Source organism: Dermacoccus sp. BD5, assembly GCF_044878485.1.
GTDB lineage: Bacteria > Actinomycetota > Actinomycetes > Actinomycetales > Dermatophilaceae > Dermacoccus > Dermacoccus nishinomiyaensis.
The window spans coordinates 1-55796 of the sequence record NZ_JANJER010000005.1 but is presented as its reverse complement, the minus strand read 5'-3'; the positions used below and the strand labels follow the sequence as shown (position 1 = coordinate 55796).

At 67.2% G+C, this 55796-nt stretch carries 60 protein-coding genes and 1 tRNA gene (1 of these 61 running past the window's edge); 55 read left to right on the top strand and 6 right to left on the bottom strand.

Annotated features, from left to right (window positions below):
• Nucleotides 1–1032: the 3' portion of a UDP-N-acetylmuramate dehydrogenase gene (locus tag NQ706_RS05580; RefSeq protein WP_404360544.1), read on the top strand. 81 nt of this gene lie to the left of the window's left edge; 1032 of the gene's 1113 nt are visible here — the last part of the coding sequence; the start codon falls outside the window, past its left edge; the stop codon is at nt 1030–1032.
• A gap of 77 nt (nt 1033–1109) precedes the next feature.
• Here the strand turns inward: NQ706_RS05580 and NQ706_RS05575 are convergent, their stop codons facing one another.
• On the bottom strand, nt 1110–2162 hold the full coding sequence (locus tag NQ706_RS05575; RefSeq protein WP_038567054.1) for an adenosine deaminase: 1053 nt from the start codon (nt 2160–2162) through the stop codon (nt 1110–1112).
• A gap of 145 nt (nt 2163–2307) precedes the next feature.
• Between NQ706_RS05575 and NQ706_RS05570 the strand changes: the two genes are divergently transcribed.
• The 5 genes from NQ706_RS05570 (at nt 2308) to rplA (ending at nt 5358) form a co-directional block, all read left to right on the top strand.
• Nucleotides 2308–2380: transfer RNA gene (locus NQ706_RS05570), tRNA-Trp, on the top strand.
• 30 nt (nt 2381–2410) lie between these two features.
• Nucleotides 2411–2662, top strand: coding sequence for a preprotein translocase subunit SecE (gene secE / locus NQ706_RS05565; RefSeq protein WP_051805667.1), 252 nt, complete (start codon nt 2411–2413; stop codon nt 2660–2662).
• Nucleotides 2663–2775: 113 nt separating this feature from the next.
• Nucleotides 2776–3609, top strand: coding sequence for a transcription termination/antitermination protein NusG (nusG, locus tag NQ706_RS05560; RefSeq protein ID WP_038567055.1), 834 nt, complete (start codon nt 2776–2778; stop codon nt 3607–3609).
• A 126-nt stretch (nt 3610–3735) separates the two neighbouring features.
• On the top strand, nt 3736–4164 hold the full coding sequence (rplK, locus tag NQ706_RS05555; protein ID WP_006946271.1) for a 50S ribosomal protein L11: 429 nt from the start codon (nt 3736–3738) through the stop codon (nt 4162–4164).
• A gap of 474 nt (nt 4165–4638) precedes the next feature.
• Nucleotides 4639–5358, top strand: coding sequence for a 50S ribosomal protein L1 (gene rplA / locus NQ706_RS05550; RefSeq protein ID WP_038567056.1), 720 nt, complete (start codon nt 4639–4641; stop codon nt 5356–5358).
• Nucleotides 5359–5488: 130 nt separating this feature from the next.
• On the opposite strand, the gene NQ706_RS05545 is transcribed toward rplA, so the two are convergent.
• The 3 genes from NQ706_RS05545 to NQ706_RS05535 all read right to left on the bottom strand — a co-directional run bounded on the left by NQ706_RS05545 (nt 5489) and on the right by NQ706_RS05535 (nt 9827).
• Nucleotides 5489–7891, bottom strand: coding sequence for a lamin tail domain-containing protein (locus tag NQ706_RS05545; RefSeq protein WP_038567065.1), 2403 nt, complete (start codon nt 7889–7891; stop codon nt 5489–5491).
• A 222-nt stretch (nt 7892–8113) separates the two neighbouring features.
• Nucleotides 8114–8932, bottom strand: coding sequence for a hypothetical protein (locus NQ706_RS05540; protein WP_051805669.1), 819 nt, complete (start codon nt 8930–8932; stop codon nt 8114–8116).
• 127 nt (nt 8933–9059) lie between these two features.
• Nucleotides 9060–9827, bottom strand: coding sequence for a DUF6318 family protein (locus NQ706_RS05535; RefSeq protein ID WP_038567068.1), 768 nt, complete (start codon nt 9825–9827; stop codon nt 9060–9062).
• 397 nt (nt 9828–10224) lie between these two features.
• Between NQ706_RS05535 and rplJ the strand changes: the two genes are divergently transcribed.
• The 12 genes from rplJ (at nt 10225) to NQ706_RS05475 (ending at nt 29796) form a co-directional block, all read left to right on the top strand.
• Complete coding sequence (gene rplJ / locus NQ706_RS05530; RefSeq protein ID WP_038570391.1) at nt 10225–10815, top strand: 50S ribosomal protein L10; 591 nt, start codon at nt 10225–10227, stop codon at nt 10813–10815.
• A 105-nt stretch (nt 10816–10920) separates the two neighbouring features.
• Nucleotides 10921–11307 carry a 50S ribosomal protein L7/L12 gene (gene rplL, locus NQ706_RS05525; protein ID WP_006946083.1) on the top strand — a complete coding sequence of 129 codons (387 nt, stop codon included), beginning with the start codon at nt 10921–10923 and terminating at the stop codon, nt 11305–11307.
• 198 nt (nt 11308–11505) lie between these two features.
• Nucleotides 11506–14976, top strand: a complete 3471-nt coding sequence (locus NQ706_RS05520; protein ID WP_038567071.1) for an ABC transporter ATP-binding protein — start codon at nt 11506–11508, stop codon at nt 14974–14976.
• 393 nt (nt 14977–15369) lie between these two features.
• On the top strand, nt 15370–18855 hold the full coding sequence (gene rpoB, locus NQ706_RS05515) for a DNA-directed RNA polymerase subunit beta (RefSeq protein ID WP_006946069.1): 3486 nt from the start codon (nt 15370–15372) through the stop codon (nt 18853–18855).
• Nucleotides 18856–19020: 165 nt separating this feature from the next.
• Nucleotides 19021–22917 (top strand): DNA-directed RNA polymerase subunit beta', encoded by a 3897-nt coding sequence (locus tag NQ706_RS05510; RefSeq protein ID WP_038567080.1) that lies wholly within the window; start codon nt 19021–19023, stop codon nt 22915–22917.
• A 381-nt stretch (nt 22918–23298) separates the two neighbouring features.
• The gene (rpsL, locus tag NQ706_RS05505) at nt 23299–23673 is read left to right on the top strand and encodes a 30S ribosomal protein S12 (RefSeq protein WP_006946105.1); all 375 of its coding nucleotides are present in this window, start codon (nt 23299–23301) and stop codon (nt 23671–23673) included.
• Complete coding sequence (gene rpsG / locus NQ706_RS05500) at nt 23673–24143, top strand: 30S ribosomal protein S7 (RefSeq protein WP_006946238.1); 471 nt, start codon at nt 23673–23675, stop codon at nt 24141–24143. The genes rpsL and rpsG overlap by 1 nt, the downstream gene beginning before the upstream one ends.
• 103 nt (nt 24144–24246) lie before the next feature.
• Nucleotides 24247–26361, top strand: coding sequence for an elongation factor G (fusA, locus tag NQ706_RS05495; protein ID WP_038567082.1), 2115 nt, complete (start codon nt 24247–24249; stop codon nt 26359–26361).
• A gap of 117 nt (nt 26362–26478) precedes the next feature.
• Nucleotides 26479–27675 (top strand): elongation factor Tu, encoded by a 1197-nt coding sequence (tuf, locus tag NQ706_RS05490; protein WP_006946303.1) that lies wholly within the window; start codon nt 26479–26481, stop codon nt 27673–27675.
• Between the two features lie 151 nt (nt 27676–27826).
• Nucleotides 27827–29224, top strand: a complete 1398-nt coding sequence (locus tag NQ706_RS05485; RefSeq protein WP_150112717.1) for a hypothetical protein — start codon at nt 27827–27829, stop codon at nt 29222–29224.
• A gap of 12 nt (nt 29225–29236) precedes the next feature.
• The gene (locus NQ706_RS05480; protein ID WP_038567089.1) at nt 29237–29440 is read left to right on the top strand and encodes a hypothetical protein; all 204 of its coding nucleotides are present in this window, start codon (nt 29237–29239) and stop codon (nt 29438–29440) included.
• A 26-nt stretch (nt 29441–29466) separates the two neighbouring features.
• The gene (locus NQ706_RS05475; protein ID WP_150112718.1) at nt 29467–29796 is read left to right on the top strand and encodes a hypothetical protein; all 330 of its coding nucleotides are present in this window, start codon (nt 29467–29469) and stop codon (nt 29794–29796) included.
• A gap of 295 nt (nt 29797–30091) precedes the next feature.
• Here the strand turns inward: NQ706_RS05475 and NQ706_RS05470 are convergent, their stop codons facing one another.
• Nucleotides 30092–30937 (bottom strand): hypothetical protein, encoded by an 846-nt coding sequence (locus NQ706_RS05470; protein WP_038567096.1) that lies wholly within the window; start codon nt 30935–30937, stop codon nt 30092–30094.
• Between the two features lie 194 nt (nt 30938–31131).
• Here NQ706_RS05470 and NQ706_RS05465 point away from each other — a divergent pair, with 194 nt between their 5' ends.
• From NQ706_RS05465 to truA, 33 genes are all read left to right on the top strand, one after another.
• Nucleotides 31132–32400 (top strand): aminotransferase class I/II-fold pyridoxal phosphate-dependent enzyme, encoded by a 1269-nt coding sequence (locus tag NQ706_RS05465; protein ID WP_038567099.1) that lies wholly within the window; start codon nt 31132–31134, stop codon nt 32398–32400.
• 441 nt (nt 32401–32841) lie between these two features.
• Nucleotides 32842–33150 carry a 30S ribosomal protein S10 gene (rpsJ, locus tag NQ706_RS05460; RefSeq protein ID WP_006946210.1) on the top strand — a complete coding sequence of 103 codons (309 nt, stop codon included), beginning with the start codon at nt 32842–32844 and terminating at the stop codon, nt 33148–33150.
• 15 nt (nt 33151–33165) lie between these two features.
• Complete coding sequence (rplC, locus tag NQ706_RS05455) at nt 33166–33822, top strand: 50S ribosomal protein L3 (RefSeq protein ID WP_038567101.1); 657 nt, start codon at nt 33166–33168, stop codon at nt 33820–33822.
• Nucleotides 33823–33824: 2 nt separating this feature from the next.
• Nucleotides 33825–34469, top strand: coding sequence for a 50S ribosomal protein L4 (gene rplD / locus NQ706_RS05450; RefSeq protein ID WP_038567103.1), 645 nt, complete (start codon nt 33825–33827; stop codon nt 34467–34469).
• Nucleotides 34466–34765 (top strand): 50S ribosomal protein L23, encoded by a 300-nt coding sequence (rplW, locus tag NQ706_RS05445; protein ID WP_006946188.1) that lies wholly within the window; start codon nt 34466–34468, stop codon nt 34763–34765. Before rplD ends, rplW begins: the two co-directional genes overlap by 4 nt.
• Before the next feature lie 51 nt (nt 34766–34816).
• The gene (gene rplB / locus NQ706_RS05440; protein WP_038567105.1) at nt 34817–35653 is read left to right on the top strand and encodes a 50S ribosomal protein L2; all 837 of its coding nucleotides are present in this window, start codon (nt 34817–34819) and stop codon (nt 35651–35653) included.
• 15 nt (nt 35654–35668) lie between these two features.
• Entirely contained in the window at nt 35669–35950 is a 282-nt protein-coding gene (rpsS, locus tag NQ706_RS05435; RefSeq protein WP_006946113.1) for a 30S ribosomal protein S19, read from the top strand.
• 46 nt (nt 35951–35996) lie between these two features.
• On the top strand, nt 35997–36365 hold the full coding sequence (rplV, locus tag NQ706_RS05430; protein WP_006946292.1) for a 50S ribosomal protein L22: 369 nt from the start codon (nt 35997–35999) through the stop codon (nt 36363–36365).
• Entirely contained in the window at nt 36365–37192 is an 828-nt protein-coding gene (rpsC, locus tag NQ706_RS05425; RefSeq protein ID WP_006946142.1) for a 30S ribosomal protein S3, read from the top strand. The genes rplV and rpsC overlap by 1 nt, the downstream gene beginning before the upstream one ends.
• Nucleotides 37192–37611, top strand: a complete 420-nt coding sequence (gene rplP, locus NQ706_RS05420; protein WP_006946267.1) for a 50S ribosomal protein L16 — start codon at nt 37192–37194, stop codon at nt 37609–37611. Before rpsC ends, rplP begins: the two co-directional genes overlap by 1 nt.
• Complete coding sequence (rpmC, locus tag NQ706_RS05415) at nt 37611–37847, top strand: 50S ribosomal protein L29 (protein WP_038567107.1); 237 nt, start codon at nt 37611–37613, stop codon at nt 37845–37847. The genes rplP and rpmC overlap by 1 nt, the downstream gene beginning before the upstream one ends.
• 2 nt (nt 37848–37849) lie before the next feature.
• The gene (rpsQ, locus tag NQ706_RS05410; protein WP_038567110.1) at nt 37850–38140 is read left to right on the top strand and encodes a 30S ribosomal protein S17; all 291 of its coding nucleotides are present in this window, start codon (nt 37850–37852) and stop codon (nt 38138–38140) included.
• Nucleotides 38141–38328: 188 nt separating this feature from the next.
• Complete coding sequence (gene rplN / locus NQ706_RS05405) at nt 38329–38697, top strand: 50S ribosomal protein L14 (RefSeq protein WP_006946197.1); 369 nt, start codon at nt 38329–38331, stop codon at nt 38695–38697.
• A 3-nt stretch (nt 38698–38700) separates the two neighbouring features.
• Nucleotides 38701–39063 (top strand): 50S ribosomal protein L24, encoded by a 363-nt coding sequence (gene rplX, locus NQ706_RS05400; protein WP_006946282.1) that lies wholly within the window; start codon nt 38701–38703, stop codon nt 39061–39063.
• Nucleotides 39063–39626: a 50S ribosomal protein L5 gene (gene rplE / locus NQ706_RS05395; protein WP_006946222.1), complete on the top strand. Its 564-nt coding sequence runs from the start codon at nt 39063–39065 to the stop codon at nt 39624–39626. The genes rplX and rplE overlap by 1 nt, the downstream gene beginning before the upstream one ends.
• Before the next feature lie 2 nt (nt 39627–39628).
• On the top strand, nt 39629–39814 hold the full coding sequence (locus NQ706_RS05390) for a type Z 30S ribosomal protein S14 (protein WP_006946078.1): 186 nt from the start codon (nt 39629–39631) through the stop codon (nt 39812–39814).
• Nucleotides 39815–39905: 91 nt separating this feature from the next.
• Nucleotides 39906–40304 (top strand): 30S ribosomal protein S8, encoded by a 399-nt coding sequence (gene rpsH / locus NQ706_RS05385; protein WP_006946236.1) that lies wholly within the window; start codon nt 39906–39908, stop codon nt 40302–40304.
• A 23-nt stretch (nt 40305–40327) separates the two neighbouring features.
• Nucleotides 40328–40867, top strand: coding sequence for a 50S ribosomal protein L6 (gene rplF, locus NQ706_RS05380; RefSeq protein ID WP_006946061.1), 540 nt, complete (start codon nt 40328–40330; stop codon nt 40865–40867).
• A 3-nt stretch (nt 40868–40870) separates the two neighbouring features.
• Complete coding sequence (rplR, locus tag NQ706_RS05375; RefSeq protein ID WP_006946162.1) at nt 40871–41245, top strand: 50S ribosomal protein L18; 375 nt, start codon at nt 40871–40873, stop codon at nt 41243–41245.
• Between the two features lie 37 nt (nt 41246–41282).
• Nucleotides 41283–41930 (top strand): 30S ribosomal protein S5, encoded by a 648-nt coding sequence (rpsE, locus tag NQ706_RS05370; protein ID WP_006946277.1) that lies wholly within the window; start codon nt 41283–41285, stop codon nt 41928–41930.
• A complete protein-coding gene (rpmD, locus tag NQ706_RS05365) occupies nt 41930–42112 on the top strand; it encodes a 50S ribosomal protein L30 (RefSeq protein ID WP_038567114.1) in 183 nt (60 codons plus the stop codon). The genes rpsE and rpmD overlap by 1 nt, the downstream gene beginning before the upstream one ends.
• Before the next feature lie 2 nt (nt 42113–42114).
• Nucleotides 42115–42579 carry a 50S ribosomal protein L15 gene (rplO, locus tag NQ706_RS05360; protein ID WP_038567116.1) on the top strand — a complete coding sequence of 155 codons (465 nt, stop codon included), beginning with the start codon at nt 42115–42117 and terminating at the stop codon, nt 42577–42579.
• A 197-nt stretch (nt 42580–42776) separates the two neighbouring features.
• Nucleotides 42777–44090 carry a preprotein translocase subunit SecY gene (secY, locus tag NQ706_RS05355; protein ID WP_006946158.1) on the top strand — a complete coding sequence of 438 codons (1314 nt, stop codon included), beginning with the start codon at nt 42777–42779 and terminating at the stop codon, nt 44088–44090.
• A complete protein-coding gene (locus NQ706_RS05350) occupies nt 44090–44668 on the top strand; it encodes an adenylate kinase (RefSeq protein WP_038567119.1) in 579 nt (192 codons plus the stop codon). Before secY ends, NQ706_RS05350 begins: the two co-directional genes overlap by 1 nt.
• Complete coding sequence (locus NQ706_RS05345) at nt 44668–45618, top strand: M24 family metallopeptidase (protein WP_038567122.1); 951 nt, start codon at nt 44668–44670, stop codon at nt 45616–45618. Before NQ706_RS05350 ends, NQ706_RS05345 begins: the two co-directional genes overlap by 1 nt.
• Before the next feature lie 217 nt (nt 45619–45835).
• Nucleotides 45836–46057 (top strand): translation initiation factor IF-1, encoded by a 222-nt coding sequence (gene infA, locus NQ706_RS05340; protein ID WP_006946284.1) that lies wholly within the window; start codon nt 45836–45838, stop codon nt 46055–46057.
• Nucleotides 46058–46145: 88 nt separating this feature from the next.
• Complete coding sequence (gene rpmJ / locus NQ706_RS05335; RefSeq protein WP_006592630.1) at nt 46146–46259, top strand: 50S ribosomal protein L36; 114 nt, start codon at nt 46146–46148, stop codon at nt 46257–46259.
• Between the two features lie 267 nt (nt 46260–46526).
• Nucleotides 46527–46901, top strand: coding sequence for a 30S ribosomal protein S13 (gene rpsM, locus NQ706_RS05330; RefSeq protein ID WP_006946278.1), 375 nt, complete (start codon nt 46527–46529; stop codon nt 46899–46901).
• A gap of 65 nt (nt 46902–46966) precedes the next feature.
• On the top strand, nt 46967–47374 hold the full coding sequence (gene rpsK, locus NQ706_RS05325; RefSeq protein WP_006946182.1) for a 30S ribosomal protein S11: 408 nt from the start codon (nt 46967–46969) through the stop codon (nt 47372–47374).
• A 44-nt stretch (nt 47375–47418) separates the two neighbouring features.
• Nucleotides 47419–48027 carry a 30S ribosomal protein S4 gene (rpsD, locus tag NQ706_RS05320; RefSeq protein WP_006946058.1) on the top strand — a complete coding sequence of 203 codons (609 nt, stop codon included), beginning with the start codon at nt 47419–47421 and terminating at the stop codon, nt 48025–48027.
• A gap of 155 nt (nt 48028–48182) precedes the next feature.
• Entirely contained in the window at nt 48183–49202 is a 1020-nt protein-coding gene (locus NQ706_RS05315) for a DNA-directed RNA polymerase subunit alpha (RefSeq protein WP_006946192.1), read from the top strand.
• Between the two features lie 78 nt (nt 49203–49280).
• The gene (gene rplQ, locus NQ706_RS05310) at nt 49281–49796 is read left to right on the top strand and encodes a 50S ribosomal protein L17 (RefSeq protein WP_038567125.1); all 516 of its coding nucleotides are present in this window, start codon (nt 49281–49283) and stop codon (nt 49794–49796) included.
• Between the two features lie 90 nt (nt 49797–49886).
• A complete protein-coding gene (truA, locus tag NQ706_RS05305; RefSeq protein WP_038567128.1) occupies nt 49887–50735 on the top strand; it encodes a tRNA pseudouridine(38-40) synthase TruA in 849 nt (282 codons plus the stop codon).
• Between the two features lie 135 nt (nt 50736–50870).
• Here the strand turns inward: truA and NQ706_RS05300 are convergent, their stop codons facing one another.
• On the bottom strand, nt 50871–51440 hold the full coding sequence (locus tag NQ706_RS05300) for a helix-turn-helix domain-containing protein (RefSeq protein ID WP_038567131.1): 570 nt from the start codon (nt 51438–51440) through the stop codon (nt 50871–50873).
• Between the two features lie 285 nt (nt 51441–51725).
• On the opposite strand from NQ706_RS05300, the gene rplM reads away from it, so the two are divergent.
• From rplM to NQ706_RS05280, 4 genes are all read left to right on the top strand, one after another.
• Nucleotides 51726–52175 carry a 50S ribosomal protein L13 gene (gene rplM, locus NQ706_RS05295; protein WP_404360525.1) on the top strand — a complete coding sequence of 150 codons (450 nt, stop codon included), beginning with the start codon at nt 51726–51728 and terminating at the stop codon, nt 52173–52175.
• Nucleotides 52176–52206: 31 nt separating this feature from the next.
• A complete protein-coding gene (gene rpsI / locus NQ706_RS05290; RefSeq protein WP_006946115.1) occupies nt 52207–52716 on the top strand; it encodes a 30S ribosomal protein S9 in 510 nt (169 codons plus the stop codon).
• Nucleotides 52717–52831: 115 nt separating this feature from the next.
• Nucleotides 52832–54187 (top strand): phosphoglucosamine mutase, encoded by a 1356-nt coding sequence (glmM, locus tag NQ706_RS05285; RefSeq protein WP_038567134.1) that lies wholly within the window; start codon nt 52832–52834, stop codon nt 54185–54187.
• Nucleotides 54188–54348: 161 nt separating this feature from the next.
• Nucleotides 54349–55533, top strand: a complete 1185-nt coding sequence (locus NQ706_RS05280; RefSeq protein ID WP_038567136.1) for an aminotransferase class I/II-fold pyridoxal phosphate-dependent enzyme — start codon at nt 54349–54351, stop codon at nt 55531–55533.
• The last annotated feature ends 263 nt before the right edge of the window (nt 55534–55796 follow it).

The following is a 55796-nucleotide window of genomic DNA, read 5'->3' as shown; positions in this document are numbered from 1 at the left end:
GAGACGATCGACGAGATCGTCGACGTCGTGCGCGAGGTCGATGACGCCGAGGAGCCGCTGCTCGTGCTCTCGGGCGGTTCGAACCTGCTCATCGCGGACGAGGGTTTTCCCGGCACGGTCGTCAAGATCGCGAACGACACCCTCGAGGTCGATCACGACTCCGACTGCGGGGGCGTGACGGTTCGTGTCGGCGCCGGCATGGTGTGGGACGAGTTCGTCGCGTACGCGTGCAGCCACGACTGGTGCGGCATCGAGGCGTTGTCGGGTATCCCGGGGCTCGTCGGCGCGACGCCCGTGCAGAACGTCGGCGCGTACGGCCAGGAGGTCGCGCAGACCGTCGCGAGCGTACGGACGTATGACCGCGTCACCCAGCAGATCAAGACGTTCGCCAACGCCGACTGCGACTTCACCTACCGTCACAGCATCTTCAAGAACACCCCCTTCCGTGACGGCGACGCGAGCGGTCGCTACGTCGTGCTTGACGTGTCGTTCCAGCTGCGCAAGGCCGATCGCAGCCAGCCCATCGCGTACGCGGATCTCGCCGCGGGGCTCGGCGTCGAGCAGGGCGATCGCGTTCCGCTCGCTGACGCCCGCGAGGCCGTCCTCGCCCAGCGTTCCAAGCGCGGGATGGTCGTCGTCGAAGCCGATCATGACACCTGGTCGTGCGGTTCGTTCTTCACCAACCCGATCGTCTCCGAGCGCGTCATGGCGCGCATCCGCGAGCGAGCGGCCGAGCGCCTCGGCGCCGACGGAGCCACACCGCCCGAGTTCCCCGCCGGCGTGGCGCACCCGGGGTTGCTCAAGACGTCGGCGGCCTGGCTCATCGACAAGGCCGGCTTCGGCAAGGGGTACAACATGCCCGGCCCGGCGGCGTTGTCGACCAAGCACACGCTCGCTCTGACGAACCGCGGCGCTGCCGGCGCCTCCGACGTCGTGGCCCTCGCCACCGAGATCGTCGACGGCGTCGAGGCCGCGTTCGGCGTGCGTCTCGTGCCCGAGCCCGTGTGGGTCGGGCTCGAACCGATCGCCTGACCCGCTCCGCCCACCTCCGGCGTCCGCGCACTCGATGCTCGAGCGCGACGCAGCAATCTGGGAGGCCGGCTGAGCGCTCAAGCAGGCGGTGCGGCGAGCCAGGCGTCGATGTCGGCGTCCGCGGCCGCGACGACGTCCGCCGGCGCGTTCGAGATCGTGAAACTGTCGCGCGCGAGCTGGGCGAGTTCGGCGTCGCTGAATCCGTGGACGTCGCGCGCGGTGCGGTACTGATCCGTGAGGCGTGAGCCGAACAGCAGCGGGTCGTCGGCGCCGAGCGCCATCCGCGCGCCTGCGTCGAACAAGGGACGCAGGGGCACCTCCGGGGCGCTCTCGTACACGCCGAGTGCCACATTGCTGCCGGGGCACACCTCGAGCCCGACGCCGGCATCGACGACGCGCGCCAACACCTCAGTCGATTCCGCGGAACGCACCCCGTGCCCGAGCCGCGTGGGGTGCAGCGCGTCGAGCGTCTCGCTCACGGCGTCGGCGCCGAGCAGTTCGCCCCCGTGGGGCAGTGAGGCGAGGCCCGCGTTGCGCGCGATGCGGAACGCCGGCGCGAACGCGGAGGTGTCGCCGCGGCGTTCGTCGTTGCTCAATCCGAAGCCGACGACACCGCCGGCGTTCTTCGCCGCGAGCCGGGCCAACGTCCGCGCGTCGAAGGGATGCCGTAGCCGTGACGCCGCGACTACGACGCCCACCCCGATGCCGTGACGCTCACCGGCCCGCGTAGCTTCGTCGAGCACGATCTCCAAGGCGGGTGTGATGCCGCCGACGAACGGTGCGTAGGACGTGGGGTCGACCTGGATCTCCAACCATCGTGAGCCCTCACGCGCATCGCTCGCGGCGGCCTCGTCGACGATGCGGCGCATGTCATCCTCGCTACGCACGCAGGCGCGGGCGGCGTCGTAGAGGCGTTGGAAGCGGAACCAACCCCGCTCGTCGCGGGCCGATGCGAGCTGAGGAGGCCAGCTGCGCCTCAGGCTGTCCGGCAGCCGGACGCCGTGCGTCACGCTCATGTCGAGCAGGGTGTCGAACGCCATCGACCCGGTGAAGTGCAGGTGCAGGTGCGCCTTCGGCAGGGCGTCGAGGTCTCGCCGGGAGCGGCTGGGGGAGGTGTCGCGACTCGTCACCCGCTCATCCTGTCACCGCCCCCGCGCGACGGCTGCCGCGCATCACGCACGGGGGAGGGCCAGATTTCCGTTCCAGCGTCGTCGTCCCGTACAGTTGGGGGTCGACACGGCACTCAACCGCCGCGTCGCGCGGGTTCGCTCGCGAAGGGCACTAGCTCAATTGGCAGAGCACCGGTCTCCAAAACCGGGGGTTGGGGGTTCAAGTCCCTCGTGCCCTGCACAGCGTATTGATCCGAGAGGGCGGGGCCGTGGCAGATTCCGATGTCGTGACGGGGGCCTCCGTCGCGGGTGAATCTGAGCGCCGCGGTTTCTTCAGCCGCATCCTGCTGTTCATCCGGCAGGTCATCGGCGAGATGCGCAAGGTCGTCTATCCCACGCGTGACGAGTTGACGACGTACACGATCGCGGTCCTGGTCTTCCTCGCCGTCATCATGGCGTACGTCAACGGTCTAGACTGGCTGTTCACGCGTGCGGTCTCCTGGGTCTTCGGTTCGAACTGAGTCCCGGGCCCATCTCGAAGATTCGCCGCCTGAGCGCCCCCGCGGGGGCCGCGCGGGCGGCGTTCGTGTGAGAGCACGCGACGTACGTCCCCACATGTGAAGGAAGCAGGTCGATGACCGAGCAGAACCCCGAGCAGCTTTCGCCGGCTGCGGCGGAAGAGGCCGAATTCGCGGCGGGCGCTGTGCGCACGCCTGACGCTGACCTGGCGCCCGAGCAGGGCGAGGTCGGCGAACTGCCGAGCGCCGCCGAGGCCCACGCCGACGACGCCGAGCGCGAGGTGGAGCAGGAGGCCGTCGTCGACGCCGAGGTCGCCCCGGCCGAGCAGGCTGACGCGGTCGACCCGCGCGAGGCGTTCATCGCGGAGCTCAAGTCGCAGTTCGGTGACTGGTACGTCATCCACTCCTACGCGGGCTACGAGAAGCGTGTGAAGACGAACCTCGAGCAGCGCATCACGAGCCTCAACATGGAGGATTACATCTTCCAGATCGAGGTTCCGATGGAGGACTACACCGAGATCAAGAACGGGCAGAAGAAGTCGGGTACGCGCGTGCGCATCCCGGGTTACGTGCTCGTGCGCATGGATCTGACGGACGAGTCGTGGGGCGCAGTGCGTCACACCCCGGGTGTCACGGGTTTCGTCGGCAACGCGCACCAGCCGTACCCGTTGTCGATCGACGAGGTCGTCACGATGCTGAACCCGACGTTCGAGGAGCCGGAGGCTGCGGCTGAGGGTGCGGCCGCGTCGAGTGGCTCCGCGTCGTCGGCGTCCACGGATGTCGACTTCACCGTCGGCGAGTCCGTCACCGTCATGGAGGGCCCGTTCGAGACGTTGCCCGCGACGATCTCCGAGATCAACGCGGACACGCAGAAGATCAAGGTGCTCGTGTCGATCTTCGGTCGCGAGACGCCGGTCGAGCTGGGCTTCAGCCAGGTCGCGAAGATCTGATCCTTCGACCTGCCGCGCGTTTCGTCGCGGCGGTCGTCACCAACCTCTCATCGCCTGACCGGGTGGTGAGGATGCAACCGGGTCATCGCCCACGGCGTCGGCCCATGACAGGAAAGAGGTGGCTTCATGCCTCCGAAGAAGAAGGTTTCCGGTTTCATCAAGCTGCAGATCCAGGCCGGTGCGGCGACGCCGGCTCCGCCGGTCGGTCCGGCGCTGGGTCAGCACGGTGTGAACATCATGGAGTTCGTCAAGGCGTACAACGCTGCGACGGAGTCCCAGCGCGGCAACGTCATCCCGGTCGAGATCACGGTCTACGAGGACCGTTCGTTCACGTTCATCACGAAGACGCCGCCGGCTGCTGAGCTCATCAAGAAGGCTGCGGGCGTCCAGAAGGGTTCCGGCGAGCCGCACAAGACGAAGGTCGCGCACCTGTCGGCGGATCAGGTTCGTGAGATCGCCCAGCAGAAGATGCAGGACCTCAATGCGAACGACCTCGACATGGCGTCGCGGATCATTGCGGGTACGGCGCGTTCGATGGGGATCACCACCGACTGAAAGTGCACCGCCGGTACGGTCAGTGATGTTCGTACTGCCGTGACGTTCCGGCGGGGTGCGTTCAGTCGAGAGAAAGTGTCTGAAAGTGCACCGCCGGTACGGTCAGTGATGTTCGTACTGCCGTGACGTTCCGGCGGGGTGCGTTCAGTCGAGAAAAAGTGTCTGAGAGTGCACCTTCGGTACGGTCGGTGATGTTCGTACTGCCGTGACGTTCCGGCGGGGTGCGTTCAGTCGAGATGAAATTGTCTGACGGTTCTGCCGGTTCGACGCAAGCCCCTGGCCCTCACCTGGGTCAGGGGCTTCGTGCGTCCGTCGCCGATTTCACCCCACTCCCGCACGTCACGTAACATGAACCGGTTGCCCATGTGGCATCGCGGCGTCAGGATCGACCTGGTGTCGGGGGCGCGGAGCCCGAAAGTGGTTGGGCCGGCGCTGGCTCGTAGAACCACGATCTCCCTGTTGAAGGAGTTTGAGATGAAGCGCAGCAAGACGTACCGCGCGGCGGAAGAGAAGATCGAAGAAGGCAAGCTGTACTCGCCGCTCGAGGCTGTTCGCCTCGCGAAGGAGACTGCCGGCACGAAGTTCGATTCGACGGTCGAGGTTGCGATGCGCCTCGGTGTCGACCCGCGCAAGGCGGACCAGATGGTTCGTGGCACGGTGAACCTGCCGAACGGCACGGGTAAGACGGCTCGCGTCCTCGTGTTCGCGAACGGTGACAAGGCTGCGGCGGCTGAGGCTGCCGGAGCCGACTTCGTTGGTTCGGATGACCTGATCGCCAGGGTTCAGGGTGGCTGGACGGACTTCGACGCCGTCGTCGCGACGCCGGACCTCATGGGCAAGGTCGGTCGCCTGGGTAAGGTGCTCGGTCCGCGTGGTCTCATGCCGAACCCGAAGACGGGCACGGTGACGATGGACGTCGCGAAGGCCGTCGGAGATATCAAGGGCGGAAAGATCGAGTTCCGTGTCGACAAGCACGCGAACCTGCACTTCATCATCGGCAAGTCCTCGTTCGACGAGAAGGCTCTCGTCGAGAACTATGCGGCTGCGCTCGATGAGATCCTGCGTCTGAAGCCGTCGGCGTCGAAGGGTCGTTACATCACGAAGGCCACGATGGCCACGACGATGGGCCCCGGCATCCTGATCGACCAGTCGCGTACGCGCAACCTCATGGAGGACGGCGCCGAGCAGGCCTGATCGGCTTCTCGCTCGATCGCTCTACGTGAGCGGTCGACGCTTCTGGACGGGCGAGGCCCGCATCCCGATTCGTTCGGGGTGCGGGCCTCGCCTGTTGTGCCGTCCCGATCACGTGGCCGGCCGCATGACGTCAGAACGGGGTGACGGTCATGCGCACGATCTGTGGGTCGTGGTCGGAGTCCTGGTCGGGGAACTCGCTGTTGGTGTGGACGATGTCGTAGTTGAACGGCGGCTTCCCGAGGCCGAGCCAGGGCTGGGCCAGCTTGGGGCTGAGCAGGATGTGGTCGAGGATCTGGCTGTTGCCCTCGTACACGTACGAGTACCGCTCGTTGACGGGCAGGGTGCGCGGCAGGTCCGTCATCGCTGTCTTGCCGCTTCCGGCGAGGATGTCGGTGGTCTGGCTGAACTCGAAGTCGTTGAGGTCACCGAGCGTCACGATGCGAGCGTTGGGGTCGGCGGCGAGCAGCTTGTCGATGAATCCGCGCACGACGGTGGCCTGCGCGTGGCGCTGCGTCTCGGACGAGCGCACGGGCTGCTGCCAGCGGCCGAAGAGCGGGTCGTCGCCGCCCTTGCTGTTGAAGTGGTTGGCGATGACGTACACCTTCGTCCCGCGGAACTTGAACTCGCCGACGAGCGGCTTGCGCGAGTCGGTGAAGGCGGTGTTCGTCGGGTCGATGCGGCCGGGCGAGACGGTGAGGTCGGTGAACAGGCCACGCCCGGTGACGCCGGTGGCCGTCGTCGCGCCGGGGGTTCCCTTGTCGACGAACGACGTGCCGCGGTCGGTGCGGTAGAGGAACACCTGGCGGATGTTGCCTCCGGGCTGGCCTCCGTCCTTGCCGTTCTCGGGGTCGACCCAGCGCGCCTGGTACGTCGGGCCGCCGGCGGCCTTGATGGTGTCGACGAGCTTCTTGACGGTCGTGGACGAGTCGACGGTGCCGTCGTTCTGGGCGCCGTTGTTGTCCTGGATCTCTTCGAGCGCGAGGACATCGGGGGCGCGCAGGTTGCCCGTGATCTGGCCGGCGAGGCGGTCGTACTTCGTCTGCGGGTCGCTGGGTGCGAGGTTCTCGACGTTGAATGTCGCGACGGCCATCTCGAACAGGCCCTGGGCCTTCGTCGTCTCGCGCTTCAGGCCGGCGTTGCGGTGCCCCGCGACGTCGGTGACGTGCACGTGCGGCATGGCGAAGGAGTAGTCCATGATGCCGGTGGTGCGGCCGGTGTAGACGTCACCGACGGTGCTGACGGGCAGCGGGTTGGCGGGCTTGGCCTGGTCGTCGAGGATGACGCGCATCGCGTTCGGGTGGTCGTAGCCGGAGTAGAGCACGCCACCGCGCGGCGTGGTCAGCGCGTCGACGTTCTGACCGGGCACGACCGGGGTCTCGCGGTACTTGGGGTTGGTCGGGCCGACGGCGCGCGCATCGTCGAGGGCGACGCGCATGCCTTCGAGCGACTCGTCGAAGTCGATCGCGTTCTTCGTCGGGTCGAAGGTGGCCGCTGCCGATTCGACGTTCTTCGGGTCGCCCGACTCGACGTTCTGCTGTGGGGCGATGCGGTCCTTGCCGAGGACGGCAGGCGCCGGCAGCGCCTGCCCGGACGCGGTGACGGTGACGACGGGGCTCGTCAGCTGCGTCGTCGTCAGGTTGTCGTTGCCCGAGGCGCCGCCCGGTCGGAATTCGGAGACGGTGGCGTCGACGCTGACGGCGTCACCGACGACGGCGGTGGGCGCGGTCTTGGTGTAGACGAAGACGGCGTCGCTCGTCGCGTCGTCGTCGTCGCTCGGGGCCTGCATCCAGAACCCGGTGGCGTTGGTGGCGGTGACGACACCGCTGACCTTGCTGACGCGCTCGTCCCTGAGCGGCGAGAGGTGCGAGGAACCCTGAATCTGCTGGATCGTCACCGTCGACGGCTCGTGCGGTGCCTGCGGGGTGCAGGCCGTCGCGCCGGCCGCCGACGACGTCGGGGTCGGGGTGCCGACGGTGAAGTCGACAGCGTTGTCGTCGGTGTCGGTGCACTCGCTCTTGCGGAAGACGGACGTCGAGTTCGTCGTCGCGGGGGCAGGGGAACCCTCCGCGACGCTCGCCCCGCCCCAGCCGACGAGGTCGACGGTGGCGCCGTTCGGGTCGACGATGGCGACGCGGCCCGCGGTGCCCGACATCGCGATCGTGCCCGTCACGTCAGGATTCTCCAGGGCGGGCGCGGACACGTTCGCGCCGTCGGCTTCCTTGACGAGGAAGTGGTGTCCCGGTGCGACCTGGCCGCTGAGCGGAGTCTTCTGGGCGCTCGTGCCCGACGCGGACCAGTACTGGACGCTCCAGCCGGTGAGGTCGACGGGCGCGCTCGAGGTGTTGTAGAGCTCGACGAAGTCGCTGCGCAGCGGTGCGCCGCTGTTGCCGCCTCCGCCGAACACCTCGCTGATCGTGACGGTGGTCGACGCAGCCTGCGCCGAACCTGCGGTGGACAGCGAGAACGACGTCAGCCCCGCGACGGCTGCGGCGACGGTGACGATGGCGGTGGGGCGCTGGGGAAGCAGTGGCATGAGGGGCTTTCGTTGGTTCAGCAATAGGACGAGCTGACAGTAGGCGGCGGGCCGCGGCGCGCAGGGTGCGTCATCGTGGCCAGTGGGTGAACAGTTGGTGCAGCGACTCTGCTGGAGACTTGTGCACCCGCACGGGGAATGGCGCGCAGTCGCGTATTCGTGGTGCAGCTGGCGGGTGGGTGCGAGCGGTCGGGCGGCGGGTGTGTCCTGTGGGTGCGGTGGTCAGTGGTGGAGGCGTGATTGGAGGGTGGCGATGGTGAGCTGTTGAGGCTGTCCCGTGATCGTCGTGGCGCCGGGGATGGTGTGCCAGGGGCCGTTGTTCTCCTGGTACTGGCCGCTGAGGGTGGTGTCGATGCGGGTGGTGACGGTGCCCTTGGTGGGGTAGGTGTGAGTGACGGTGCCGGTGGGGTAGGGCCCGCCCGCGTCGGTGGTGGGGCCGTGGGTGGCGGTGTCGCCGTAGTGGTAGGTGTAGGTGACGTCGGTGGGGCGCAGGGTGATGGTGTGTCCGAGCAGGGTGACGGTGGTCGTCTCACCGGGGGCGAGCCCGTCGGGGCCGTAGGTGGCGTGGAAGTAGGTGGGCAAGCCGGTGAGGGTGGTGTTGCCGGTGGGCTGGATGGCGACGGTGGCCTTCGTGAAGGTCTGGGTCGTCCAGGCCTGGGTGGCTGCTTGTTCGGCGGTGTAGGTGGGCGCGGCCGGAGCTGCTGGCGCGGTGGCGGTTCCTGATGCGGGGGTGGTCATCGTGGGTGCAGGTGGCGCGGTGGTGTAGTTGACGCACGACAGCTTCGGGGTCTGTCCCTCGCCCGTCGCACACGGAATGTCAGCGGGGCGGGCGTTGAGTGACGCGCTGCCCGCGTCGTAGTACGCGGCGATGTCGCCGGTGTTGTGTCCGTTCTCTGTGTGGGGCCGGCCAGGCTGGGTGCCGGGGTAGTTCGTGGTGTCGTGCGGAGGAGGCGGGGTCCACCCGACGCCGGGGCGGCCGGGGGTCGGTTTCGTCGGCACGCCGGGATTCGTCACGTGGATGATGACGCCGTCATCAATCACGCACGCTGTGGGATCCGGGCAGCGCGGATCAGCAGAGGCTGTGGTCGCGGAACCCAAGATGGCCGTGGCGGCGAGGCACGCGGTTAATAAAGCTGAGCTTGTTGTTCGCTGGTGCTGCGCGCGGTCATCAGGACTTGTCCGCACCAGCAGCTCCGATCCTCCAGCCTCCGGCGGTCCAGTCGGCCCGGGCTGCGACGCCGAGGTTGTTCGGTGCGAACTGCTTTCGGGAGCCGTCGGCGCCCACCTTGAAGTTGCCACGGTCGGATTGCCGGAACGTCACCACGACGGAGTCGTCCACCGAGTCGGCACGCACGGCCCAATGGTCAAGGCGACGCTGATTGGTTTCGATGTGGGCGCCCTCCCGCAGCAAGTCCGAGAGGCCAGTGATCTGGAGCTGGCACGTGGCACATTCCGGCTGCGAAAGGTAACGCAACGCATCCGGTTGAGGCTTGGCGGCTAGCACATCGAGGGTTTCCCAGTAGAACTTCACGAAGGTCTTGGCGCCGTCTCTGGTGTGGGCCTTGGCGGCGTCGGGGATGACGACTGTGGCGGCGCTGGCCTTGGACGTCGTCCCGGGCGCGCTCGGCGCGACCGAAGCACTTCGCGAGGTCGCGGGCGCCGACGAGGCGGCGCTGCGCAACGACGTAGAAGGGTCAGTCGAACTGGAACGCGGCGTGTTGCCGGCCGCGATGCGGCTCATGTCGGAGGGGGCGATGGTGCTCGTCGAGGCATCGGCCGTCGAGTCGTCGCCGCACCCACTCACCGCCGTCGTCACGGCCGCGACCAGGGCGATCGCGGCGACCCCACGTGGCGCGAGATGGCGCCCGGCAAGTCCACGACGCGCGGTCGCGCCATCGTCGGGTAGAACAGCTGCGGGGGTGGGTGCGTCGGGCATGCTTGGTCCTTCGGTCGGCGGTGAGGCAGCGCCCGGTGCGTCACCGGCCACTCCTCGAGTTTCACCAGCCCGGCGCGTGTCGCACCCGATGGCGATGGTAAGTTTTTCGTCAGGTTTCCGCAGCCTGTGCACCAGTGACCACCGGCGTCGATCGCACCGATTTGGCCGCCCGCCGCCCGCCCGGTACATTGGGAGAACCAATGACCGCCGGTTGTTGCACTCTGCCTCTGGGTGGATGTGACCGAAGGCCTCACGTCAGTGAGCGTCCGGCGCAGGTGAGCTTCAGTCGATGATCGTGCTGTTCGTCAGCATGTTTTCAGAGCCTCAGCGCGCCTGCGCCGAGGCTCTTTTTTCGTGTCGCCCGAGCGACTGGCACTCACCACCGAAGGAGGCGCGCATGGCTACCGCCGCTAAGAATGCAGCCATTGCCGAGCTTGCGGACAACTTCCGCAACTCGGATGCTGCCGTGCTGACGGAGTACCGCGGTCTCACCGTGGCGCAGATCACCGATCTGCGTAACTCCATTCGTGAGCACGCCACCTACGCCGTGGTGAAGAACACGCTGACCGCCCGTGCGGCTGCCGAAGCCGGCGTGACGGCTTTCGACGGCCAGCTCCAGGGCCCGTCCGCTATCGCCTTCGTCACCGGTGACCCGGTGGAGACGGCGAAGAAGCTGCGTGACTTCGCCAAGGCCAACCCTCTCCTCGTCATCAAGGGCGGCGTCCTTGACGGCAAGGCCATGTCGGCCGAGGAGATCAACAAGCTCGCGGACCTCGAGTCCCGCGAGACCCTGCTCGCCAAGCTGGCCGGGGGCCTCCAGGCCTCGCTCAGCCAGGCTGTCTACCTCTTCGCGGCCCCGCTGTCGCAGGCTGCTCGCACCGTCGACGCCCTGCGTGCGAAGGTCGAGACCGAGGGACCGGCCACCGGCGCAGCCCCGGCTGCCGAAGCGGCCACCGCAGACGTCGCCGAGGGTGGCGACGAGGCCTGATCCGGTCCTGACCGGCATCAGCGCAAACCCACCACAACGCCACTCACGGCACGGATCCCACGACCACATCGGTCCGGGTCCGACAGAACAGAAAGGACGCCCATCATGGCGAAGCTCTCCAACGACGAGCTCCTCGAGGCTTTCAAGGAAATGACGCTCATCGAGCTCTCCGAGTTCGTGACGCTCTTCGAAGACACCTTCAACGTCACCGCTGCTGCCCCGGTTGCTGCCGCGGCTGCTCCGGCTGCAGGCGGCGGCGACGCCGGCGCTGCCGAGGAGAAGTCCGAGTTCGACGTCATCCTGGCCTCGGCCGGTGACAAGAAGATCCAGGTCATCAAGGAGGTGCGCGCCCTCACGTCCCTCGGCCTCAAGGAGGCCAAGGACCTCGTCGACGGCGCCCCGAAGCCGGTTCTCGAAGGTGTCGCCAAGGACGCTGCCGACAAGGCCAAGGAAGCCCTCGAAGGCGCCGGCGCCACCGTCGAGGTCAAGTGATCTCTGCCCGGGCACTGCCTGGGCACTGATCGCGAGACATCGCGTCGAAGCGGGTCGCACCATCACGGTGCGGCCCGCTTTCGCATGCCCTCAGACCTGGCGCCGCGCCGGAGGAACCCTGCCGAGGCCGGTGCCGCCGATGACGCGCGCGATATTCGGGTGCGGTTGTCGGTGTTCACCCGTAGCCTGTGACGTGCCATGACGACACCACCCGCGCCGCACGCCTCGCCATCCCGCCAGATCGGATGGCGACGCATCGCCGTCCCCAGTACGTGGGCCGCCGTCATCCTCGCGGCCGTCACGGCGTTGGCGACGACGGCGGCGTCCGTCATCGCGGGTCGGCTGGCCGAGCACACGAGCGCTCGCCTCGTGACGCTGCTGGCCGTCACCGTCCTCGGTGGGGCGCTCGTCGACACCGCGGGGCGCTTCCTGTGGGCGGGCATGGTCGATCGTGCCGCCGGGCAGCTGCGTCGCGACCTCGTCGACGCGGTGCTCGCGCAACCGCTCGAGGCCCTGTCGGAGCAGGCGGGCGGTGAGATCCTCGACCGTGTCGACGACGACACCCACGAGATCTCGAACCTGCTGCGTCAGCAGATCTGGATGGTGCTGCGGATGACGCTCGCCATGGTGCCGATGTGGATCGTCGCGGGTATCACGTGGTGGCCGGCCTGGGTGCTCTTCCCGCTCTTCGCGGCGCTGACGTGGGTGCTCATGCGTTCCTTGCTCGCCCCGATCGCGGCGGGCAAGGTGCTCGAGGAGGCCGCCTGGACCGAGCACGCCGCCATCTTCGAGGAGGGCGTCGCGGGCCGCGACGACATCCGCACGAGCCTCGGCCAGCCGTTCGTGGTCGCGCGCCTCGCCAAGCTGTCGGCGCGCGTGCACGAGCGGTTCCTGGCCGTCGTGCGCCTCGAGGTCAAGCTGCTGCTGCGCACCGGCCTGTCGCTGCACCTGCTGCTCGTCCTCGTCGTGCTCGCCGGTGTCGCGCTCGCCTCGCGCACGTCGATGTCGGTCGGTGATCTCGTCACGATGTTCCTCGTCACGAGCACGTTCGTCGGCATGCTGGCCCGGGTCGCCGAGCAGTTCCCGGACATGCAGGCGGGCCTTGGCGCCATCGTGCGCCTGCGCGCCCTCCTGGCCGTTCCGGCCGAACCCGAGGGCGGACGAGCGCTGCCGGAGGGCCCGCTGGATCTCGACGTACGTCACCTCGACTTCAGCTACGGCACCGGCACGTTCGCGCTGCAGGACGTCGACCTGCACGTGCCGGCCGGGTCGACTCTCGCCCTGGTGGGACGCACCGGATCCGGCAAGTCGACGTTGGCCTCCCTCGTCTCGCGCGCCGTGGAGCCGCCGCCCGGTTCGCTCTTCCTCGGCGGCGTCGACGTGCGCGACCTCGACCTGGAGGCGCTGCGCGGGGGCGTCGGTGTTGTCACGCAGCGCACCGAGATCCTCGCCGGCACGCTGGCGGAGAACATCACCGTCTTCGAGCCGCTGCCGCGCGCTCAGATCGAGGACGTCGTCGAGACGCTCGGTCTCGGCCCGTGGGTCTCGACCCTGCCCGACGGCCTCGACACGGTGCTCGGCCCGGGTGGCGTGAGCCTGTCGGCCGGCGAGGAGCAGCTGCTGGCGTTCGCCCGTCTGCTCGCACGCGACGTGCGCGTCATCGTGCTCGACGAGGCGACCGCCCGCATGGATCCGGTGACGGAGGCCCGCGTCGTCGCGGCCTCCGCACGGTTGCTCGAGGGGCGCACCGGCATCCTCATCGCGCATCGTCTCGGCACCATCGAGCGGGCCGACTTCATCGGCGTCATGGAGCGCGGGCGCCTCGTGCAGTTCGGTCGCCGTGACGAACTGCTCGAGACACCCGGTTACTTCCGCGACCTCACCGAAGCCGCCGGCGCGTCCGCCGTCCCCGCCCCGGACCATGAGGCCCCGCACGTCGCGCACGCGCGACGCACGGGCGCGGCGCCCGTCACGCGCGACATCCCCGAGGGATCGTCCCTCGCGCGCGCGATCATCAACGCGCTGAAGGTGCGGCCCGAGTGGGGCGTCGTGGCCATCTTCGCGTTCCTCGCGTTCTCCATCTTCGGTGCCATCGGCAGCGTCACGGGCTGGGCGTGGGGTCACACCGTGCAGGCGCTGGCGGACGGCACCTCGGCATGGGGCTGGGCGGCCGCGGTCTCGGTGTGCGTGATGCTCGGCCCGGTCTCGCTCGCGGTGGCCGTCATCCGTTACCCGCGGTGGTGGATCGAGATCTCCCTGCGGGTGCGCATGCGCGTGCTCATCGGACAGACGGGGCAGCACCGGCTGCCGCGCACGCCTCCCGGCGAGGTCGTCGCGCGCGCGATGGATTCGGATCGCTTCGTCCGCTATGCCGACCGGTGGATCGACTTCACCAACGGTTTCGTCATCGTCGTGCTCACCGCGGTGCTCGGTGGCACCTGGCTCGCGGGTCTCGTCCTGCTCGTCATCATGGTCGGCTCGGCCCTGGCTTCCGCCCTCGGACGGCGCGTGGCGGGCCGCTCCGCCGCGCGGGCGTCGGCGTCCCGCGCCCAGTTCGGTCGCGCCCTCGTCTCCTCGCTCGAAGCGGCGCGCACCATCAAGCTCGCGGGCCGCACCGGGCGCATCCGCGAACATCTCGCGGCCGTCGACCGCACGCGGGTCGAGGCTGCGGTGCGCGAGCACCGGGTCGCCGCGGTGCTCGATGGCGTCCCGACGCTCATGGTGCAGGCAGGCATCGTGGCAGCCTGGGCGGGGGCGCTGTACGGCACCTGGGGCCTTGCGACGGCGCTGCTCGTCGTCAACGCAGCGTCCAACTTCGACTGGTTCGGCCGGGTCGCCGGGTCCGTCGTCACCGAGGCGCCCGGAACGCGGGCCTGGCTCAGGGCGACGAGCGAACTCGCCGGTGGGGCCGATCTCGTCGACCTCCCGGCCGGCCTCGACCTGCCCTCCGGTGCGGCGCCTCAGGTACCCGAGACGCCGCGGGAGCCCCTGCGCGAACTGGCATTGCGCGACCTCGCCGCCCTGCACGACGACGGGACGGTCGGCGTAGAAGGCGTCGACCTCGCCGTCGGGCAGGGCGAGCTCGTGCTGCTCCTGGGAGCCGTGGGCTCCGGCAAGTCGAGCCTGCTGGCCGCACTTGCGGGGCTCGTGCACCACACCGGCTCGCTCACGTGGAACGGACGAGAGGTGAGCGAGCCAGAGCTCTTCCTCCGCCCCGGCCAGGTCGCCTACGTCGCCCAGACGCCCCGAGTGCTCTCCGGCTCCTTCGCCGAGAACGTGCTCCTCGGTCACGAGCGCGAGTTCGACACTTCCGTCGACGCTGCGCGTCTCACCCCCGACATCGACAACGCGGGCGGCCGGGACAGTCTCGTCGGCCACCGCGGGGTGCGACTGTCCGGTGGGCAGGTTCAGCGGCTGGCGCTCGCGCGAGCCCTGTCGACGGAGGCCGAACTGCTCCTGGCCGACGACGTCTCGAGCGCGCTCGACGCGCGCACCGAGCTCGAGCTGTGGGACGCGTTGCGCGCGCGTGGCAGCGCGGTCGTCGGGGCGACGTCGAAGCGTTCGGCTCTCGCCCGGGCCGACCGCGTCGTCGTCCTGGAGGCGGGCAGGGTTGCGGACGCCGGCCCGTGGCGTGAGCTCGAGACGCGCTGGTCGCACCTGGCGGGGTGACGGGCGACCGGCGCGTCGCTGCTTGACTGTGCGCCCGCCCTGCGTCATTCTCGTGGGGTCAAGATGGCGCCGGGGGAGGCGCCGGATATAGCGGTCGATGCGGTCCACCCGGGCTCGTCAGGATGGGCACGCGGTGCGGCAGACTCGGGTTCCGAGCCCGTCGGCTTGCATCGTTCTTCACTGGGTACTATTCTGCTATTTTGCGCTGCCCTGTCTGCGCCTGCCCCCGACACCCGATCCGGATTCCGCGTCGAAACGCGCACCACGAAAGAGCCGCCCGCTCTGCTTGGTCGTGACATCCTGACGCCGGCCGTCCGAGGAGCGTCGAGGGGGAGGGCCGTACGGCAGGTAGCGCGCACTGCCGATCTGTAAGGCCTCTGGAAGGGACCCTCCTTGGCTGCCTCGCGCACCGCGACCCAGACTCTGTCCTCGGCGAAGACTGCCTCCGGCCGTCTCACCTTCGCCAAAATTCGTGAGCCCCTCGAAATCCCGGATCTGCTCGCGCTGCAGACCGAGAGCTTCGACTGGCTTCTCGGCAACGAGAAGTGGCAGGCCCGCGTGGCCGCCGCCAAGTCGGAGGGCCGTGTCGACGTGCCCGAGCGCTCCGGTCTGGAGGAGATCTTCGAGGAGATCTCGCCGATCGAAGACTTCTCCGGCTCGATGTCGCTGAGCTTCCGCGACCACCGATTCGAGGACGTCAAGTACTCAATCGAGGAGTGCAAGGAGCGCGACATGACGTACGCGGCTCCGCTGTTCGTCACGGCTGAGTTCATGAACGCCGAGACGGGCGAGATCAAGAGCCAGACGGTCTTCATGGGCGACTTCCCGCTCATGACGGACCGCGGCACGTTCGTCATCAACGGCACCGAGCGCGTCGTCGTCTCGCAGCTCGTCCGTTCGCCGGGCGTCTACTTCGAGCGCTCCATCGACAAGACCTCCGACAAGGAGATCTACACGGCGAAGGTCATCCCCAGCCGTGGTGCGTGGCTCGAGTTCGAGATCGACAAGCGCGACATGGTCGGTGTCCGCGTCGACCGCAAGCGCAAGCAGTCCGTGACGGTGCTGCTCAAGGCGCTGGGCTGGACCGAGGCTCAGATCCTCGAGGAGTTCGGCCAGTACGAGTCGATGCGCGCCACCCTGGAGAAGGACCACACGGCCGACCAGGACGCCGCGCTGCTCGAGATCTACCGCAAGCTGCGCCCGGGCGAACCGCCGACGCGTGAGGCTGCCCAGCAGCTGCTCGACAACCTGTACTTCAACGGCAAGCGCTACGATCTCGCGAAGGTCGGCCGCTACAAGGTCAACAAGAAGCTGGGCGTCGACGGCGGGCTCGAGGACTCGACGCTCGGCATCGACGACATCGTCGCCACCATCAAGTACATCGTCGCGCTGCACGCCGGCGAGGAGACGATGAAGGGCACGCGTCACGGCGAAGAGATCGACGTCCGCGTCGAGATCGACGACATCGACCACTTCGGCAACCGCCGCCTGCGCAACGTCGGTGAGCTCATCCAGAACCAGGTTCGCACGGGCCTGTCCCGCATGGAGCGCGTGGTTCGTGAGCGCATGACGACGCAGGACGTCGAGGCCATCACGCCGCAGACCCTGATCAACATCCGCCCCGTGGTGGCGTCGATCAAGGAGTTCTTCGGAACGTCGCAGCTGTCGCAGTTCATGGACCAGAACAACCCGCTCGCCGGTCTGACGCACAAGCGTCGTCTGTCCGCGCTGGGCCCGGGTGGTCTCTCGCGTGACCGCGCAGGCATGGAGGTCCGTGACGTCCACCCATCGCACTACGGCCGCATGTGCCCGATCGAGACGCCGGAAGGCCCGAACATCGGTCTCATCGGTTCGCTCGCGTCGTTCGGTCGCATCAACCCGTTCGGTTTCGTCGAGACGCCGTACCGCAAGGTCGTCGACGGCCAGGTCACCGACGACGTCGACTACTTGTCGGCCGACGAGGAGGACACGTTCGTCATCGCGCAGGCGAACGCGCCGCTGACGCCGGACAACCACTTCGCCGAGGACCGCGTCATGGCGCGCACCAAGGGCGGAGAGGCGAGCGACGTCGCGATCGAGGACGTCGACTACATGGACGTCTCGGCGCGTCAGATGGTGTCGGCCGCGACCGCACTCATCCCGTTCCTCGAGCACGACGACGCCAACCGCGCCCTCATGGGTGCCAACATGCAGCGTCAGGCGGTGCCGCTCGTTCGTTCGGAGGCTCCGCTCGTCGGTACCGGCATCGAGTACCGTGCGGCACTCGACTCGGGTGACGTCGTGCGAGCCACGAAGGCGGGTGTCGTGCAGGAGGTCTCCGCCGACCTCGTCACGGTCGCCAACGACGACGCGACGTACTCGACGTACCGCATCGCGAAGTTCACGCGCTCGAACCAGGGCACCTGCTACAACCAGCGTGTCGTGGTCAACGAGGGTGAGCGCCTCGAGGAGGGCGCCGTCATCGCTGACGGCCCCGCCACCGACGGCGGCGAGATGTCGCTCGGCAAGAACCTGCTCGTGGCGTTCATGCCGTGGGAGGGCTACAACTACGAGGACGCGATCATCCTGTCGCAGCGCCTCGTGCAGGACGACACGCTCTCCTCGATCCACATCGAGGAGCACGAGATCGACGCCCGCGACACGAAGCTGGGCCCGGAGGAGATCACGCGGGACATCCCGAACGTCTCCGACGAGGTGCTGGCCGACCTCGACGAGCGCGGCATCATCCGCGTCGGCGCCGAGGTTCGTGACGGCGACCTGCTCGTCGGCAAGGTCACGCCCAAGGGTGAGACCGAGCTGACGCCGGAGGAGCGCCTGCTGCGCGCCATCTTCGGTGAGAAGGCCCGCGAGGTTCGCGACACGTCGATGAAGGTTCCGCACGGTGAGACCGGCACGGTCATCGGCGTCAAGGTCTTCGACCGTGACGAGGGCGACGAGCTGCCCCCGGGCGTCAACCAGCTCGTGCGTGTCTACGTGGCGAACAAGCGCAAGATCACCGACGGTGACAAGCTCGCCGGCCGTCACGGCAACAAGGGCGTCATCTCGAAGATCCTGCCGGTCGAGGACATGCCGTTCCTCGAGGACGGCACGCCGGTCGACGTCGTGCTCAACCCGCTCGGTGTTCCCTCGCGAATGAACCCCGGTCAGGTGCTCGAGCTGCACATGGGCTGGGCCGCCTCGCGTGGTTGGAAGATCGAGGGCGACCCGGAGTGGGCGGCCAAGATCCCGGCCGATGCACGTGAGACGGGCCCGAACACCCGTATTGCGACGCCAGTGTTCGACGGTGCGCGCGAGACGGAGATCCGTGGCCTGCTCGAGTCGACGAACACGACGCGCGACGGCGTGCGCCTCATCGGCGACTCCGGCAAGGCGCAGCTGTTCGACGGCCGCTCGGGTGAGCCGTTCCCGGAGCCGGTCTCCGTCGGGTACATGTACATCCTGAAGCTGCACCACCTCGTCGACGAGAAGATCCACGCGCGTTCGACGGGTCCGTACTCGATGATCACGCAGCAGCCGCTCGGTGGTAAGGCGCAGTTCGGTGGTCAGCGCTTCGGTGAGATGGAGGTGTGGGCCCTCGAGGCCTACGGCGCCGCATACGCCCTGCAGGAGTTGCTGACGATCAAGTCGGACGACGTGACGGGCCGCGTCAAGGTGTACGAGGCCATCGTCAAGGGCGAGAACATCCCCGAGCCGGGCATCCCGGAGTCGTTCAAGGTCCTCATCAAGGAGATGCAGTCGCTCTGCCTCAACGTCGAGGTCCTGAGCAGTGACGGCACCGCCATCGACCTGCGCGACTCGGAGCAGGAAGTGTTCCGGGCCGCGGAGGAGCTGGGCATCGACCTGTCGCGCCGCGAGCCGAGCAGCGTCGAGGAAGTCTGATCACGGCGCCCGACACGCGGTGGGTCGATCGAGATGATCGCCCGGCCCACCGCGTGTCGGATCAGCCGGCGCAGACGTAGGTCCGCGGCTCGAACGAGCCGACCGGACAACCACAACAGCAACGATCAGACTTTTCAGATTTAGGCGAGAGAAGGAATCAGCAACGTGCTGGACGTCAACTTCTTCGACGAGCTTCGCATCGGCCTCGCGACCGCGGACGACATCCGCGAGTGGTCGCACGGCGAGGTCAAGAAGCCCGAAACCATCAACTACCGCACCCTCAAGCCCGAGAAGGACGGACTCTTCTGCGAGAAGATCTTCGGCCCGACGCGCGACTGGGAGTGCTACTGCGGCAAGTACAAGCGCGTCCGTTTCAAGGGCATCATCTGTGAGCGCTGCGGCGTCGAGGTCACGCGCTCCGCGGTTCGTCGCGAGCGCATGGGCCACATCGAGCTCGCCGCGCCGGTCACGCACATCTGGTACTTCAAGGGTGTCCCGAGCCGTCTGGGCTACCTGCTGGACCTCGCGCCGAAGGACCTCGAGAAGGTCATCTACTTCGCGGCCTACATGATCACCTCGGTCGACGAGGAGCAGCGTCACGCCGACCTGCCGTCGCTCGAGAACCAGATCGAGGTCGAGAAGAAGGAACTCGAGAACCGTCGCGACGCGGACATCAACACGCGTTCGACGAAGCTCGAGGCCGACCTCGCCGAGCTCGAGAAGGAGGGCGCCAAGGCTGACGCCCGCCGCAAGGTCCGCGAGTCGGCCGAGCGCGAGATGACGCAGATCCGCAAGCGCGCGGATCAGCAGATCGAGCGCCTCGAGCAGGTCTGGGATCGTTTCAAGAACCTCAAGGTCCAGGACCTCGAGGGCGACGAGATCCTCTACCGCGAGATGCGTGACCGTTTCGGTCTGTACTTCGAGGGCGGCATGGGCGCTGCGGCGCTGCAGAAGCGTCTCGAGAACTTCGACCTCGACGCCGAGGCGGAGCTGCTGCGCGAGATCATCGCGACGGGCAAGGGCCAGAAGAAGACGCGTGCGCTCAAGCGTCTGCGCGTCGTCACGGCCTTCCAGCAGACCGAGAACAAGCCGGCCGGCATGGTTCTCGACTGCGTCCCGGTCATCCCGCCGGACCTGCGCCCGATGGTGCAGCTCGACGGTGGCCGTTTCGCGACGTCCGACCTCAACGACCTGTACCGCCGTGTGATCAACCGCAACAACCGACTCAAGCGTCTGCTCGACCTCGGTGCGCCGGAGATCATCGTCAACAACGAGAAGCGCATGCTTCAGGAGGCCGTCGACGCGCTGTTCGACAATGGCCGTCGTGGTCGACCGGTGACGGGTCCGGGCAACCGCCCGCTCAAGTCGCTGTCCGACATGCTCAAGGGCAAGCAGGGTCGTTTCCGTCAGAACCTGCTCGGCAAGCGAGTCGACTACTCGGGTCGTTCGGTCATCGTCGTCGGTCCGACGCTCAAGCTGCACCAGTGCGGTCTGCCCAAGCAGATGGCGCTCGAGCTGTTCAAGCCGTTCGTCATGAAGCGCCTCGTCGACCTCGAGCACGCGCAGAACATCAAGTCGGCGAAGCGCATGGTCGAGCGTGCCCGCCCGGTCGTGTGGGATGTCCTCGAAGAGGTCATCCGTGAGCACCCCGTGCTGCTCAACCGCGCGCCGACGCTGCACCGTCTGGGCATCCAGGCGTTCGAGCCGCAGCTCGTCGAAGGCAAGGCTGTCCAGATCCACCCGCTCGTCTGCTCGGCGTTCAACGCCGACTTCGACGGTGACCAGATGGCCGTGCACGTGCCGCTCAGCTCCGAGGCGCAGGCCGAGGCCCGCATCCTTATGCTCTCGAGCAACAACATCCTCAAGCCCGCCGACGGTCGTCCCGTGACGATGCCGACGCAGGACATGATCATCGGTCTGTTCCACCTCACCTCCGAGGTGCTCGACGCCGACGAGATGAAGGACGAGGACATCCGCGCGTTCTCGACAGTCGCCGAGGCCCGCATGGCCTTCGACGCGGGCGAGATCAAGATCGGCACGCCGATCTCGGTGCGTCTTCGCGACTTCGTCCCGACGGCCGGCACGGTGCTGCCCGACGGCGTCGAGGCGGACGAGAACGGCTTCGTCTCCGAGCTGCGGATCCGTACGACCCTGGGTCGCGCGATCTTCAACGGCACGCTGCCGGAGGACTACGAGTACATCAACAAGCCCGTCGACAAGAAGGTCCTCTCGGCCATCGTCAACGACCTTGCGGAGCGTTACTCGAAGGTCCAGGTCGCGGCGTCGCTCGATGCGCTGAAGGAGACCGGTTTCCACTGGGCCACGCGCTCGGGCACGACCGTCGCCATCTCGGACGTCGTCATGCCCTCGAACAAGGACGAGATCCTCGAGAGCTACGACGCCAAGGCCGCGAAGGTGCAGCTGCAGTTCGACCGTGGTCTCATCACGGACGACGAGCGCCGTCAGGAGCTCATCGAGATCTGGACGCAGGCGGCGAACGAGGTCTCCAAGCAGATGGAGAACAACTTCCCGAAGGACAACCCGATCTACCGCATGGTCAACTCGGGTGCCCGTGGTAACTGGTTCCAGCTGCGCCAGCTCGCGGGTATGCGAGGCCTCATGGCCAACCCGAAGGGTGAGATCATCCCGCGTCCGATCAAGGCCAACTTCCGAGAGGGCCTGTCGGTGCTGGAGTTCTTCATCTCGACCCACGGTGCGCGAAAGGGTCTGGCCGACACCGCTCTGCGTACGGCCGACTCGGGTTACCTGACGCGTCGTCTCGTCGACGTCTCGCAGGACGTCATCATCCGCGAGGAGGACTGCGGCACGAAGCGCGGTCTCGTCCTGCCGATCGCGCAGCGCAACTCTGACGGCCAGCTGGTCGAGCACGAGGACGTCGAGAGCTCGGTCTACGCCCGCAACGTGGCGCAGACGGTCGAGATCGACGGCGAGACGTTCCTGCAGGCCGGTGACGACCTCGGTGACGTCGCGCTCAGCAAGCTGATCGACGCCGGCATCGAAGAGGTCAAGGTTCGCTCGGTCCTCACCTGTGAGTCGCGTGTCGGGACGTGTGCGAAGTGCTACGGCCGTTCGCTCGCGACCGGCAAGCTCGTCGACATCGGCGAGGCCGTCGGCATCATCGCGGCGCAGTCGATCGGTGAGCCGGGTACGCAGCTGACGATGCGTACCTTCCACACCGGCGGTGCGGCGGGTGACGACATCACGCAGGGTCTGCCCCGAGTCGTCGAGCTCTTCGAGGCTCGCACGCCGAAGGGTGTCGCCCCGATCGCGGAGGCATCCGGAAAGATCGAGATCGAGGAGACCGACAAGGCTCGTCGCATCAACCTCATCCCGGACGACGGCTCGGAGCCGCACGCCTACCCGGTGAGCAAGCGCGCGCGCCTGCTCGTCGAGGACGGCCAGCGCGTCGAGGTCGGCACGCTGCTCGTGCAGGGTGCGATCGACCCGAAGCAGGTGCTGCGCATCCTCGGCCCGCGTGAGGTGCAGAAGCACCTCGTCGACGAGGTCCAGGGCGTGTACCGCCAGCAGGGTGTGTCGATCCACGACAAGCACATCGAGGTCATCGTGCGTCAGATGCTGCGCCGCGTGACGATCATCGAGGCGGGTGACACCGACCTGCTCCCGGGTGAGCTGGCCGACCGCGCGCGCTTCGAGGACGCCTCGCGCAAGGCGATCGCCGAGGGCGGACGTCCGGCGTCGGGTCGTAGCGAGCTCATGGGTATCACGAAGGCTTCGCTGGCCACCGAGTCGTGGCTGTCGGCGGCATCGTTCCAGGAGACGACGCGCGTCCTCACCGAGGCCGCGATGAACGTCAAGAGCGACCCGCTGCTCGGCCTCAAGGAGAACGTCATCCTCGGAAAGCTCATCCCGGCGGGTACCGGCCTCAGCCGTTACCGCAACGTCAAGGTGGAGCCGACGGAGGAGGCGAAGGCCGCGATGTACTCGCTGCCGGACTACCAGCCGTACGACTACCCGGTCTTTGGCCCGGGCTCGGGCGAGGCCGTCCGATTGGACGACGCGACGCTCGGCTTCGACAGCTGATCGACGCAGATCCACGCCGCGAGGGGCATCTCCTGCACAGGCAGGGGGTGCCTCTCGCGGTGTCCTCAGGTTCTTCGGCGTGTCGCGTTGCGGTCGGAACGTGCAGGCTCCCGCGATTTGGCCGGGGCCCGGGAGAGTCGGTAAACTACTCGGGTGCATGGCAGGAGTCTGTCCGGACTCCACTCATGATCACACCCTCGCCGGGCAGTCGCCGCGATGGGCCGCGCACGGCGTCTCGAACGTCGTGCATGCGTCCCGCGACGAAAGTGCAGGGGAGGGGTCGCGCCTGTTGCGCCCTTCGGCGCACGATCCGCGACGAGACCAAGGAGCCTGCGATTCATCTTGCAGGCAGAACAGATACGACACGTTCGGAGAACTAGGTTGCCTACGATCAACCAGCTCGTCCGCAAGGGTCGCCAGGACAAGGCCACGAAGGCCTCGACTCCGGCTCTCAAGGGCAGCCCCCAGCGACGCGGTGTGTGCACCCGCGTCTACACCACGACCCCGAAGAAGCCGAACTCGGCTCTGCGCAAGGTCGCCCGTGTGAAGCTCACCTCTGGCATCGAGGTCACGGCTTACATCCCGGGCGTCGGCCACAACCTGCAGGAGCACTCGATCGTGCTCGTGCGTGGTGGCCGTGTGAAGGACCTTCCCGGTGTGCGCTACAAGATCATCCGCGGCGCGCTCGACACCCAGGGTGTCAAGGGCCGTAACCAGGCTCGTAGCCGCTACGGCGCCAAGAAGGAGAAGAAGTAATGCCTCGTAAGGGTCCTGCTCCTAAGCGCCCCCTCGTCGTCGACCCGGTCTACGGTTCGCCGCTCGTCACGCAGCTCGTCAACAAGATCCTGCTCGACGGCAAGAAGTCCATCGCCGAGCGCATCGTGTACGACGCCCTCGAAGGCTGCCGTGAGAAGACGGGTACCGACCCGGTCGTGACGCTGAAGCGCGCTCTCGACAACATCAAGCCGGCCCTCGAGGTCAAGTCCCGCCGCGTCGGTGGTGCGACCTACCAGGTGCCGATCGAGGTCAAGCCGGGCCGCGCGACGACGCTGTCGCTGCGCTGGCTCGTCGGCTACTCGCGTCAGCGTCGCGAGAAGACGATGACCGAGCGTCTGATGAACGAGATCCTGGACGCCAGCAACGGTCTGGGTGCCGCGGTCAAGCGCCGCGAGGACACGCACAAGATGGCCGAGTCGAACAAGGCCTTCGCGCACTACCGCTGGTGATCGCGGTTGGGTCGGCGGCCCGTCCTCTCCGTAGGATGGGTTCGGGCCGCCGTCCCGGCTCGCTCCAGCTACTCACACTGAACTTCGAACGAGAAGAGACACCGTGGCACAGGACGTGCTGACTGACCTCAAGAAGGTCCGCAACATCGGCATCATGGCGCACATCGACGCCGGCAAGACGACGGTGACCGAGCGGATCCTGTTCTACACCGGCGTCAACCACAAGATCGGTGAGACGCACGACGGTGCGTCGACGACCGACTGGATGGAGCAGGAGAAGGAGCGTGGCATCACGATCACGTCCGCTGCTGTGACGTCGTTCTGGAACGGCACCCAGATCAACATCATCGACACGCCGGGCCACGTCGACTTCACCGTCGAGGTCGAGCGTTCCCTGCGCGTGCTCGACGGCGCCGTCGCCGTCTTCGACGGCAAGGAGGGCGTCGAGCCCCAGTCCGAGACGGTCTGGCGTCAGGCGGACAAGTACGACGTTCCGCGCATGTGCTTCGTCAACAAGATGGACAAGATGGGCGCGGACTTCTACTTCACCGTGCAGACCATCAAGGACCGTCTGGGCGCCGAGCCCCTCGTCCTCCAGCTCCCCATCGGTGCGGAGAACGACTTCATCGGTGTCGTTGACCTCATCGAGATGCGGGCGCTCGTGTGGCCCGGTGACGCCAAGGGTGACGTCACCATGGGCGCCAAGTACGAGATCCAGGAGATCCCGGCCGACCTGCAGGCCAAGGCCGATGAGTACCGCAACGCGCTCGTCGAGCGCGTCGCCGAGTCGGACGACGACCTCATGGAGAAGTACCTCGGTGGCGAGGAGCTCTCGACGGCTGAGATCAAGGCCGGCATCCGCAAGCTCACGGTCAACTCCGAGTTGTACCCGGTCATGTGTGGTTCGGCGTTCAAGAACCGCGGTGTCCAGCCGATGCTCGACGCCGTCGTCGACTACCTGCCGAGCCCGCTCGACGTCCCCCCGATGATCGGCCACAAGCCGGGCGACGAGGAGACCGAGATCACGCGCAAGCCGGCTCTCGACGAGCCGTTCTCGGCGCTGGCGTTCAAGGTCGCCGCGCACCCGTTCTTCGGTTCGCTGACCTTCATCCGCGTCTACTCGGGCAAGATCTCCGCCGGCTCGGCCGTCGTCAACTCGACGAAGGGCAAGAAGGAGCGCGTCGGCAAGCTCTTCCAGATGCACGCCAACAAGGAGAACCCGGTCGAGGAAGCACAGGCCGGTCACATCTACGCGGCGATCGGTCTGAAGGAGACCACCACCGGTGACACGCTGTCCGACGTGAACGAGCAGATCGTTCTCGAGTCGATGACGTTCCCGGAGCCCGTCATCTCCGTGGCCATCGAGCCCAAGACGAAGGGTGACCAGGAGAAGCTCTCCACGGCCATCCAGAAGCTGGCTCAGGAAGACCCGACCTTCCAGGTCGAGCTCGACGAGGAGACCGGTCAGACCATCATCCGAGGCATGGGCGAGCTCCACCTCGACATCCTGGTCGACCGCATGAAGCGCGAGTTCAAGGTCGAGGCAAACGTCGGTGCGCCGCAGGTCGCCTACCGCGAGACGATCCGCAAGGCCGTCCCGAAGTACGACTACACGCACAAGAAGCAGACCGGTGGTTCGGGCCAGTTCGCGAAGGTCCAGATCACCTTCGAGCCCCTGGACACGGCCGAGGGCGAGCTCTACGAGTTCGAGAATGCCGTCGTCGGTGGCCGCGTGCCGCGCGAGTACATCCCGTCGGTCGACAACGGCATCCAGGATGCGATGCAGCAGGGTGTCCTCGCGGGCTACCCGCTGGTCGGCATCAAGGCGATCCTCGTCGACGGTGCCTACCACGACGTCGACTCCTCGGAGATGGCGTTCAAGATTGCCGGTTCCATGGCGCTCAAGGAGGCCGTCCGCAAGGCCGACCCCGTGCTGCTCGAGCCGATGATGGCTGTCGAGGTCCGTACGCCCGAGGAGTACATGGGTGACGTGATCGGTGACATCAACTCCCGCCGTGGCCAGATCCAGGCCATGGAGGACGTCAGTGGCGCCAAGGTCGTTCGCGGCCTGGTTCCGTTGTCGGAGATGTTCGGGTACGTTGGCGACCTCCGTTCCAAGACGCAGGGTCGTGCCAACTACACGATGCAGTTCGACTCGTACAGCGAGGTTCCCCGGAGCGTCGCGGACGAGATCATCAAGAAGATCCGGGGCGAGTGAACGGGTTCATCCCCGTCGATTGACCCGTACACCACCTGTAACCAACAGACGCGTCCCGGCGCCTTCACCCGAAGGCGACACAGCGTTTGACCAACACAAGTCCTGAGGAGGACCCAAGTGGCGAAGGCAAAGTTCGAGCGGAACAAGCCGCACGTCAACATCGGCACCATTGGTCACATCGACCACGGCAAGACGACGCTGACGGCAGCAATCTCCAAGGTTCTGCACGACAAGTACCCCGAGCTCAACCCCTTCACGCCGTTCGACGAGATCGACAAGGCGCCCGAGGAGAAGCAGCGCGGCATCACCATCTCGATCGCGCACATCGAGTACCAGACGGAGCAGCGTCACTACGCTCACGTCGACTGCCCCGGTCACGCTGACTACGTGAAGAACATGATCACGGGTGCGGCGCAGATGGACGGCGCCATCCTCGTCGTCGCCGCGACCGACGGTCCGATGCCGCAGACGAAGGAGCACGTCCTCCTGGCTCGTCAGGTTGGCGTTCCCTACATCGTCGTCGCGCTGAACAAGGCTGACATGGTCGACGACGAAGAGATCATGGAGCTCGTCGAGATGGAGGTCCGCGAACTGCTGTCCTCCTACGACTTCCCGGGTGACGACCTGCCCGTCGTCCAGGTCTCGGCGCTCAAGGCGCTCGAGGGCGACGCCGAGTGGGGCGACAAGCTCATGAACCTCATGAACGCTGTCGACGAGTCGATCCCGGAGCCGGAGCGCGACATCGACAAGCCGTTCCTCATGCCCGTCGAGGACGTCTTCACGATCACCGGTCGTGGCACCGTCGTCACCGGTCGCATCGAGCGCGGTGTCCTGAACGTCAACGAGGACGTCGAGATCGTCGGTATCCACGAGGGTCCGGCTGCCAAGACGACCGTCACGGGCATCGAGATGTTCCGCAAGCTGCTCGACGAGGGTCGCGCGGGTGAGAACGTCGGTCTGCTCCTTCGCGGCATCAAGCGCGAGGACGTCGAGCGTGGCCAGGTCGTCGTGAAGCCGGGTTCGATCACCCCGCACACGGACTTCGAGGCTCAGGTCTACATCCTGTCGAAGGACGAGGGTGGCCGTCACACGCCGTTCTACGACAACTACCGTCCGCAGTTCTACTTCCGTACGACGGATGTCACGGGTGTCGTGCACCTGCCCGAGGGCACCGAGATGGTCATGCCCGGCGACAACACCGACATGACGGTGGAGCTCATCCAGCCCATCGCCATGGAGGAGGGCCTGAAGTTCGCCATCCGTGAGGGTGGTCGTACGGTCGGCGCCGGTCGCGTCACCAAGATCATCAAGTGATCTGATCCCTTCGGGGATCCATCCGCAAAGGGTCTCGAGGCACTCGCCTCGGGGCCCTTTGCCGTGCTCGGGGCACTGTCTGCGGCGCCGTAGGATGTTCCGGTGCTGAACCCGCCGTAACGCCCCACCACTCGTCGTCCTGCTCCTCGTGGTGTTCGCCGCTCCGGTTCTCGTCGACGTCGAACCGCTTGCGGCTTTGCGGTACGCCCTCTGGACAGCTTTGTGGTGGGTCTTCGGTTGGGCCCTGGTCGGGCGCTACACCACCGGTGGGTTCGAGCGAGCCACGGTCGGCGCGGCCGTGGGCATCTGGGCGAAGCTCGCGAACTGGCTTCTGTGGCAGGTCGTCGGTGCGCCGACGTTCACGGTTGCCCGCGGCGTAGTGGCACTCGTCGCGGCAGGCGTTCTGGAGCGACGCGCCAGGAATCGAACGACACTGCCCAGCGGCGACGAGCACGACGTGGACGACGAGCGCGTCGGGCAGCACGAGGCTGCGGTTCGGGGCATCCCGACCGGCTCGCTGTGGCTACTCACCGTGGCGACGTTCTGGATGGCGTGGCTCTTCGTCGGATTCGGACGTCATCAGTCGCGCCCGCCCGGTCCCAGCACGATGTACCAGGACCTGTACTGGCACGTTGGAATCGCTGCGGAACTCAAACGGACGGCGCTGCCCACGGTTCCTCACGTCGAGGTCCTCGGTCAGCTCAACTATCACTGGTTGAGCAACGCCTACATGGCGTCCGGGAGCCTGGGCTCCTTCACCTCGACGTCGGACGTGGCGACGCGCCTGTGGTACCTGCCTGTTGTTGCTCTGGCGCTCGCGCTGTGCCTCGTCGTCGGGCGCAGGCTGAGCGGGGCCTGGATCGCAGGGACGGCGGCGATCGTCCTGTTCGTGATTCCGGCGGGCATGGTGCCCATGGCCTGGAAGGGCCCGACCGGCCCGACGACGGCTTTCGTCTGGCCCAGCCCGTCGCAGATCTTCGGTCTCGTCTTCACCCTGTGGGCCGCGTGGCTGTTCGTGCCGATCCTGCGGGGAGCACGCATCGGCTGGAAGGGCGCCATCGTCTGCTTGGTGACCGCCTTCGTGTGCGCCGGCGCGAAGTCGAGCATCCTGCCGGTCTTCTGCTGCGGGGCCCTCGCGGTGGGGGTCGTGTACGTTCGCAGGTCTGCGGTGCGACGTGCTGCCGCGATCGTCTTCGGTTCCTGCCTCGCCGGAATCGCCCTTGCGTTGCCCCTGTTCGCGGGCGGCTCCGCCGGGTCCAAGATCCGACTCTTCTCAAGCTTCCGGCACCAGAGCCCGTACAAGCACTACGTCGAGCCGCCGAACACGTTCGACCACGGCCCCTTCGTGATGCCGCATCTCGAGACAACGGGAGTGGTCGTGCTCGTTGTCGGTCTGCTCGTGGCTCTCGCCGTGCAGTACGGCTACGCCGCAACGAGCGTTGCCCTGGGGCGCACGTGGCGGACCGACCCCGCACCCGTCTTCCTGCTCGCGTCCTTCGCGGCGAGCCTCGCCGCCTACCTGCTCGTGGACCACACGGGGATGTCGTAGGGCTACTTCCCGATGGGCGCCCTGCCCCTCATCGCCCTCCTTGCAGGGTGGGGGTTCGCCGAGCTGTGGGAACGAAACGCCTCGCGCCGATGGCAGATGCTCTCGGTGGGATTCGCCATCGGTGGGCTGCTGCTTCTGGCCCTTCGCTGGGCGAGCGGCACATCGGTGCCCGACCGGACGGACATCCCGGCAAGCGTGCTCGCCTTCGCGCCCTGACGCTGGTGCTCGTCGTCGGTGCAATCGTGGTCAGTCGTTACCGGCCGCTCGTCGGAGCCGGAATCCTCTTCGGAGCGGCACTGGTCTTTCCCGGGTTCAACGTCGGCAAGAACGATGCTGGAAGCCTGTTCTCCACCGTGACGGACGACAAGGCATGGACCGTGTCCGCACAGGAGACGTCTGCGGCACAGTGGGTTCGAGATCACTCGGGCGAGACGGACGTCGTGGCCACCAACGTCCACTGTCGGGTGCCCGAGGACGCCGAGTGCGACTCGCGCGCCTACTGGGTGAGCGCGCTGACCGAGCGGCGGGTCTTCATCGAGGCATGGGGGCTACACCGATCCCGCGCAACGTAATGCAGGTAAGGGCGGTCTACCGGCGACGTCGCAGCCGTTCTCGGATCAGAAGCTCTTCGCGCTCAACGAGAAGGTCTTTCACGATCCCGACGGCGCCACCGTCGAGCAACTGCAACGGCGGGGAGTCCGTTGGCTCTACGCCGACACCGCGGCCAGCGACGTGGCTCCTGACCTCGCGGAGTACGCGGCTGCCGTACATCACTCCGGAACCGTCACGGTCTATCGACTGGACTAGGGGAACGCACGAACGTGGGCCGGGGGGCACGCGATGGTCCCGGCCCACGTTCGTTCGAACTCAGAGCGTGCCGCTCTGGCCGACGTAGCAGGTGCTCGCCTTCCAGTCGCGCGGCGCTTCGTGCAGCTCAGCCTTGAAGGTGCCGCTCTTGGCGCCCTTGACGTCCGGCAGGCCGTGGCCGACGATCACACGCTTGTTCGCGTCCATGCAGATGGCCCGGATCCCGGTGACCGGCGAGTCACCGTTCGCGGCGTAGTTGCCGGTGATGACCGGGCGGCGGTTCGGGCCGTCGTTGTTGATCTTGACGTTGCTCATAGTGATGTCGTCCGAGCGGTCGTCGGTCTCGTTCTTGGTGAGGCTGAGGCGCACCTTCTTGATGCCCGCCGGGGCCTTGCCGAGCTTGGTGCTGATCTTGATCATGTCCTTGCCCTTGCCGACCTTGATCCTGTCCTCGACCGTGCCGATCACCTTGCCGCTCGCGTCGAGCATGTCGTAGCGGACCGTGGCCTTGCCCGGGCCGGTGCCGTCGACCTTGAGGACGGCGTAGAACTCGCCGTACTTGCTGTCCGGACGCTTCTGGTAACCGCCGGCGGTGACGAGCGTCGCCTTCGTCACGGGGCCGCTGGGCATGCTGGCCGCCTGTTCGGGTGATGCTGCCCCCTGGTCCTTCTCGTCCGTCGTGCCGGCGTCCTCGGTCGGGTCGGAGGGCGTCGTCGTGGACGACGTCGTGTCTTCGCTCGACTTCTCGGACTGCGTCGACGGCGGGGCCTCGTCCGTGCTGCTGGACTTCGACGTGGTCGAGGAGGAACCGCTCCCGCCGGTTGCCGACTCCGGGCCGCAGGCTCCGAGAGCCAGCGCCGAGGCGAGGGAGAGGGAAAGGACCGTAGCTCGTGTCGTCTTACGCATGATCGTCTTCCTTCGTGTGTGAGCCGGACTGGATGAACGTCTGACGGGCCTGTGCGCCAGGAGGTTCCTTCGAATTCGTATACGGCGGAAGTCTGCTCGAACCCCAGGCGGCGTTGGGGGAGTGAGACGTGTCTGGCTGCGGGGCTCTGTGCGTGGAAGGATGAGAACGACTGTGAGCGACCGGAAGGAACCCGATGACCCTCGCCGACATGGCCGCCGATGACCTGGCGGGCCTGGTGACATCCCTGCGTGACGAGTACGAGCAGCTGAAGGGCAAGGGGCTGAAGCTCGATCTGACGCGCGGCAAGCCTTCGGCCGAGCAGCTCGACCTTGCGAACGCCTTGCTCACCCTCCCCTCGCAGACGACGGCCGACGGCGTCGACGTACGCAACTACGGCGGGCTCGCGGGCCTCCCTGAGATCCGCAGCATCTTCGCCGAACTGCTCGGTGTGGGGCTCGACCAGATCGTCGCGGGCAACAACTCGAGCCTCACGATGATGCACGACACCCTCGTGTACCACCTCCTGCGTGGCGGCCTCGACTCCCCGCGCCCCTGGGCACAGGAGGATAAGGTTCGCTTCCTGGCCCCTGTGCCCGGCTACGACCGCCACTTCGCGCTCCTGGAGTCGTTCGGCATCGAGATGATCACCGTCCCGATGAACGACGACGGCCCCGACGCCGAAGAGTGCGCCCGCCTCGTGGCGACCGACCCGAGCATCAAGGGCATGTGGGTCGTGCCCACCTATGCGAACCCGACGGGGGCCGTCTGCTCGCAGGAGGTCGCGGCCGCGCTCGCCGCGATGCCGACCGCAGCTCCCGACTTCCGCATCTTCTGGGACAACGCCTACGCCGTGCACCACCTCGACGGAGTGGAGGCCAAGACGGCGGACATCGTCAGCCTCGCGCAGGCGTCGGGTCACCCGAACCGCCCGATCATGTTCGCCTCGACGTCGAAGATCACCTTCGCCGGTGCCGGTGTCGCCTTCCTCGCGGGCTCGCGCGACACCGTGGCCTGGTACCTCGAGAACCTGGGCAACGGTTCCATCGGACCGGACAAGGTCAACCAGCTCGCCCATGCCCAGTTCTTCGGTGACGCAGCCGGGGTGCGCGCACACATGGCCAAGCACCGCGACATCATGGCGCCGAAGTTTGCCGCCGTCGGCGCAGCCCTCGAGGCTCGGCTCGGAAGCTACGACGTCGCGCGATGGAACACGCCGCACGGCGGCTACTTCGTCAACCTCGACGTCGTGCCCGGCACGGCCTCACGCGTCGTGGAACTCGCCAAGGAAGCCGGCATCGCGCTGACACCCGCCGGCTCGTCGTTCCCCTACGGCAAGGACCCGAAGGACGAGAACATCCGTCTCGCACCGTCGCTCCCTCCGCTCGACGAGGTACGCACGGCCATGGAGGGTGTCGCCCTCTGTGTGCTGCTCGCAGCGGCCGAGGCGAAGAACACAGCCTGAACACGACACACGACCGAACCACGGTCCCGTGCCGGGGTTCGAGAGGCCGGGCCCGCCCGGGGCGCACCGTGCTCGAACCGAGCGGTGCGCTCCGAGGTGGGCTCGGTCGGTGTGTGAGGGCAAGGTGCGGTGTGGCCATCGCCACGGCCGCCCCGATTTGGAGGCGGCGGGGGCGATCTGGCACTATAGGCAAGTTGCTTGACGCGTGGTGAAGGTCCGTACCTGCACTGCCGCCTCTGAAACGCACTTGTTCGCACTTCCCTCACGAAGTGCACACGTTCTCATGGAACGGCGTGCGTCCAGGGAAGCGCAAGCACCGGCTGAAAAGCCTCCAGATCTTCCTATCGGAAGATCGCGCCCCGAAGGGCACGCGACACGCCCGAGCGCGTGGGTGGGGGAGCCGGACACGAACATGATCGGCGAGAAGAGAGACTCACGCGAATGGCGGGACAGAAGATCCGCATCCGACTGAAGTCGTATGACCACGAGGTCATCGACAGCTCGGCGCGCAAGATTGTCGACACGGTGACCCGTGCAGGCGCAACGGTCGTTGGACCGGTGCCGCTGCCGACGGAGAAGAACGTCTTCTGCGTCATCCGGTCGCCGCACAAGTACAAGGACAGCCGCGAGCACTTCGAGATGCGTACGCACAAGCGCCTCATCGACATCGTTGACCCGACGCCGAAGGCGGTGGACTCGCTCATGCGACTCGACCTCCCGGCCGACGTCAACATCGAGATCAAGCTGTAAGCGAGGGTTTGACTCATGACTGCAACCACTGAGCGCCCCGTGAAGGGCCTCCTCGGCGAGAAGCTCGGCATGACCCAGGTCTGGGATGCCGACAACCGCCTCATCCCCGTCACCGTCGTCGCCGTCGGCCCGTGCGTCGTCACGCAGCTGCGCAGCGAAGGCGTCGACGGCTACAACGCGGTTCAGATCGGCTACGGCCAGATCGACCCGCGCAAGGTCACGAAGCCGCTGACCGGCCACTTCGAGAAGGCCGGCGTCACGCCGCGCCGCCACCTGGCCGAACTGCGCACCTCCGACGCCGGCGAATACTCGCTCGGCCAGGAGCTGACGGCAGAGGCTTTCGAGGCCGGCCAGAAGGTCGACGTCGTCGGCCGCACCAAGGGCAAGGGTTTCGCCGGTGTCATGAAGCGTCACGGCTTCGCCGGTGTCTCGGCCTCGCACGGTGCGCACCGCAACCACCGCAAGCCGGGTTCGATCGGTGGCTGCGCCACCCCGGGTCGAGTCTTCAAGGGCATGCGCATGGCCGGTCGCATGGGTGGCGTTCGCCAGACGACCCAGAACCTCCAGATCCACGCCGTGGACGCTGAGAAGGGCCTGCTGCTCATCAAGGGTGCCGTTCCCGGCCCCGCGGGCGCTGTCGTTCTCGTGCGCACGGCCATCAAGGGAGCCTGAGCATGACTACCGTTGACATCCTGAGCCCCGAGGGCAAGACGTCCGGTTCTGTCGAACTGCCGGCCGACATCTTCGATGTCGCCACCAACGTCCCGCTGATCCACCAGGTCGTGGTGGCGCAGCTGGCCGCAGCTCGTCAGGGCACGCACAAGACCAAGACCCGCGGCGAGGTCCGTGGTGGTGGGCGCAAGCCGTACCGCCAGAAGGGCACCGGTCGCGCCCGTCAGGGTTCGACCCGCGCGCCGCAGTTCGCCGGCGGTGGCACCGTCCACGGCCCGCAGCCGCGCGACTACAGCCAGCGCACGCCCAAGAAGATGAAGGCCGCCGCCCTGCGCGGAGCCCTCTCGGACCGCGCCCGTTTCGAGCGCATCCACGTTCTCGAGTCCGTCGTCGCCGGTGACGCGCCGTCGACGAAGGCTGCCGCGAAGTTCCTCGGCACGCTCTCGGACCGCAAGAACCTCCTCGTCGTCATCGACCGCATGGACTTGGTCTCCGAGCTCAGCGTTCGCAACCTGCCGAATGTCCACGTGCTCTGGAGCGACCAGCTCAACACGTACGACGTGCTGTGCGCCGACGACATCGCGTTCACGAAGGCTGCGTTCGACGCATTCGTCGCCGGCGGCCAGAAGTCGGAGGACACCAAGTGAGCACCCTGAACAAGGACCCCCGCGACGTCATCATCCAGCCCGTCGTCTCGGAGAAGTCCTACGCACTCCTCGACGAGGGCAAGTACACGTTCATCGTGGACCCGCGTGCGAACAAGACGGAGATCAAGATCGCCATCGAGCAGATCTTCGACGTCAAGGTCGCATCGGTGCACACGCTGAACCGCAAGGGCAAGACGCGCCGTACGCGTTTCGGCATGGGCAAGCGCAAGGACACCAAGCGCGCCATCGTCTCGCTCACGGAAGGCAACATCGACATCTTCGGTCAGGCCTCCTGACCCTCGATGACGATCGCCGAATCAATCCAAGACTGAGGACGACTTAGACCCATGGCTATTCGCAAGTACAAGCCCACGACCCCCGGTCGTCGTGGCTCGAGTGTGGCCGACTTCGTCGAGATCACTCGCTCCACGCCCGAGAAGTCGCTGGTGCGCCCCCTGACCAAGACCGGTGGCCGCAACGCCTCCGGCCGTATCACGACCCGTCACATCGGTGGTGGCCACAAGCGCGCCTACCGTGTGATCGATTTCCGCCGCGCGGACAAGGACGGCATCCCGGCCAAGGTCGCTCACATCGAGTACGACCCCAACCGCACCGCCCGCATCGCGCTGCTGCACTATGCCGACGGCGAGAAGCGCTACATCATCGCGCCGAACAAGCTGAAGCAGGGCGACCGCATCGAGAACGGCCCCGAGGCCGACATCAAGCCCGGCAACAACCTGCCGATGCGTCACATCCCCGTCGGTACCGTCATCCACTGTGTCGAGCTGCGCCCCGGTGGCGGCGCGAAGATCGCCCGTTCCGCGGGTGTTCGCGTCCAGCTGGTCGCGAAGGACGGCCCCTACGCCCAGCTGCGCATGCCCTCCGGTGAGATCCGCAACGTCGACGTCCGCTGCCGCGCGACGATCGGTGAGGTGGGCAACGCCGAGCAGAGCAACATCAACTGGGGCAAGGCCGGCCGCATGCGCTGGAAGGGCAAGCGCCCGACCGTCCGTGGTGTCGCGATGAACCCGGTGGACCACCCGCACGGTGGTGGTGAGGGCAAGACCTCCGGTGGTCGTAACCCGGTGAGCCCGTGGGGCCAGAAGGAAGGCCGCACCCGCCGCCCGAACAAGGACAGCGACAAGCTCATCGTGCGTCGCCGTCGTACTGGCAAGAAGCGCTGATAGGAGCCTTTCGAAATGCCTCGTAGCCTCAAGAAGGGCCCCTTCGTCGACGAGCACCTCGCGAAGAAGGTCGATGCCCAGAACGAAGCCGGCACGCAGAGCGTCATCAAGACGTGGTCGCGCCGCTCGATGATCACCCCGGACATGCTCGGCCACACCTTGGCCGTCCACGACGGTCGCAAGCACGTTCCGGTCTTCGTGACCGAGAGCATGGTCGGCCACAAGTTGGGTGAGTTCGCTCCCACTCGTACCTTCAAGGGTCACGAGAAGGACGACAAGAAGGGTCGCCGTCGCTGACGCGGCGGGGTAACCCAACATGACGAACGAAAGTAAAGGGACAGCGATGGAAGCCAAGGCGCAGGCGCGGCACGTCCGCGTGACGCCGATGAAGGCCCGCCGCGTCGTGGACATGATCCGTGGCAAGCAGGCCGCTGACGCGATCGCTCTGCTGCAGTTTGCTCCGCAGACTGCCAGCGAGCCCGTTCTCAAGACGCTCAACAGCGCCATTGCGAACGCGCGTTTCACGGCGGACAAGAACTCCGCACCCTTCGACGAGAACGCACTGGTCGTCACGACCGCGTTCGTCGACGAAGGTCCGACCATGAAGCGATTCCGCCCGCGTGCCCAGGGCCGCGCGAGCCGCATCCTCAAGCGCACGAGCCACATCACCATCGTTGTGGGCGAGCGCGACTCGAAGGGAGGTAACCGCTGATGGGTCAGAAGATCAACCCGAACGGTTTCCGCCTCGGCATCACGACCGAGCACAAGAGCCGCTGGTTCGCCGACTCGACGAAGCCGGGCCAGCGCTACAGCGACTACGTCAAGGAAGACGTCGCGATCCGCAAGCTCCTGTCCGAGGGCATGGAGCGTGCCGGTATCGCACGCGTCGACATCGAGCGCACGCGTGACCGTGTTCGCGTCGACATCCACACGGCGCGTCCGGGCATCGTCATCGGCCGCCGCGGCGCCGAGGCCGACCGCCTCCGCTCGCGCCTGGAGAAGCTCACGGGCAAGCAGGTTCAGCTGAACATCCTCGAGGTCAAGAACCCCGAGGCCGACGCTCAGCTCGTCGCGCAGGGCATTGCCGAGCAGCTCTCGGCGCGCGTGTCCTTCCGTCGTGCGATGCGCAAGGGCATCATGTCCGCGCAGCGCGCCGGCGCCAAGGGCATCCGTGTCCAGTGCTCCGGTCGTCTCGGCGGCGCCGAGATGTCGCGCTCGGAGTTCTACCGCGAAGGTCGTGTGCCGCTGCACACGCTGCGCGCCAACATCGACTACGGCTTCTACGAGGCTCGTACGACGTTCGGCCGCATCGGTGTCAAGGTCTGGATCTACAAGGGCGACCTGACGGCCAAGGAGCTCGCTCGTGAGCAGGCCGCCGCCCCGCAGCGTCCGGCCCGTGGCCGCCGCAACGACGGCCCGCGAGGCGACCGTGGTGAGCGCGGTCGCGGCCGTGGCCAGCGCGCCGAGCAGACCGCTGTCACCAGCGAGACGACGACCGAGGTCACCGAGCCCGCCAAGACTGAGGGAGGCGAAGCCTGATGCTCATTCCCCGTCGAGTGAAGCACCGCAAGCAGCACCACCCGAAGCGCAGCGGCACCGCCAAGGGCGGCACGCAGGTCACGTTCGGTGACTACGGCATCCAGGCTCTCGAGCCGGCCTACGTCACGAACCGTCAGATCGAGTCCGCTCGTATCGCGATGACCCGCTACATGAAGCGTGGTGGAAAGGTGTGGATCAACATCTACCCGGACCGTCCGCTGACGAAGAAGCCGGCCGAGACCCGCATGGGTTCCGGTAAGGGTTCGCCGGAGTGGTGGGTCGCCAACGTCAAGCCGGGCCGCGTCATGTTCGAGGTCAACGGTGTGTCCGAAGAGGTTGCGCGCGAGGCCATGCGTCTCGCGATGCACAAGCTGCCGATGAAGTGCCGCTTCGTCGCGCGTGAAGGTGGTGACATCTGATGGCCAAGGGTTCGGAAGACCTGCAGCCGAATGCACTGCGCGAGATGACGGACGAGGTGCTGACGCAGAAGCTCGCAGAGGCGAAGAAGGAACTCTTCAACCTGCGCTTCCAGTCGGCCACCGGCCAGCTCGAGAGCTCGGCCCGTCTGCGTTCCGTTCGCACGGACATCGCGCGCATCTACACGGAGATGCGTGAGCGCGAGCTCAACATCGGCCGTGATGAGAAGGTTGGCTGATCATGACTGACAAGCAGGAGACCGCTGTGACCGAGCAGGCAGAGCGCAACTACCGCAAGACGCGTCAGGGTTACGTCGTCAGCGACAAGATGGACAAGACCGTCGTCGTCGAGGTCGAGGACCGCGTCAAGCACGCCCTGTACGGCAAGGTCATGCGCCGCAGCAGCAAGGTGAAGGCCCACGACGAGAACAACAGCGCCGGCATCGGCGACCGCGTTCTCATCATGGAGACCCGCCCGCTCTCGGCAACGAAGCGTTGGCGCGTCGTCGAGATCCTCGAGCGCGCCAAGTAAGCCGCGAGGCACGCGCGTAGCCGGGAAGTCCACGCCCGTCATCGGTGGGGCGGCGATCTCGTCGTCGCCCCACCGGCGCGGGGGACTCTCCCGGTTTTCGCGTGCGCCGATCGGTGTGAGACCATTAAACGTTCCGCAAGGCTCGCTCAGATCGGGCGAGAACCAGTGAGACGACAGGAGTAGAAACTGTGATTCAGCAGGAGTCGCGACTTCGTGTCGCCGACAACACCGGTGCCAAGGAGATCCTGTGCATCCGCGTGCTCGGCGGTTCTGGCCGCCGGTACGCCGGCATCGGTGACACCATCGTGGCCACCGTCAAGGACGCCATCCCCGGTGGCAATGTCAAGAAGGGTGACGTCGTCAAGGCCGTCATCGTTCGCACCAAGAAGGAGCGCCGTCGTGCAGACGGCTCCTACATCCGCTTCGACGAGAACGCGGCAGTCATCCTCAAGGGTGACGGCGACCCGCGTGGTACGCGCATCTTCGGCCCCGTCGGCCGTGAACTGCGCGACAAGAAGTTCATGAAGATCATTTCGCTTGCCCCGGAGGTGCTCTGAACCATGGTGGCCAAGATGAAGATCAAGAAGAACGACCTCGTCCAGGTCATCAGCGGCCGTTCCGAGAAGAACGGCGGCGACAAGGGCAAGCAGGGCAAGGTCATCGCCGTGTTCCCGGAGACGCAGCGGGTCCTCGTCGAGGGCATCAACCGCGTCACGAAGCACGTCAAGGCCGGTCAGCCCGGTGCCGGCACCGGCGGCCTCACGGTCGTCGAGGCGCCGATCCACGTCTCGAACGTGGCCCTCGTCGACCCGGAGACGAACAAGCCCACCCGTGTGCGCACCCGCGTCGAGCAGGTCGAGCGCGACGGCAAGACCAAGACCGTGCGTACCCGCGTGTCCGTGCGTTCCGGTAAGGACCTGTGATGTCTGAGACCACGAAGACCACCCCGCGTCTGAAGACGCGCTACCAGGACGAGATCAAGGGCCAGCTGCAGGGCGAGTTCAACTTCGCCAACGCGATGCAGGTTCCGGGTGTCGTCAAGGTCGTCGTCAACATGGGTGTCGGCGACGCCGCGAAGGACAGCAAGCTGATCGAGGGCGCCATCCGCGACCTCGAGGCCATCACCGGTCAGAAGCCGGCTGTCACCAAGGCACGCAAGTCGATCGCCCAGTTCAAGCTGCGTGAGGGCATGCCGATCGGCGCGCACGTCACGCTGCGCGGCGACCGCATGTGGGAGTTCCTCGACCGCCTCGTCTCGGTTGCGCTGCCGCGTATCCGCGACTTCCGCGGCCTGTCGCCGAAGCAGTTCGACGGCAACGGCAACTACACGTTCGGTCTGAACGAGCAGTCGATGTTCCACGAGATCGACCAGGACAAGATCGACCGCGTCCGCGGCATGGACATCACCGTCGTGACGACCGCCGCGAACGACGACGAAGGCCGCGCCCTGCTGCGCGCCCTCGGATTCCCGTTCAAGGAGAAGTGACGATGGCGAAGACCGCACTGATCAACAAGGCGAACGCCAAGCCGAAGTTCAAGGTTCGTGGCTACACGCGCTGCCAGCGCTGCGGCCGCCCGCACTCGGTCTACCGCAAGTTCGGCCTGTGCCGCATCTGCTTGCGCGAGATGGCACACGCCGGCGAACTGCCGGGCGTGACCAAGTCCAGCTGGTAAGAACCCACCACTTTCATTAGTTCGTTCTACACCGTAGGTCGACCCAACACACGCGGGTTGAAACCCCGGTGAGGAAGGGCGGAGAAGCCCAATGACCATGACCGACCCGATCGCGGACATGTTGACGCGAGTCCGGAACGCCAACTCGGCGCACCACGACTCGACGTCCATGCCGTTCTCGAAGCTGAAGTCCCACATCGCTGAGATTCTCGAACGCGAGGGTTACATCGCCGGCTGGACCGTCGAAGAAGCCCGCGTCGGCCAGACGCTCACGATCAACCTGAAGTACGGCCCGAACCGTGAGCGCTCCATCGCCGGAGTGCGCCGCGTCTCGAAGCCCGGCCTTCGCGTCTACGCCAAGTCCACCAACCTCCCCAAGGTTCTCGGTGGCCTCGGCATTGCCATTCTTTCCACGTCCTCCGGTCTGCTCACCGACAAGCAGGCGGCGGCCAAGGGTGTTGGCGGGGAAGTCCTCGCCTACGTCTGGTAATCAGGAATTAGGAGGAGAAACAGATGTCACGTATTGGACGTCTCCCGGTTCCTGTCCCGTCCGGTGTCGAGGTGACCATCGACGGCCAGGACGTCACGGTTAAGGGCCCCAAGGGCAGCCTTGACCTGACGGTTCCCGCGCCGATCACCGTCGCCAAGGGCGAGGACGGATCCGTCGAGGTGACGCGACCCAACGACGAGCGCGACGCTCGCGCCCGTCACGGACTGACGCGGAGCCTGATCAACAACATGGTCGTCGGTGTCACCGACGGCTACACCAAGAAGCTCGAGATCCACGGCACGGGTTACCGCGTCACGGCGAAGGGCAGCGACCTCGAGTTCGCGCTCGGCTACTCGCACCCGATCCTCGTGAAGGCCCCCGAGGGCATCACGTTCGTCGTCGAGAACCCGACCCGCTTCTCGGTCTCCGGTATCGACAAGCAGCTCGTCGGTGAGGTCTCGGCCAACATCCGCAAGCTGCGCAAGCCCGACCCGTACAAGGCGAAGGGTGTCCGCTACGAAGGCGAGCACATCCGCCGCAAGGTCGGAAAGGCTGGTAAGTAAGCCATGGCAAAGATCGTCAAGCGTTCGACGAGCAAGTCCGCAGCTCGCGGCCGTCGTCACCTGCGCCTGCGCAAGAAGGTCACGGGGACCGCGGTTCGCCCGCGCCTGGTCGTCTCGCGTTCCAGCCGTCACGTCTTCGTCCAGGTCGTCGACGACACGGTCGGCAAGACCGTCGCGTCCGCGTCCACCATGGAAGCCGACCTGCGCACGTTCGAGGGTGACAAGTCCGCCAAGGCGCGCAAGGTCGGCGAACTCGTGGCCGAGCGTGCGAAGGCCCAGGGCATCGAGGCAGTCGTGTTCGACCGTGGCGGCAACCGCTACGCCGGCCGCGTCGCCGCGATCGCCGACGGCGCCCGCGAAGGTGGCCTGAGCCTGTGATGACCAACCAGAACAACGCCGAGAAGAGGAATGTCTGATGGCTGGACCCCAGCGTCGAGGCGCCGGTACCGCCCAGACGGGCGGCGAGCGCGACAACAACCAGCGTGACAACCGCCGCGATGGCGGTCGTCGTGACGGCGGCCGCGGCCGCGGTCGCGAGGAAGAGCGCAACCAGTACGTCGAGAACGTCGTCACCATCAACCGTGTCGCCAAGGTCGTCAAGGGTGGTCGTCGCTTCAGCTTCACCGCCCTCGTCGTCGTCGGTGACGGTGACGGCACCGTCGGTGTCGGCTACGGCAAGGCCAAGGAAGTTCCCGCGGCCATCGCCAAGGGTGTCGAGGAGGCGAAGAAGAACTTCTTCCGCGTCCCCCGCATCCAGGGCACGATCCCGCACCCCGTTCAGGGTGAGGCTGCGGCGGGCGTCGTCCTGCTGAAGCCGGCATCGCCCGGTACCGGTGTCATCGCCGGTGGTCCGGTACGCGCCGTCCTCGAGTGCGCGGGCATCCACGACGTGCTGTCGAAGTCCCTGGGCTCCGACAACTCGATCAACATCGTCCACGCGACGGTCGCGGCCCTCAAGGGTCTCGAGCGTCCGGAGGCCGTGGCCGCTCGCCGTGGCCTGCCGATCGACGACGTCGTCCCCGCTGCGATGCAGCACGCGATGGCCGAGAAGGCAGGTGCGTGATGGCTCAGCTCAAGGTGACCCAGATCCGTTCCGAGATCGGTGGCAAGCCGCAGCACCGTGAGACCCTGCGTTCGCTGGGCCTCAAGCGCATCGGCCACACGGTCGTCAAGGAGGACCGCCCCGAGTTTCGGGGCATGGTCCGCGCGGTCGCGCACCTCGTGACCGTCGAGGAGGTTGACTGAAAATGCCTGACACCAAGGCCAACGGGTCGGCCCTGAAGATCCACAACCTGCGTCCCGCCCCGGGTGCCAAGACCGCGAAGACCCGTGTGGGTCGCGGTGAGGGCTCCAAGGGCAAGACCGCGGGTCGTGGTACCAAGGGTACGAAGGCTCGCTACCAGGTTCCCGCTCGCTTCGAGGGTGGTCAGACGCCACTGCACATGCGTCTGCCCAAGCTCCGAGGCTTCAAGAACCCGTTCAAGGTCGAGTACCAGGTCGTGAACCTGGACAAGATCTCCACCTTGTTCCCCGAGGGCGGCGACGTCGACGTCGCGGCGCTGGTGGAGAAGGGTGCCGTCCGCAGGGGCCAGCCCGTCAAGGTGCTCGGCACCGGCGACATCACCGTCAAGGTGAACGTCACGGCGCAGAAGTTCTCGGCCACGGCCAAGGACAAGATCGAGGCCGCAGGCGGTTCCGTCACCGCTGAGTGACGCGTCTGAGACAGGACCCCGCCGGGGTGCCACGATGTGGTGCTCCCGGCGGGGTTCTTTCGTCGTCGGGGCGCGGGGGAGGGTATCGTCTATTCGTTGACGGTGGTCGCCCGCGTCGGGTGCGACGCCGTCGTCGGGGCCACCCGGCAAGCCCTTTACGTATTCAGCCGTGACGCGTCACGGCTCAGGAGGTTTTTGTGCTGACCAGTTTTGGACGCGCCTTCCGGACGCCCGAACTGCGCAACAAGATCCTGTTCACGCTGGCCATCATGGCGTTGTTCCGGCTCGGTTCGCACATTCCGACACCGGGGATCAGCTTCGATCTCGTGGCCAAGTGTCAGGCCGCGGCCGGTGGTTCGAACAGCCTCCTCGGGCTCGCGAACCTGTTCTCGGGTGGCGCGCTGCTCCAGCTGTCGATCTTCGCGCTCGGCATCATGCCCTACATCACCGCGTCGATCATCATCCAGTTGTTGACGGTCGTCATCCCGCGTTTCGAGACCCTCAAGAAGGAGGGCCAGAGCGGGCAGGCGAAGATGACGCAGTACACCCGCTATCTCGCGATCGCGCTAGCGCTCCTGCAGAGTTCGACGCTCATCACTGCCGCTCGCAGCCCGTGGACGATTCTCGGTGGTAGCCCGACCACGTGTTCGACGATCATGACGGACGACTCGATCCCGACCGTCCTGCTCATGATTCTGACCCTGACGGCCGGCACCGGCCTCATCATGTGGCTCGGTGAGCAGGTGACGGAACGGGGTATCGGCAACGGTATGTCGCTGCTCATCCTGACCGCCGTTGCCGCTCGCGTGCCCCAGAGTCTGTGGGCGATCCACAACCAGGGCTGGGGGCGTTTCATCGCCGTGGTCATCATGTGCTTGGCCGTGACGACCGCCGTCGTTTTCGTGGAGAACAGCCAGCGACGCATCCCCGTCCAATACGCGAAGCGCATGGTCGGACGTCGCTCCTACGGCGGGACGACGACGTACATCCCGCTGAAGGTCAACATGGCCAACGTCATCCCGATCATCTTCGCGACGTCCTTGCTCTCCCTGCCCGTAATGGTTTCGCAGTTCGCGGCGAACAAGACGAATCCGCCCGGGTGGGCGCAGTGGATCAACACCTACCTGGCGCGCGGCGACCACCCCGTCTACATGGCGATCTACACGGTCCTGATCCTGTTCTTCACGTTCTTCTACGTGTCGATCACCTACCAGCCCGACGAGGTGGCGGACAACCTCAAGCAGGCCGGCAGCTTCATTCCGGGCGTTCGCGCCGGCTCCGCGACGGCCAAGTACCTCAACTACGTCCTGACGCGCATCACCACCGTCGGCGCGATCTACATCGCGTTCCTCGCGCTGCTACCCCTGATCGCGCTGGCGCTCTTCGACGCGAACCAGAACGTTCCGTTCGGTGGCGCGTCCATCCTCATCCTCGTCGGCGTGGGTCTGGAGACCGTCAAGCAGGTCGACTCCAAGCTGCAACAGCACAACTACGAAGGGTTCTTGCGGTAATGCGACTCATCATTCTCGGACCCCCCGGGGCAGGCAAGGGAACGCAGGCGGAACGTCTGGCCCAAAGCCGGGGCATCCCGCACATCTCGACCGGCGATATCTTCCGCGCCAACATCAAGAACGAGACCGAGCTCGGCCTCAAGGTCAAGGACATCCTGGCCTCCGGTGGGTACGTCACGGACGAGATCACGAACGAGATCGTCAAGAACCGCCTCGACGAGAAGGACGCCGCGAACGGCTTCCTGCTCGACGGATACCCGCGCACCGCGGGCCAGGTCGTCGCGCTCGAGGAGATGCTCGCGGCGAAGGGCCAGGCCCTCGACGCGGCCCTGGAACTCACCGTCGATGGCGAGGAGCTCGTGCAGCGCCTGCTCAAGCGCGCCGAGACGTCGGGCCGTGCGGACGACACCGAAGAGGTCATCCGCGAGCGTCAGGAGCTCTACGTGCGCGAGACGGCGCCGCTGGCCGCCGCCTACACCGAGCGTGGCCTCCTCGTCCAGGTCGACGGCATGGGCTCGATCGACGAGGTCGAGGCGCGGATCGGCGCGGCACTCGACGAGGTCGCGGCGAAGAACTGATGTTCGGACGCACCCGACTGGATCTCAAGTCGAGTGACGACATCCGCGCGATGCGCCGGGCCGGTCTCGTGACCGGCTCGGCGCTTCGCGCGTCGGCACTCGGAACGCGCGCGGGCATGACGACGAAGGACGTCGACGCCATCGCCCACGCCCACATGCTCGAACGCGGTGCGACGCCGTCGTTCCTCGGGTACAACGGCTTTCCCGCGACGCTGTGCATCTCCGTCAACGACGAGGTGGTCCATGGCATCCCGGGGGAGCGCGTGCTGCAAGACGGCGACGTCGTCTCGCTCGACTGCGGAGCGATCGTCGACGGGTGGCACGGCGACTCGGCGTTGACGTTCGTCGTCGGGGCGGCGAGGGACGACGCGAGCTCGGCGCAGCGCGTGGCGGCGCGTCACGCGGGTGATGAGCCGGCGATCAGACGAGAGGGTGTCGTGGCGTGGGCGCAGGGCGACCCGCGCCGCGCTCTCGTGCTCGCGACCGAGGCGTCGATGTGGGCCGGCATCGAGGCGCTTCAGGTGGGCGAGCGCCTCAACGACGTCGGTGAGGGCGTACAAGACCTGCTCGAGGAGTTCAACGCTCCGGAGCGCCTCGCGGGGTTGCCGCCGGAGATGCCCAGCTTCGAGATCGTCGACGGCTACACGGGCCACGGTGTGGGTCGTGAGTTGCACCAAGATCCAACGGTCTACAACGAGTACGTCAACGAGCGGCTCCCCAAGGTGAAGCCTGGTCTCGTCGTCGCCGTCGAGCCGATGGTCACGCTCGGCACGTACGAGACGCATGAGCTCGACGATGGCTGGACCGTCAAGACCGACGACGGCTCCCTCGCCGCGCACTTCGAGCACACCGTGGCGGTGACGGAGAAGGGCCTGTGGGTGCTGACGGCGCAGGACGGCGGACGTTCGCGTCTCGAGCCGCTCGGGTTGTACGGCGGCCTGGACGACTGAGGGCCCACGCGGACGCGACGCCGTCCGGGTCCCCCAACGCTCGAGCCCCTCTCATCGGAACGGAGGCGGGTCGATGCGATTTGGGGAAGCCGAGCGCGTCTCGTAGACTGAGGGACGGTCTGTCGTGGTATGTGGCGCTCAGCGTCACGCGACCGGGCAGGCCGGCCAACAGATTCCGTCCATCCGGGACGGTTTCGTGCAGCGAAATGCGGAGGCTATGGCCAAGAAGGACGGTGTCATCGAGATCGAGGGCACGATCGTCGAGGCTCTCCCGAACGCGATGTTCCGGGTCGAGCTCACGAACGGTCACAAGGTTCTCGCTCACATCTCGGGCAAGATGCGTCAGCACTACATCCGGATCCTCCCCGAGGACCGGGTCGTCGTCGAGCTCTCGCCCTATGACCTGACCCGCGGCCGTATCGTCTTCCGTTACCGCTGATTCAACCCAGTTCTCGCTCCCCGCGCTGCGTCCGCATGGTCGCAGCGTGTCGGTGTGTCGAGAGCGCGATCGACAAGACAGCAGGCAGATGAAGGTTCAGCCGAGCGTCAAGAAGATCTGTGACAAGTGCAAGGTGATTCGCCGCAACGGCCGAGTCATGGTGATCTGCGAGAACCTGCGCCACAAGCAGCGCCAGGGCTGATCCACCGAGCACCAGCTCACAGCGTCTTCGCCAGGACGCAACACATGAAAACTGCAGCACCCGGCCCCACTGGGCTCTGACGAGGATCCGACAGAATGAATCGTCGAGATCTCTCAGAGCGATCTGATCCAGAGACACGCCAGTGGACGTCACCCTCGGCGCGGAGGCCGAGGACCCGCGAGTCCCACCGCTCATCACGAGCATCGAGGCTCACGCCATAGCGGGAACGGTGCTGCCCCAGACCTCCGCTCATGATCAGGAGAACACATGGCACGTCTCATCGGTGTCGACCTGCCGCGCGAGAAGCGCGTCGAGGTCGGCCTCACCTACATCTTCGGCGTCGGGCGTACCCGTGCCCAGGAGACGCTGGCCGCGACCGGCGTCAACCCGGACACGCGCGTCCGCGACCTCACCGAGGAAGAACTCGTCAAGCTGCGTGACCACCTCGAGGCAAGCTTCCGCCTCGAAGGTGACCTGCGCCGTGAGATCGCCGCCGACATCCGCCGCAAGGTGGAGATCGGAAGCTACGAGGGTCTGCGCCACCGCCGTGGCCTGCCCGTGCACGGTCAGCGCACCAAGACGAACGCTCGTACCCGCAAGGGCCCGAAGCGCACCGTGGCCGGCAAGAAGAAGGCCAAGTGAGTCGAGCAGCTTCGGCTGATCACGACTACTTCCTCAACTGAGCGTCGAAACAGGAGATTCGAACTATGCCTCCCAAGAGCCGTATGGCCGCGGGCGCCAAGAAGGTGCGCCGCAAGGAGAAGAAGAACGTTGCTGCGGGCCAGGCCCACATCAAGAGCACGTTCAACAACACCATCGTTTCCATCACGGACCCCACCGGTGCCGTGATCTCGTGGGCGTCCGCCGGCCAGGTCGGCTTCAAGGGCTCCCGCAAGTCGACCCCCTACGCAGCGCAGATGGCCGCCGAGGCCGCTGCGCGTCGTGCCATGGACCACGGCATGCGCAAGGTCGATGTCTTCGTCAAGGGCCCGGGTTCCGGTCGTGAGACCGCCATCCGCTCGCTCACCGCGACCGGCCTCGAGGTCGGCGCGATCAGCGATGTCACGCCCACGCCGCACAACGGCGTCCGCCCGCCCAAGCGTCGCCGCGTCTGATCACCCAGACACCGCGAACGAAGACGAACTAGGAGACACCCCACATGGCCCGTTACACCGGCCCGATCACCAAGAAGTCGCGTCGACTCAAGACCGACCTCGTCGGTGGTGACAAGAACTTCGAGATGCGCCCCTTCCCGCCCGGCCAGCACGGCCGCGGTCGAATCCAGGAGAAGGAGTACCTCCACCAGCTGCAGGAGAAGCAGAAGGCCCGCTTCACCTACGGCGTCATGGAGAAGCAGTTCGTCCGGTACTACAAGGAGGCGGCGCGCCGCCCCGGCAAGACCGGTGAGAACCTGCTCATCATCCTCGAGTCCCGCCTGGACAACGTCATCTACCGCGCCGGCCTCGCCCGCACGCGTCGCGCTGCTCGCCAGCTCGTCACGCACGGTCACTTCGAGGTCAACGGCGTGCGCGTCGACGTCCCGTCCTACCGCGTCGAGCAGTACGACATCATCACGGTCCGTGAGAAGTCGCGCGAGGCGTTCCCGATCCAGCTCGCTCGCGAGACGTTCGGCGAGCGTCCCGTTCCGGCGTGGCTGCACGTCGTCCCGGGCACGCTGCAGGTGCTGATCCACCAGCTCCCGACGCGCGAGCAGATCGACAGCCAGCTCACCGAGCAGCTCATCGTCGAGCTCTACTCGAAGAACTGATCCGAGCTTCGCATCGGAAGGTGGCGCTTCGCGCCGCGTGAGGCGCCACCTTCCACCTGCCGGTCCGAGAGACAGAGCTCGCACCGGCGCAGGACTCGATTCCTGCTCGTTCACCCGGCGTCAAATAGTGGTCGCCGTAGGAAAGGACAACGAGAGTGCTCATCGCACAGCGCCCCACGCTCTCCGAGGACGTGGTTTCCGAGAGCCGTTCGCGGTTCGTCATCGAGCCCCTGGAGCCGGGTTTCGGCTACACGCTCGGCAACTCGCTCCGCCGCACCCTGCTCTCGAGCATCCCGGGTGCCGCCGTCACCAGCATCCGCATCGACGGCGTCCAGCACGAGTTCTCGACGATCCCCGGTGTCAAGGAAGACGTCACCGAGGTCATCCTCAACATCAAGGGTCTGGTCGTCTCCTCGGAGCACGACGAGCCCGTCGTGATGTACCTGCGCAAGCAGGGCGCGGGTGTCGTCACCGCTGCTGACATCGCGCCCCCGGCCGGTGTCGAGGTGCACAACCCCGACCTCGAGATCGCGACGCTGAACGACAAGGGCAGCATCGAGATGGAGCTGACGGTCGAGCGCGGCCGCGGCTACGTCTCGGCGGCGCTGAACAAGTCGGCGGAGCAGGAGATCGGCCGCATCCCGGTCGACTCCATCTACTCGCCGGTGCTGGCCGTGACCTACAAGGTCGAGGCCACGCGTGTCGAGCAGCGCACCGACTTCGACAAGCTCATCGTCGACGTCGAGACGAAGAACTCGATGGCCCCGCGTGACGCCATGGCTTCGGCCGGCTCCACGCTCGTCGAGCTGTTCGGTCTCGCGCGCGAGCTCAACGTCGAGGCCGAGGGCATCGACATGGGTCCGTCCCCGACCGACGCAGCGCTCGCCGAGGACCTCGCTCTGCCGATCGAGGACCTCGACCTCACCGTCCGCTCCTACAACTGCCTCAAGCGCGAGGGCATCCACACCGTGGGTGAGCTCGTGTCCCGCAGCGAGGCCGACCTGCTCGACATTCGCAACTTCGGTTCGAAGTCGATCCACGAGGTCGCCGACAAGCTGCGCGACATGGGCCTTCAGCTGAAGGACAGCCCGCCCGGGTTCGACGCCAGCGTCATCGCCGACCGCTACGACGAGGACGCCGACGGCGCGGACCTCGCCGAGGACGAGCAGTACTGAGCAGCTTTTCGGTACAGCGGTGAGCCTGCTCGCTGAGTTGAGCATTCTCGCAGCTGACCGGTAGACCAAGGAGAAAACATGCCTACCCCCACGAAGGGCGCCCGCGTCGGCGGCAGCCCGTCGCACGAGCGGCTGATCATGGCCAACATGGCCACTCAGCTGTTCACCCACGACCGCGTCACGACGACGGAGGCGAAGGCCAAGCGCCTGCGTCCGTACGCCGAGCGCCTCATCTCGTTCGGCAAGCGCGGCGACCTCGCCTCGCGTCGACGCGTGATGCGCAAGATCTCGGACAAGTCGGCCGTGCACCGTCTCTTCACGGAGATCGCACCCGACATGGCCGAGCGTCCCGGCGGCTACACGCGCATCACCAAGATCGCGCCGCGCAAGGGCGACAACGCCCCCATGGTCGTCATCGAACTGGTTCGCGAGGCCTACTCCGCGAAGCAGTCGACGGTCAAGGAGGCCGAGGCCGCCACGAAGCGCGCGGTCAAGGAAGACGCTGCGGCCGCTCCGGCAGCGGACGTCACGCCCGAGACCCCTGCCGCGACGGAGACGTCCGGCGGTGCCTCGAAGGCTGACGGCGACGCCTGATCGACCTGTCACGCACGATGCCCGCTTCCCCCTCAGGGGAGGCGGGCATCGTCGCGTCCGTGGTCGAGTTCGCGGGATAAGTTGGGCGGCATGCGTTTCAGGATCGACTTCGCCTACGACGGCACCGACTTCTCGGGGTGGGCCCGCCAGCCCGGACGTCGCACTGTCGAGGAAGAACTGACGGGTGCGCTCACGCGCGTCCTGCGCCGCGACGACGTCCGGCTGACGGTGGCCGGGCGCACCGACGCCGGCGTCCACGCGCGCGGTGGGGTGTGCCACGGCGACATCGACGCCGACGCGTGGGCTGCGCTGCCGGGGCGAAGCGAGCGTGCGCCCGCGCAGGCGCTCGTCACGCGCCTCAACGGCGTCCTGGCGGGGGACGTCGTCGTCAAGGCCGCCAGTGAGCAGCCCGCGAGTTTCGATTCTCGCTTCTCGGCGCTGAAGCGCCGCTACAGCTATCGCCTGCTCGACGATGCGGCGCGCCTCGACCCGCTTCGCCGGCGCGACACCGTCGTCGTCAAGCGAAACCTGGACGTCGACGCGATGAACGCCGCGTCGGCCCTGCTCGTCGGGTTGCACGACTTCGCGGCCTACTGCAAGCCCCGCGAGGGTGCGACGACGATCCGCACGCTGCTCGACTACGCGTGGACGCGCGAGGCGGACGGCGTGCTCACCGCGCGGTTGGAGGCCGACGCGTTCTGCCACTCGATGGTGCGGGCCCTCATCGGCGGCGTCGTGCCGGTGGGGGAGGGGCGTCGCCCGATCGACTGGCCCGCGCAGGTACTGACTGCGGGGCGACGCGACCCGGGCGTCGTCGTCATGCCGCCGCACGGGCTGTGCCTCGAGGAGGTCAGCTACCCGAGTCCCGATCAGTTCGCGGCGCGCGATGCGGCGTCGCGCGTCATGCGTTCGGCGGCTGACCTCGATGGGGCAACCTGAGCCCATCGCGACCGCTGCCTCGACGTCAGCGCGGTGAATACGAGCGGAGTGGCCGGACGCGAGTGTCAGGACGCGTGGATTCGGCCCGTTCGCTCGCATTCATCGGCCGGTCATGGAGCTCGCCTGGGCCGGTGCTCACGTGACGTTCGGCAACGGCAGCGGGACGACGGTGACGGCGACCCGTCGCGCACCCGGGGTGCCTGCGCCGGCTCGGCGATACCGCGCAAGAAGCGCCTCCATCTCGGAGCGCAGAGCGCTCATCTGCTCCTCGCTCACGAGGACGGGGGAGTCGAACGCGCGGCACTCGTCCTGCCACACGTAGGGCCAGGCGTCCTGCTCGTCGACCCAGGCGTGGGCGCGCTCACTGACGTGCGTGATGAAGTCGTGCTCAAGCCAGCGCGCGTCTTCGGCGTCGGCGTCGTCGAGGAACTCGAGGGCATCGCCGGCGTTCGCGTCATCGGTGTCGTCCGATTCGTCGACGAGAGCCCAGACGCGCGTCTTGGCGTTGCCGAGCCCGGTGTCCTCGACCAGGCCTGCGCTCTCGAGCACGCGCACGTGGTAGCTCGTCGCCCCGGTGTGCGTGCCGAGGGCTCGGGCCAGTTCGGCAGACGTCGAACCGCCGTGCAGACGCAGGTGCGCGAGGATGCGCGAACGCATCGGATGGGCGATGACGCGGTAGGGGTCGCTGCCCGCGGCCGTGTTCATGGCCCGAGGCTACCGGAGTCGATGGCGCGACGACGGAGGCGCCCATTTTGCACAATTGTTGTGCGATCGACCCGGAGGGCGTCGATCAACGGGTGTGGCGATCCGTGAAAGACATTGCGGCGCAAGGGGATACGTCATGACTGCACGATTTCGACCGGGTGTGCATCTGCCGTAGACTGGATGACTGTTGCTTCGTCGCAGCTGGTCGCATGCGGGCTGTCGCCCGGGCGGTGACCGCGCACGAAGTGGCCGCCCATCGTCAACGACAGAACGAAGGGAACGACCGTGCGTACGTTCACCCCCAACCAGGAGTCGTCTCAGGCTGACCGCACCTGGCACGTCATCGACGCCACCGACGTCGTTCTGGGTCGCCTCGCGTCCCAGACTGCATCGCTGCTGCGTGGCAAGCACAAGCCCACGTTTGCGCCGCACATCGACACCGGTGACTTCGTCATCATCATCAACGCCGACAAGGTCGCCCTCACCGGCGCCAAGCTCGAGAAGAAGAAGGCCTACCGTCACTCGGGCTTCCCCGGCGGTCTGACCTCGACCTCCTACACGGAGCTCATGGCGAAGGACCCGGAGAAGGCCGTCGAGAAGGCCGTCCGAGGCATGCTGCCCAAGACGAAGCTGGGCCGCGCCCAGATCGCCAAGCTCAAGGTGTACCGCGGTGCCGAGCACCCGCACGCCGCGCAGCAGCCCAAGCCGTTCGAGATCACCCAGGTCGCGCAGTAATCGCGCGCGCTGCTGAATTCTTAGGAGAACCGTGGCAGACCAGAACGTTGAGCTCGACGTCCTCGAGACGGACGAGCCGCAGCTGACCGAATACACGAGCGAGTCGACCGGCCCCGTCGGCGAGAACGGCGAGGTTCGTCGCCCGTCCGCTTCCGCGCCCGGCGCCGCGACCGGCCGCCGCAAGCAGGCCATCGCCCGCGTCCGCATCGTCCCCGGTACGGGCGAGTGGAAGATCAACGGCCGCACCCTCGAGGAGTACTTCCCGAACAAGGTGCACCAGCAGATCGTCAACGAGCCCCTCACGGTGCTCGAGCTGGACGGTGCGTACGACGTCCTCGTGCGCGTGCACGGCGGTGGCCCCTCGGGCCAGGCCGGTGCCGTTCGCCTCGGCGTCGCCCGTTCGCTGAACGGCGTCGACGAAGAGCTGAACCGTCCGATCCTCAAGAAGGCCGGCTTCCTCACGCGTGACGCACGCGTTCCGGAGCGCAAGAAGGCCGGCCTCAAGAAGGCCCGCAAGGCGTCGCAGTTCAGCAAGCGCTGATCCACGCGCTGCACTGCTCGAATCGCTCCGTATCCGGCCCATGCGCCGGGTGCGGAGCGATTCGCGTACCGCCGCGTATTGTGGAGAGAGATTCCGAAGACCTCAGGAGGGGCACATGGGCCGCATGTTCGGCACTGACGGTGTGCGTGGCGTCGCCAACCAGGACGTCACGGCAGAGCTCGCACTCGGGCTGTCCGTCGCAGCAGCACGGGTACTCGTCGAGGCCGGGGAGGTCTCGGCCGATCACGAGCGTCCTGTCGCCGTCGTCGGACGCGACCCGCGCGCGTCGGGGGAGTTCCTCGGTGCGGCCACCGTCGCCGGGCTCGCGAGCGCGGGCGTCGACGTCTACGACGCGGGCGTGCTGCCGACGCCGGCCATCGCCTACCTGACGGCGACGATGAACGCCGACCTCGGCGCGATGCTGTCGGCCTCGCACAACGCGATGCCAGACAACGGCATCAAGTTCTTCAGCCGCGGCGGCCACAAGCTGCCCGACGCGCTCGAGGACGCGATCGAGGCGCACCTGCACGAGGAGTACGAGCGTCCGACGGGTGCGTCGGTCGGTCGTGTGCATCCCTACGCCGAGGGCGGTGAGAAGTACATCGGTCACCTGCTCGGCGCGCTTCCGCACCGCCTCGAGGGCCTCAAGATCGTCGTCGACTGCGCGCACGGCGCGGCCTCCGTCGTCGGGCCCGAGGTGTTCCGCCGCGCGGGCGCGGACGTCGTCGTCATCGGTGCGACGCCGGACGGGCTCAACATCAACGACGGCTACGGCTCGACGCACCTGGAGAAGCTGCAGGAAGCGGTCGTCGCGAATGGAGCCGACTTCGGTGTGGCCTTCGACGGTGACGCGGACCGCTGCCTTGCCGTCGACGGAACGGGTGAGGTGGTCGACGGTGACCAGATCATGGCGATCCTCGCGCTCGACCTCAAGGAGCGCGGCGTGCTCGCCGAGGACACGCTCGTCGCGACGGTCATGAGCAACCTCGGCATGATCAAGGCGATGGAGCGCGAGGGCATCGCCGTCAAGCAGACCGGTGTCGGCGACCGCTACGTGCTCGAGGAGATGCGCCGCGGGTCGTACTCGCTCGGGGGCGAGCAGTCCGGGCACGTCATCGCACTCGACCACGGCACGACCGGTGACGGCGTGCTCACGGGCCTGCTCCTTGCTGCCCGCGTGGCCTCGAGTGGGCGCTCGCTCGCCCAGCTCGGCGCCGTCATGCAGCGGATGCCGCAGAAGCTCATCAACGTCAAGGGCGTCGACAAGTCGGCCGTCGATTCGCACGACGGCGTCCAGGCCGCTGTGCGCGCCGCCGAGAGCGACCTCGCCGGCGCCGGGCGCGTGCTGCTGCGCAAGTCGGGCACCGAACCGGTCGTGCGCGTCATGGTCGAGGCCGACACCGCCGAACGCGCGCAGGCCGTCGCGACGCACCTCGCCGACGTCGTCAAGCGCGAGCTGTCGATCGACTGAACTGCCGGCTGCGCGCTTTCGTCATGCGCCCAGATGCACCCGGGTGCATCTGGGCGCAGTCGTGTGCCTCCCAGTCTGTGGTGGCCCGGCGAGCTGTCGACGGGAGCTGACGGACAGCGCCGACGGCCGTCACGCGTGCGGGGTGTGTCACAGTGGCAGGCATGAGCCTGCCAGCCGCCCAGCCGAGTCGACGCAGCGACGTCGAGCCGTTCCACGTCATGGAGGTGCTCGCCGCGGCAGCGGAACGTCAGCGTACGCACGGCGACGTCATCAGCCTGTGCGCCGGCCAGCCCTCGACGGGCGCGCCGCGCGCAGCCCGGGAGGCGGCTGCCGCGGCGATCGAGGCCGATGCGCTCGGGTACACCGAGACGGTCGGCATCCGGCCGCTGCGTGAGGCGATCGCCGCGTATCACCGCGACCTCGGCGTCGACGACGTGAGTGCTGACGACGTCATCGTCACGACCGGGTCGTCGGGCGCGTTCACGCTGCTGTTCCTCGCTGCGTTCGACGGCGGCGACGAGGTGTGGATGACCCGCCCAGGCTACCCCGCCTACCGCAACACGCTGCGGGCGCTGGGGACGTCCGTCGTGGAGCTCGCGTGCGGCGCCGAGGTGCGCTACCAACCCACCGTCGCGATGCTCGAGGCGGAACGTGTCGCGCGCGGCGCCGCGCCGAAGGGGCTCGTCGTCGCGAGCCCCGCCAACCCGACGGGCACGATCATCGACGCGGACGAACTCGCAGCCATCGCGCGCTGGTGCGACGCGCACGGCGTGCTGCTCGTCAGCGACGAGATCTACCACGGCATCTCGTTCGGGCGCGCGACGTCGAGCGCGTGGCAGACGTCGCGCCAGGGCGCCGTCATCGGTTCGGTGTCGAAGTTCTTCTCGATGACGGGTTGGCGCGTCGGGTGGATGCTCGTGCCCGCGCACCTGCGCCGACGCGTCGCCATTCTCGCCTCGAATCTCACGATCTGCCCGCCGGCCGTGTCACAGCATGCGGCGCTCGCGGCCCTCGGCGAGGCGGCACGCGGTGAGCTGGAGGAGCACGTCGAGACGTACCGGCGCAATCGTGAGTTGGTGCAGCGGCGCCTTCCCGAGATCGGGGTGACGACCTACGCGCCACCGGACGGCGCGTTCTACGCCTGGTGCGACGTCGCGCACCTCACCGACGACTCCGCACGCTGGTGCGCCGACGTGCTCGCCGCGACGGGCGTCGCCATCACCCCCGGGATCGACTTCGACCCCGTCGACGGGCACCGGTTCATGCGGATGAGCCTCGCTGTCGCGAGCGATGAGCTCGACGAGGCGTTCGACCGGATGGTGAGGTTCGTCGGTAGCTCGTCATGACGCTGTGACGTCCTGCGGTGCACCAGTCGTGCCGGCTACGTCAGACGGCGCCGGTCGCTCGGGCCCTACTGTTCGTGGGATGCACGTCGGCGCGTCAGGAACCCCCTGGTCTCCTGACGCGCCGCCGCGAGTCGTTGGGCTCAGATGAGCCCGAGTGCGCGGGCGGCGGCGCGCGGGCGCGGGGGCGCGGCGGCGCGCGCGGGGGGGGGGGGGCGGGGGGACGCGGGGGTGGGGGGGGGGGGGGCGCTCCGCCCGGCGCGCGG

Bases quoted from the DNA above. Each gene is read 5' to 3' on its own strand.
- nusG (WP_038567055.1), top strand. From the start codon at position 2,776: ATGACCGAGCAGAACCCCGAGCAGCTTTCGCCGGCTGCGGCGGAAGAG.
- rplK (WP_006946271.1), top strand. From the start codon at position 3,736: ATGCCTCCGAAGAAGAAGGTTTCCGGTTTCATCAAGCTGCAGATCCAG.
- rplA (WP_038567056.1), top strand. From the start codon at position 4,639: ATGAAGCGCAGCAAGACGTACCGCGCGGCGGAAGAGAAGATCGAAGAA.
- NQ706_RS05545 (WP_038567065.1), bottom strand. From the start codon at position 7,891: ATGCCACTGCTTCCCCAGCGCCCCACCGCCATCGTCACCGTCGCCGCA.
- NQ706_RS05535 (WP_038567068.1), bottom strand. From the start codon at position 9,827: ATGCCCGACGCACCCACCCCCGCAGCTGTTCTACCCGACGATGGCGCG.
- rplJ (WP_038570391.1), top strand. From the start codon at position 10,225: ATGGCTACCGCCGCTAAGAATGCAGCCATTGCCGAGCTTGCGGACAAC.
- rplL (WP_006946083.1), top strand. From the start codon at position 10,921: ATGGCGAAGCTCTCCAACGACGAGCTCCTCGAGGCTTTCAAGGAAATG.
- NQ706_RS05520 (WP_038567071.1), top strand. From the start codon at position 11,506: ATGACGACACCACCCGCGCCGCACGCCTCGCCATCCCGCCAGATCGGA.
- rpsG (WP_006946238.1), top strand. From the start codon at position 23,673: ATGCCTCGTAAGGGTCCTGCTCCTAAGCGCCCCCTCGTCGTCGACCCG.
- NQ706_RS05480 (WP_038567089.1), top strand. From the start codon at position 29,237: ATGGGCGCCCTGCCCCTCATCGCCCTCCTTGCAGGGTGGGGGTTCGCC.
- NQ706_RS05470 (WP_038567096.1), bottom strand. From the start codon at position 30,937: ATGCGTAAGACGACACGAGCTACGGTCCTTTCCCTCTCCCTCGCCTCG.
- NQ706_RS05465 (WP_038567099.1), top strand. From the start codon at position 31,132: ATGACCCTCGCCGACATGGCCGCCGATGACCTGGCGGGCCTGGTGACA.
- rpsJ (WP_006946210.1), top strand. From the start codon at position 32,842: ATGGCGGGACAGAAGATCCGCATCCGACTGAAGTCGTATGACCACGAG.
- rplC (WP_038567101.1), top strand. From the start codon at position 33,166: ATGACTGCAACCACTGAGCGCCCCGTGAAGGGCCTCCTCGGCGAGAAG.
- rplD (WP_038567103.1), top strand. From the start codon at position 33,825: ATGACTACCGTTGACATCCTGAGCCCCGAGGGCAAGACGTCCGGTTCT.
- rplB (WP_038567105.1), top strand. From the start codon at position 34,817: ATGGCTATTCGCAAGTACAAGCCCACGACCCCCGGTCGTCGTGGCTCG.
- rpsS (WP_006946113.1), top strand. From the start codon at position 35,669: ATGCCTCGTAGCCTCAAGAAGGGCCCCTTCGTCGACGAGCACCTCGCG.
- rplV (WP_006946292.1), top strand. From the start codon at position 35,997: ATGGAAGCCAAGGCGCAGGCGCGGCACGTCCGCGTGACGCCGATGAAG.
- rpsC (WP_006946142.1), top strand. From the start codon at position 36,365: ATGGGTCAGAAGATCAACCCGAACGGTTTCCGCCTCGGCATCACGACC.
- rplP (WP_006946267.1), top strand. From the start codon at position 37,192: ATGCTCATTCCCCGTCGAGTGAAGCACCGCAAGCAGCACCACCCGAAG.
- rpmC (WP_038567107.1), top strand. From the start codon at position 37,611: ATGGCCAAGGGTTCGGAAGACCTGCAGCCGAATGCACTGCGCGAGATG.
- rpsQ (WP_038567110.1), top strand. From the start codon at position 37,850: ATGACTGACAAGCAGGAGACCGCTGTGACCGAGCAGGCAGAGCGCAAC.
- rplX (WP_006946282.1), top strand. From the start codon at position 38,701: ATGGTGGCCAAGATGAAGATCAAGAAGAACGACCTCGTCCAGGTCATC.
- rplE (WP_006946222.1), top strand. From the start codon at position 39,063: ATGTCTGAGACCACGAAGACCACCCCGCGTCTGAAGACGCGCTACCAG.
- NQ706_RS05390 (WP_006946078.1), top strand. From the start codon at position 39,629: ATGGCGAAGACCGCACTGATCAACAAGGCGAACGCCAAGCCGAAGTTC.
- rpsH (WP_006946236.1), top strand. From the start codon at position 39,906: ATGACCATGACCGACCCGATCGCGGACATGTTGACGCGAGTCCGGAAC.
- rplF (WP_006946061.1), top strand. From the start codon at position 40,328: ATGTCACGTATTGGACGTCTCCCGGTTCCTGTCCCGTCCGGTGTCGAG.
- rplR (WP_006946162.1), top strand. From the start codon at position 40,871: ATGGCAAAGATCGTCAAGCGTTCGACGAGCAAGTCCGCAGCTCGCGGC.
- rpsE (WP_006946277.1), top strand. From the start codon at position 41,283: ATGGCTGGACCCCAGCGTCGAGGCGCCGGTACCGCCCAGACGGGCGGC.
- rpmD (WP_038567114.1), top strand. From the start codon at position 41,930: ATGGCTCAGCTCAAGGTGACCCAGATCCGTTCCGAGATCGGTGGCAAG.
- rplO (WP_038567116.1), top strand. From the start codon at position 42,115: ATGCCTGACACCAAGGCCAACGGGTCGGCCCTGAAGATCCACAACCTG.
- NQ706_RS05350 (WP_038567119.1), top strand. From the start codon at position 44,090: ATGCGACTCATCATTCTCGGACCCCCCGGGGCAGGCAAGGGAACGCAG.
- NQ706_RS05345 (WP_038567122.1), top strand. From the start codon at position 44,668: ATGTTCGGACGCACCCGACTGGATCTCAAGTCGAGTGACGACATCCGC.
- infA (WP_006946284.1), top strand. From the start codon at position 45,836: ATGGCCAAGAAGGACGGTGTCATCGAGATCGAGGGCACGATCGTCGAG.
- rpmJ (WP_006592630.1), top strand. From the start codon at position 46,146: ATGAAGGTTCAGCCGAGCGTCAAGAAGATCTGTGACAAGTGCAAGGTG.
- rpsM (WP_006946278.1), top strand. From the start codon at position 46,527: ATGGCACGTCTCATCGGTGTCGACCTGCCGCGCGAGAAGCGCGTCGAG.
- rpsK (WP_006946182.1), top strand. From the start codon at position 46,967: ATGCCTCCCAAGAGCCGTATGGCCGCGGGCGCCAAGAAGGTGCGCCGC.
- rpsD (WP_006946058.1), top strand. From the start codon at position 47,419: ATGGCCCGTTACACCGGCCCGATCACCAAGAAGTCGCGTCGACTCAAG.
- rplQ (WP_038567125.1), top strand. From the start codon at position 49,281: ATGCCTACCCCCACGAAGGGCGCCCGCGTCGGCGGCAGCCCGTCGCAC.
- truA (WP_038567128.1), top strand. From the start codon at position 49,887: ATGCGTTTCAGGATCGACTTCGCCTACGACGGCACCGACTTCTCGGGG.
- NQ706_RS05300 (WP_038567131.1), bottom strand. From the start codon at position 51,440: ATGAACACGGCCGCGGGCAGCGACCCCTACCGCGTCATCGCCCATCCG.
- glmM (WP_038567134.1), top strand. From the start codon at position 52,832: ATGGGCCGCATGTTCGGCACTGACGGTGTGCGTGGCGTCGCCAACCAG.
- NQ706_RS05280 (WP_038567136.1), top strand. From the start codon at position 54,349: ATGAGCCTGCCAGCCGCCCAGCCGAGTCGACGCAGCGACGTCGAGCCG.